Origin of the sequence: Flexivirga meconopsidis (assembly GCF_026162425.1) — a bacterium.
GTDB classification, from domain to species: Bacteria; Actinomycetota; Actinomycetes; order Actinomycetales; family Dermatophilaceae; genus Flexivirga; species Flexivirga meconopsidis.
This window is the reverse complement of the sequence record NZ_JAOBQJ010000002.1, coordinates 512092-568038: the sequence shown is the minus strand read 5'-3', so window position 1 is coordinate 568038 and position 55947 is coordinate 512092. Positions and strand designations below refer to the sequence as shown.

Below are 55947 nucleotides of genomic sequence, written 5' to 3'. Positions count from 1 at the left end.
GCGTTCGCGATCGACCAGCAGCCGTACGCGCAGGGTTACGAAGGTGTCGCCGCGATGGTGCTCAAGCTGACCCGCGGCATCACCCTCGGCGGCGGCCAGCCGATCTACACCGGTCCGACGATCGTCGACAAGTCCAACGCACAGGTCACGCTGGACGCGCTGAAGGGAGAAGTGGGATGACGCAGGTGCCCGCCACGCCGGGCCAGGCTCCTGACCGTATGCCGGAGCAGTCCCCGCAGACCGACGAACGGTTGAGCAGCACCGGCACCGTCGCCCGCCTGCTCAAACGCCCCGAGATGGGCGCGGTGCTCGCGGCGATCGTCGTACTCGTGTTCTTCTCCGTCACCACCGATGCGTTCTTCACCGCCAGCGGCGCGAGCACCTGGATCGAGCAATCCTCGACGATCGGCATCATGGCGGTCGCCGTCGCACTGTTGATGATCGGCGGCGAGTTCGACCTGTCCGCCGGTGTGATGACCGGATTCTCCGCGCTGACCGTCGGCGTGCTCACCACGCATTGGGGCTGGAACGCGTGGCTGGCGATCGTCGTGTCGCTGCTGCTGTGCGCGGGGATCGGCGCGCTCAACGGGTTCCTGGTGCTGAAGACCGGTCTGCCGAGCTTCATCGTCACGCTCGCGACCTTCTTCGTGCTGCAGGGCATCGACCTGGCGCTGGTCAAGCTGGTGATCGGGCAGGTTTCGATCCAGGGGTTCAACGGGTTGCCCGGGCAGCGCAGCGCGAGCTGGTTGTTCACGTCATACGTGTCGATCGGCAACCTCACCCTCTGGTCGAGTTTCTGGTGGTGGCTGGCGGTGACGGTGGTCGCGACCTTCATCCTGTTGCGGACGTCGGTCGGCAACTGGATCTTCGCGGTCGGCGGCGCGGTCACCTCCGCCGGGCAGGTCGGCGTGCCGGTCTTCCGCACCAAGATCGCGCTCTTCATGGGCACCGCGATCTGCGGCTGGCTGGTCGGGATGCTCAATCTGTTCCGCTACAACACCGCGCAGAGCTCGGACGGCGTGGGTCTGGAGTTCATCTTCATCATCTGCGCGGTCGTCGGCGGTTGCGTGATGACCGGCGGCTACGGGTCGGCGGTCGGTGCGGCGTTCGGCGCGCTGATCTACGGCATGGTCAACCAGGGCATCCCCTACGAGGGCTGGGACAGCAACTGGCTCTACGCGTTCCTCGGGGTGATGCTGCTCGCGGCGGTGCTGCTCAACAACTGGATGAAGAACCGAGCGGAGAACGCGACATGAGCGACAGCGTGAGCACCTCGGACAACGTGGCCGGCGAGCCGCTGGTCGAGGTGCGGCATATCGGCAAGCGCTACGGCAACATCATCGCGCTGCACGACGTGTCGACCGCGGTGCGAGCCGGTGAGGTGACCTGCGTGCTTGGCGACAACGGCGCCGGCAAGTCGACCTTCATCAAGATCCTCGCCGGTGCGCACGACTACACCGAGGGCGAACTCCTCGTCGACGGCAAGCCGACCCATTTCGCCAGCCCGCGGCAGGCGCTGGACGCCGGCATCGCGACCGTCTACCAGGACCTCGCGGTGGTGCCGCTCATGCCGGTATGGCGCAACTTCTTCCTCGGCAGCGAGGCGACCAAGGGCGTCGGCCCGGTCAAGCGGCTCGACGTGAAGTTCATGAAGGAGACCACCAAGGCCGAGCTGGCCGCGATGGGCATCGACCTGCGCGACGTCGACCAGGCGATCGGCACGCTGTCCGGCGGTGAGCGGCAGTGCGTCGCGATCGCGCGCGCGGTCTACTTCGGCGCGCGCGTGCTGATCCTCGACGAGCCGACCGCCGCGCTGGGCGTGAAGCAGTCCGGCGTGGTGCTCCGTTATATCGCCAAGGCGCGCGAGCGGGGTCTCGGCGTCGTCTTCATCACCCACAACCCGCACCACGCGCACCCGGTCGGCGACCGGTTCGTGTTGCTGCGCCGTGGCCGCAGCATGGGCGACTTCGGCAAGGACGAGGTCAGCCTCGCCGAGCTCACCGACATGATGGCCGGCGGAGCCGAGCTGGAATCGCTCGCCCACGAACTCAGCCAGACGATGGGCGACGACTCCCAGGTGGCGAGTTCGCTGCGGGCATCCGCCGGCAAGCCGCCCCGCTGAGGCTGAGCCGGCCTCCCGCATCCGGGGTCGCACGAACGGCTGACGCGGCGCCGAGGTGGTGGCAGGCTGCAGGGTATGGCGCAGCCCACCGCGATCCGGGTCACGTCGATGGCGATCCTGCTGAGCCCGGACGGCCGGCGGCAGGCGGTCTGCCGGCTCGGACCGACCGCTGAGCACCCGCGCGGCTTCCACCGACTGCTCGGCGGCTCGGTCGAGCACGGGGAGCGGGCCGCGGACGCACTCGCCCGCGAACTGCGCGAGGAACTCGGCACCGAGGTCGTCGAGGCGCACCTGGTCGAGGTGGTCGAGAACATCTTCACCGTCAACGGCGAGCCCGGGCACGAGGTCGCCTTCGTCTTCGCGACCCGGCTGGCCGACGCCGGCGCCATACCGCAGGACGGTGGGACGTTCACCGAGGACGGCGCTCGGCTTCCGGTCGTATGGCGGGAGCTGTCCGCGGCCGACGACGTCCCGCTCTTCCCCGCCGAGGCCGTCGAACTCGCCCGGGTCTGCGCCGCCAACCTGGCGCAGCTGTTCGCAGCGTCTGCCCCCGGCCCCGGCGAAACACCCCGCCGATAGCCTTGGCCCCATGACGACGACGCCCTTCGGCCGGATGGTCACCGCGATGGTGACGCCCATGCACGACGACGGAACGCTCGACCTGGACGGTGCGCAGAAGCTGGCGTCATACCTGGTCGACCGTGGCAACGACGGATTGGTCGTCAACGGCACGACCGGTGAGTCCGCGACGACCACCGACGAGGAGAACGTCGACCTGGTCCGCGCCGTCGTCGAGGCGGTCGGCGACCGGGCCCGCATCACCGCCGGCGTCGGGACCAACGACACCGCCCACTCGGTCGCGGCGGCCCGCAACCTGGCCGCCGCAGGAGCCCACGCGGCGCTGATCGTCACGCCCTACTACAACAAGCCGCCGCAGGCGGGCATCATCGAGCACTTCAAGGCGGTCGCCGGAGCGACCGACCTGCCGGCGATGGCCTACGACATCCCCGGTCGCACCGGCATGGCGCTGACGTCCGACACCATCCGCGCGCTCGCCGACGTGCCGAACATCAAGGCGCTCAAGGACGCCAAGGGCGACCTGGCCGCGGGCGCGCAGCTGATGGCGCAGACCGGGCTGGCGTGGTTCTCCGGCGACGACGCACTCAACCTGCCGTGGCTCGCGCTCGGCGCGACCGGCATGGTCAGCACCGTCGGCAACGTCGACGCCGCCCGGCTCGCGGCGCTGATCGCCGCCGTCGACGCGAACGACCTGGCGAAGGCGCGCACCCTCAACGACGAGCTCGCGCCGCTGATCGCCGCCGTCATGAACGTCACGCAGGGCTGCATCCAGGCCAAGGCCGCACTGCACCTGCTCGGCGTCATCGACTCCGACTTCTGCCGGCTGCCGCTGCTGCCCGCACCCGACGACCACCGCGCACTGCTGCGCGACACCCTCACCAACCTAGGACTGCTGTGAGTCATCCGCACCCCGAGCTCGAACTGCCGCCCCCACTGCCGAAGGGCGGCGTTCGCGTCGTACCGCTCGGTGGGCTGGGCGAGGTCGGCCGCAACATGACCGTCGTGGAGTATGACGGCAAGCTGCTCATCGTCGACTGCGGCGTGCTCTTCCCCGAGGACCACCCCGGTGTCGACCTGATCCTGCCGGACTTCGAGTACATCCGCGACCGCCTGGACGACATCGTCGCGATCGTGCTCACCCACGGGCACGAGGACCACATCGGCGCGGTGCCCTACCTGTTGCGGCTCAAGCCGGACATCCCGCTCGTCGGGTCGACGCTCACGCTGGCGCTGGTCGAGGCCAAGCTGAAGGAGCACCGGATCACGCCATACACGATGGCGGTAAAGGAGGGGCAGAGCGAGCAGCTCGGCCCGTTCGACTGTGAATTCATCGCGGTCAACCACTCGATCCCGGACGCGCTCGCGGTCTTCGTGCGCACTCCCGGCGGCAACCTGCTGATCACCGGCGACTTCAAGATGGACCAGCTGCCGCTGGACGGGCGGATCACCGACCTGCGCGCGTTCGCCAAGGCGGGGGAGGAGGGAGTCGATCTCTTCCTGACCGACTCCACCAACGCCGAGGTGCCCGGATTCACCACCCCGGAGCGCAACATCACCCCGGCGATCGAGCGGGTCTTCGACACCGCCGAGCGGCGCATCATCGTGGCCTGCTTCTCCTCGCACGTGCACCGCGTGCAGCAGGTGCTGGACGCCGCGCAGGCGCACGGCCGCAAGGTCGCGTTCGTCGGCCGGTCGATGGTGCGCAACATGGGCATCGCCGCCGACCTCGGCTACCTGCACGTGCCCGACGGCGTGCTGGTCGACCTCAAGAAGATCGACCAGCTGCCGGACGACAAGGTCGTGCTGATCTCGACCGGCTCGCAGGGGGAGCCGATGGCGGCGCTCTCCCGGATGGCCAACGGCGACCACAACCTGATCGACATCGGGCCGGGCGACACCGTGCTGATGGCCTCGTCGCTGATCCCCGGCAACGAGAACGCCGTCTACCGGGTGATCAACGGCCTGATGCGGCGCGGCGCGACGGTGGTGCACAAGGGCAACGCGCTGGTGCACGTCTCCGGCCACGCCAGCGCCGGCGAGCTGCTCTACTGCTACAACATCGTCAAACCGAAGAACGTCATGCCGATCCACGGCGAATGGCGCCACCTGGTGGCCAACGGCGACCTCGCCAAGGCCACCGGCGTGCGGGACGACCACGTGCTGCTCGCCGAGGACGGTGTCGTGGTCGACCTGGTCGACGGCAAGGCGTCGATCGTCGGCGCGGTGCCCTGCGGTTACGTGTATGTCGACGGCTCCCTCGTCGGCACCACCGACGAGACGATGCTGAAGGACCGGCGCATCCTGCGCGACGAGGGGTTCGTCACGATCATCGTGGTGCGCGACGCCGCCACCGGCAAGATTGCCGCCGGCCCGGAGATCCAGACCCGCGGCTTCGCCGAGGACGCCGCGGTCTTCGACAAGGTGCTGCCGAAGGTCGAGGAGGCCCTTGAGGAGGCGCGCGCCAAGGGCGTCACCGACACCTACCAGCTGCAGCAGGTGATCCGCCGCGCGGTCGGCGGGTTCGTCGGCGGCAAGCTGCGGCGCCGGCCGATGATCATCCCCATCGTGATAGATGCCTGACAAATAATCGCGGCTGCCGTCATACGGCATGCGAAAGGGCCCCGAGCAATCCGCTCGGGGCCCTTTCACGCGTCGAGCGTGAACCTTCAGGTTCAGGCCGGCAGCTGCAGGTGCTGGCCGATGAAGATCAGGTTCGGGTCGTTCACGACGCTCTTGTTGGCCGCGAACAGCGCCTGCCAGCCGCCCTTGACCTGGTAGGTCTCGGCGAGCTTGCTCAGCGTGTCGCCGGCCTTCACGGTCAGGGTCTTGCCGGAGAGCGCGACCTTCGGGGCAGCAGCCTTGGGGGCGGCAGCCTTCGGGGCGACGTAGGTCTTGCGCTCGGAGGAACGCGAGGTCTGCGGCGCGGTGTAGTTCGACTTCGGCGCAGCCTTCGGCGCGACGTAGGTCTTCTTCGGAGCGGTCTGCTTCGGCGCGACGTAGGTCTTGCGCTCGGACGAACGCGAGGTCTGCTTCGGCGCGGTGTTGACCTTCTTCTGCTGGGTCGGCTCCGGCGTCACCACCGGGCTGCCGCCACCACGGGTCAGGCCCGCGCGGACCGAGCACACCGGCCAGGCGCCGGGACCCTGCGAGGCAAGGACCTTCTCGGCGATCGCGATCTGAGCCGACTTGCTGGCCAGGTTCGCGGTCGGGGCGTAGGCGCCACCGCCGTAGCCGAGCCAGGTCTGCTTGGTGAACTGCAGGCCACCGTAGAAACCGTTGCCGGTGTTGATCGACCAGTTGCCACCGCTCTCACAGGCGGCGACGCGGTCCCAGGTCGAAACCGAGGCAGCCTTGGCGGTGCCGGCGTTCGCGAAACCTGCACCGATCACCGCTGCGCCGGCAACCCCGATGCCGACAATGCGGGTCTTGGTCGAGATGTTCGTGCTGAGGTTCATTGATTCCTCTCCTGACGTGCGCATACGGGGTTAGCTGTCGGGTCGGGCTGTCAGGTGCCCGGCAGGTATAAGGCCTGCTTTCACCCCAGGACCGGCATTCGGCCGAAATTGGGTCCCCCATCCTCGTCGTGCCTCCGGGACCATCCCGGATCTTCGGTGACCGCTCGACGAGGCTGTGCGCAGCGGGTCACAGGCATTAGGGACGAAGCGAGCGCCGGGTTGCGCTGCTCCGCTCGGAGGTCCAGGCCTTTCGCCAGGGGGACGAAAGTTGCACCACCGACCGACGAAGGTACGGGGTTTCGATGCCAAATCCAAGTCGAACCGTGATCGTTTCGTGACTTTTAGGTGATTTGTCGGCCATCTCACAGTTTCCGTGTAACACAAGTCACATCAGTCACAGGGGCCTCAGGAGTAATGCCGTGGGCCCGTGCCGTGGGGTGTGCGCTCCGGGTGCGCGACACGCCGGGGCGTTTGCCGGAGCGGTGCCGGAGGCTGCCGGACGCGGTGTGCACCTGCGTGGTGGCGGCCGTTCGGCGTGGTCTTGAATGGCCCTCATGCGTGCACCCCGGCTCTGGTGGGTGCTCGCGGGCTGCGTCGGCTTGACCGCGCTCGGTGTCGTCGCGCGATGGGTGGACCTGACCTGGCGACTACCGATGGTGCAGTCGGTGTTCCCGCTTTTCGGCGGTATGGCGGTGCTGCTCCTCCTCGTGGTGCTCGCCGCCCGCTTCTGGCGGCTGGCCCTGGTCGCGGCCCTGGTGGCGGCGGCGCCGGTCGTGCTCGGTGTGCAGTCCTTCATCGGCCACACCGTGCCGCCCGGGCCGCACGACGAGGTGGTGATGACCAGCAACCTGCAACTCGGCTCGGCGGATGCTCGGGAGGTGGTCGCCGCGGTCCGGGCCAAGCGGGTCACCACGCTCGTGCTCACCGAGTGCACGCCCGGGCAGCTCGCCCGGCTGCGCGCGGCCGGCCTGGACCGGCTGCTGCCGGAGCAGGCCGGGCAGACCGCGGACGGGCCGCGCGGCACCGTCATACGCAGCACGCATCGGTTGCAGCCGATCGCGCCACATCCGGGTGGGCGCTTCCCGTTCAGCCCCGAGGTGCAGGTGCGCACTGACCATGGCAGCTACCGGTTGCGTGCGGTGCATACGGCCGCGCCGCTGCCCGACATCGTCGGTGACTGGCGTGCCGGGCTGCGGGCGATCGGGACGTGGCAAAAGCAGCTACCAGCGAGCGAAAACGTCGTGCTCGCAGGCGATTTCAACGCATCGGCGGCCATGCCCGCATTCCGGCAGGCGATCGACGGGATGACCGACTCGAGCCGGGCCGCCGGCGCCGGCTGGCGACGCACCTGGCCGCACGGGCGGGCGTATCCGCCGTTCGTGCAGCTCGATCACGTGGTGACGCGCGGTTTCGACGTCGTCGGCGACGGCACCGTGGCGATCGCCGGCACCGACCATCTGGCCTACTGGACGCGCCTGCGGCCGGGGTGACGCCGGCCGCTCGGGCGGCGGTCGGGCAGGATCACCAGGGCAGCGGCGTCACCAGGGCAGCGGCTCGCTCAGGTCGCGCGGGTCCGCCGGTGCCGACCAGCCGGCGTCGGTGTGCACGTAGGACAGTTGCGGCCCGTCTTCGACCAGCCGCCGGACGGCGGCGATCAGCCGGTCGACGTGCTCGCTGGTCGTCGCGAGGCCGATGCTCGCGCGGATCGCGGTCTGCCCGTGGCCGACGATCGCATCGGACAGCAGGTGGGCGCAGAAGCGTCCGTCGCGCACCGCGATCGCCTGCTCATCGGCCAGCACCTGGGACACCAGCGACGGCTCGTAACCCTCGACGGTGAAGGTCACCACCCCGACGTTCGGCCGGTTGCCGAGTGCCTCGATCACGCGCACGCCGTCGATCGCGGCGAGGCCGGCCCGCAGCCGGCCGTGCAGTTGCTCCTCGTGCGCCTCGATGGTCGCCCGGTGCGCGCGCAGGGTCGCGCAGGCCGCGGCGATGGCGATCGCACCGACCGCGTTGGGCGTGCCGCCCTCGTGCCGGGCGGGCCCCGTCTGCCAGTGCGTATGACGGGGAGTCACTGCCGCGGTGGCGCCACCTGCGGGCAGGTAGGGGCCGGCCGCGTCCAGCCAGTCGCTGCGCCCGGCGAGGACGCCTGCGCCATACGGGGCATAGAGCTTGTGCCCGGAGAACGCGACCCAATCGACCCCTAGCTCCTCCAGGTCGAGCTCGCGGTGCGGTGCGTACTGCGCCGCATCGAGCACGGTCCGGGCGCCGAATTCCTTTGCCACTGCGACGAGTTCGGCAATCGGCCAGACCTCGCCGGTGACGTTGCAGGCGCCGGTGAGGACGACCAGCTGGTGACGCGCGGGGGAGTCCTGTAGGGCCTCTCGCAGCAACGCGACCGCGTCGTCGGCGCTGTCCGGCACCGGCAGCCGGGTGGTGGTGCGGGCCGGCCACGGCAGCAGCGCGGCGTGGTGCGCCGACTCCCAGGCGATCACCCGGGTGCGGCGCGGCAGACAGTGCGCGAGCAGTCGCAGTGCGTCGGTGGTGTTGCGGGTGAAGACGACCTGGTCACCGTCCCGCGCGCCGACGAACTGCCCGACCTGCGCCCGCGCCGCCTCGAACCAGCCGGTGGTGACCCGGCTGGCGTAACCGGCCCCGCGGTGGACCGAGCCGTAGCGGCGCTGCACCTGCTGCGCCGCCTCGGCGACCGCGACCAGTGCGGGCGTGGTCGCGCCGTGGTCGAAGTTGGCGTAGTCGATGACGGTGTGGTGCACCGTCGGCACGCCGAGATCGTCGGACACGGTGCGGGGCAGACCGGCCACGACCGGGCGGGGGCCCGAGGGCAGCTTGCCGACCAGGTCGAGGCGGCGCGGCGCGCCGGGACCGGCCGCGGATTCGGCGGGGGTGGTGGTCTGCTGGATGCTTGCGGTGCTCATGAGCTGCTCCTCGTCGGTCAGGGACCGACGGGCGCTCGCGTCGCCGATCCGCGCTTGCCGACGTGGGTTGTCACGCCGACCCGGTCGTCACCCGGAGCACCCCACCGCGGAAGGAGGGTTGCCGCTCAGCAAGCCGGGGCTTGACGCTGAGACTCATGACCTGCGTAAGACCATAGAGGATCGGCCACCGGCCGCCGCAAATGCCGTCCGTATGTCGGGCGCGCTCGCGGCCGGGCGGGGTGCACTTTTGTGCCGACGGTCGTGCGGAAGGGTCGCCCGCAGCTCGTCGGGTGCATTTTTGTGCCGACGGTCGTGCGGAAGCGGCGCCCGCGGCTCGGCGGGTGCACTTTTGTGCCGACGGTCGTGCGGAAGGGGCGCTCGCGGCTCGCCGGGTGCGCTTTTGTGCCGACGGTCGTGCGGAAGGGGCGCTCGCAGCTCGCCGGGTGCGCTTTTGTGCCGACGGTCGCGCGGAAGGGGCGCTCCCGGCCGGGCGGGGTGCACTTTTCCGACGACGGTCGTGCGGAAGGGGCGCCCGCGGCCGGGCCGGGTGCACTTTTCCGACGACGGTCGTGCGTAAGGGGCGCCCGCGGCCGGGCCGGGTGCACTTTTGTGCCGACGGTCGTGCAGAACGGCCGGCACCCCCAACCGGCGTGTAACTGCTGTGACTGGTGGGGTCGTCGCGTACGGTGTTTTCGTGCCTACCCGTCCGTCCACCACGACGTCCTCCGCCCGCGCCACGCGCAGTACCAAGTCCGGCGCCGGGTCGCGGGCGAGCAGCGGTGGCGCGAAGTCGCGGCCTGCCTCCGGGCGCAGTTCCAGCCGGCCGCCGGCCAAGCGCGCGTCGGGCGCCAGCGCCCGCGCGGGCGGCAAGGCGCAGGGCGGTGGGCTGCCGCTGCCGTTGCGGGCCGCCCGCGGGACCTGGATGGGAGTCGCTCACGTTGCCGGCGGAGCCGCGCGCCGCGTCGGTCACTCCGCCCGCGAGCTCGAACCAGAGCTGCGCCGCGACGGCCTCGGCTTCGCGCTGATCGCCGCCGCCGTCGTGATCGCCGCCCGGGAGTGGTGGGGCCTGGCCGGAGTCGCGGGTGACGTCATCCATGCGATCGTCGCGGGCACCTTCGGTCTCGGCGCACTGGTGCTTCCGTTGGTGCTGGTGCTGATCGGCGTCCATCTGATGCGTTCGCCGCGCGGTCACCACGCCACCAACCGGGTGCTGATCGGCCTGGCGCTCTTCGCGATCTCGGTGTGCGGGGTGACCAGCATCGCCAAGGGCGTGCCCCAACCGAGCAGCGGCGAAGCGCTGCGCGACGCCGGGGGGATCATCGGCTTCCTCGCCTCGAGCCCGGTGGTCGCGGCCATCCACAACGTGGGTGCGCTCATCTTGTTGTTGCTGCTCGGCGTGTTCAGCGTGCTGGTGATGACCGCCACGCCGGTGAGCATGATCCCCGAGCGCATTCAGCAGGTCCGCGCGCGACTGTTCGACCACCACCCCGCCGACGAGTATGACGAGGGCCCCGTCGACGCCGTCGCCGGCGACCTGCACGGCTCGGAGATCGACGGGCCGGCCGACGGCCCCAAGAAGCGCCGCCGCAAGTCGGCCAAGAAGTCCGACGCCGAGAGCGAAGGACTGGACGGCGACGAGGCGTTCGAGCAGGCCGCGACCGTCGCGCCGCGGCGTACCAAGGGCGGTCGCGTGCTGCGCCCGGGGGAGAAGGCTCCCGCGGGCGATGTCTACGACGTGGATGCGGCGACCGACGCCGGCGCGGACGCGTCCGGCGCCGCCCGCCCGACCGGGGACACGGACGTGGACCGCAAACCGGCCACCGGCGACACCCGCGCGGTGGCGCTGCCCGGCACCACCGGCGCCCCGCCGGCTGCCGCGGCGCCGCCCGGTCCCAAGCCTGGCCTCGAAGCGCCGCCGACCACGCCGCTGCCGCAGCGGGTCGAGCAGTTGCAGCTGGCCGGCGACGTCACCTACACGTTGCCGTCCGGTGACGTCCTGCAGCCGGGCACGCCGCACAAGGCCCGCTCGGCGGCCAACGACCGGGTGGTCGAGGCGCTGACCGAGACCCTTGAGTCGTTCGGCGTCGACGCGCAGGTCACCGGGTTCACCCGCGGCCCGACCGTGACGCGCTACGAGGTCGAGCTCGGCTCCGGCACCAAGGTCGAGCGGGTCACCGCGCTCTCCAAGAACATCGCGTATGCCGTGGCCTCCGCCGACGTGCGGATCCTCAGCCCGATCCCGGGCAAGAAGGCGATCGGCATCGAGATCCCCAACACCGACCGCGAGAAGGTCAGCCTCGGCGACGTGCTGCGCAGCAATGCGGCGCGCAGCAACGAGCACCCGATGGTGATGGGCGTCGGCAAGGACGTCGAGGGCGGCTACGTCATCGCCAACCTGGCCAAGATGCCGCACATGCTCGTCGCCGGTGCGACCGGCGCCGGTAAGTCGTCGTTCGTCAACTCGATGATCACCTCGGTGATGATGCGCGCCACGCCGGACGAGGTGCGGATGGTGCTGGTCGACCCCAAGCGGGTGGAACTGACGGCATACGAAGGCATTCCGCACCTGATCACGCCCATCATCACCAATCCCAAGAAGGCCGCCGAGGCGCTGCAGTGGGTGGTGCGCGAGATGGACACCAGGTATGACGACCTGGCCGCGTTCGGCTTCAAGCACATCGACGACTTCAACAAGGCGGTCCGGTCCGGCAAGGTCACCCCGCCTCCGGGGTCCGAGCGGGTCATGCAGCCCTACCCCTACCTGCTGGTGATCGTCGACGAGCTGGCCGACCTGATGATGGTCGCGCCGCGGGACGTCGAGGAGTCGATCGTGCGCATCACTCAGCTCGCGCGCGCGGCCGGCATCCACCTGGTGCTGGCCACGCAGCGGCCGTCGGTCGATGTCGTCACCGGTCTGATCAAGGCCAACGTGCCGAGCCGTATGGCGTTCGCGACGTCCTCACTCGCCGACTCCCGAGTCGTGCTCGACCAGCCCGGCGCGGAGAAGCTGATCGGCCAAGGCGACGCGCTCTTCCTGCCGATGGGTGCCTCCAAACCGATGCGTGTGCAGGGCGCCTGGGTCACCGAAACCGAAGTGCAAGAGGTGGTTTCGCACGTCAAGGGCCAGCTGACCGTTGCCTACCGCGACGACGTGCAGGTCTCCGCGCCCAAGAAGGAGATCGACGAGGACATCGGCGACGACCTCGACCTGCTGCTGCAGGCGGCGGAGCTGGTGATCACCAGCCAGTTCGGGTCGACGTCGATGCTGCAGCGCAAGCTGCGCGTCGGCTTCGCCAAGGCCGGCCGCCTGATGGACCTGATGGAGAGCCGCGGCATCGTCGGCCCGTCGGAGGGATCCAAGGCGCGCGACGTGCTGGTCAAACCCGACGACCTGCCGACCACGCTGGCGCTGCTGCGCGGTGAGGACGTCCCCACCGAGCAGCCGTATGACGGGGCCTCCGCCGAGCAGGGCGAGACGACCGGTTACGGCGACGACGACGGCGGTGGCGAGGACGCGTGGGCGCTGACGGATCGTCGCGACTGAGCCCCGCAGCAGGCGGATTCGCCGAGCGGCTCAGCCCGCGGCGGTTGCTCGCCCAACTGCGCGAGGTACCGTGCGGCGTGCTGCTTGCGGTGCAGTTGCTCGGCATCCTGGTCTACCCGTTCACCGAGGGCAGCACGGCCGGGCGGACGGTGTTTTCGCTGTTCCAACTGCTGGTGCTCGCGCTGGCGGTCGGCGCGGTGCGGCACACGCCGGCGCTGACCTGGATCTCGGTGGGCATCGGCGCCCCGGCCGCGGTGCTTACCGTGCTGACCGCGATCTGGCCCGACCCGGAGGGGCTGGAGCTGGCGTCCGACGCCACGCACGCGGTCTTCTACTTCTACACGGCCTACGCGCTGATCCGTTACATGTTCTCCGACGATCATGTGTCGCGGGACGAAATGCTCGCGACTGGAGCATGTTTCACGGTTGTCGCGTGGGGCTTCGCGTATGTGTACGGTGCGGTGCAGATCGTCTGGGGCGCAGGGCAGTTCAGCTCACCAGGCGGCGGACAGCTCAGCTGGATGGAGCTGCTCTTCCTGTCCTTCACCACGATGACCGGCACCGGGCTGTCCGACATCTCCCCGGCGGGTTCCTACGCGCGGTCGGTCATCATGCTGGAGCAGCTGGCCGGGGTGAACTATCTTGCGTTGGTGGTGGCGCGACTGCTCGGCATGACGCTCGCGCGGTTCCAGCGCACCAAGCTGCAGCACGAGCGAGGGGATGGCGAGCAATGACCGACGATTTCGACCGCACCCAGGAGATCCGGCGCGCACCGGACTGGGAGCGCGGGGAGGCCGACGAACCCAACTACGCCCGCCAGCCCTACCCGCAGCAAGCTGCCGCCGAGGGCGCGCCCGACTACCGGCAGCCCGACTACCGGGCCCCCGGCAGCTACGCACCCGGTGGCCCCCGCCCGGGATACGAGCCGGGCGCGCGAGCGGACAAGGGCGGCAGTGGCTTTCCGGCAGCAACCGTCGGCGCGGTGGTGGGCGGGCTGCTCATGGTGCTCAGCAGCTTCCTGGGCTATCAGGTGGCGCGCAACGGCAGCTTCAACCTCCGTAGCTGGGACGGCTGGTTCGCCCAGACCATCCCGCTCGCGCCGTGGCCGTTCGACGGCGGATCATCCAAGGTGACAACGGCTTTCATCGCCGCACTGGTCATCGTGGTCTTCGTGGTGCTGCTCCTGCTCATGGCGGCGACCATGTCGGTGCGCGCGGGTGGCGGCAGCTTCGCGGTCTTCCTGTCAGCCTGGATGACCTGCGTGATCGGCGGCGCGATCGCGCGGGTGGTGGCCGGTCTGATCGGCCGGAGCGACATCTTCGTGGAGGTCGTTCGTGCCGATGCGACCTCCGGAGCGACCTGGGGCGTCGTCGCCGGCTGGATCGTCGGACTCGCGACCGTCGCGGTCCATCTCATGCGGCGCAAGCCGCAGACCTTCTGAGCGCCATGTTGATTCGACTACCGGACCGAGTGCCGTCGGTGGCCGCCTCGGCCTGGGTCGCGCCCAATGCCACCGTTGTCGGCGCCGTGACCGTGGGGGAGCGGTGCGGGATCTGGTACGGCGCGGTGCTGCGCGCGGACCTGGAGACCGTTGCTCTCGGGGAGGACACGAACATCCAGGACAACAGCGTGCTGCACGCCGATCCGGGCGCCCCGCTGACGGTCGGTGCGCGAGTTTCGGTGGGGCACAACGCAACCCTGCACGGCTGCACCATCGAGGACGACGTGCTGGTCGGCATGGGCGCGCGGGTGCTCAACCGGGCTGTCATCGGCGCGGGTTCGCTGATCGCGGCCGGCGCCGTCGTACCCGAGGGCATGCAGGTGCCGCCGAGGTCCCTGGTCGCCGGTGTGCCGGCGAAGGTCCGCCGCGAGCTCAGCGACGAGGAGGTCGAGGTCATCGGTCTCAACGCGCAGGTCTACCTCGACCTCGCCGCCACGCACCGCGACGGCGAGGTCGACGCGGTCTGACCAGGCCGGCGGCGCCGGTCAGACGTGCAGCTTGGCCTTGATCTTGTCCAGGCGCTCCTTGCGGTCGGCCTTGCGCTCGGCCTTCTTCTCCTCGTGCAGCTTCCGGTCGGCGGCGTCGGCTGCCGCGATCGCGGCGTCCTCGGCCTCGGCGACCTCGTCCATCACCTCGTCGAGCGGTCGGCGTTCCAGTGTGGCGCCGCTCTGCTGGGCGAGCTGGTCGACGGCCGCGGGCGAGCCCTCCTTCACCTCGCCGATCAGGCCGGTGACCCCGGGCGGGATCGCCCGGCTCAGGTCGGCCACGACGCTGGAGGTGTCGGCGGCCCGTCCGGCGTCGACCGTGCCACCGACGAGCGCACCCCCGGCCCAGCCGAGCAGCATGCCGAGCGGTCCGCCGAGCACGCCGACCAGCATGCCGATGACACTGCCGCCGAGGGTGCCGGAGCCGATCTCGTTGTCGTCGCCGTCCTTCACGGTGAACGTGCCGTCCGGGTTGCGCTGCACGACGGCCGCGCTGACCAGGTCGATCGCGCCGTCGTTGGAGAGCGCGTTCAGATCGCTGTATGCCTGATAGGCCTTGCTCTGGTCCGGCCAGGTCATCAGGATCACGTTGTCTGCCATAAGCTTCTCCCTTGAGCTGTCGCAGGCCGCGGCGGTCGCCGCCGCCATCTCCACCGTCGCAGACGCTGGACGACTGTATAGTACGAACGCTCAAAGACGTTGGCAGCAAAGGGAATTCGTGCCTCGGGCGAAGGCATCACCATTCTTCGATGCATTCGCTGGCTATATCGACCGGTGCCGGCCTACAGCTGCAGGCGGTAGCCGATGCCGGGGTCGGTGATCAGGTAGCGCGGGTTGGCCGGGTCGGGCTCGAGCTTGCGGCGCAGGCCACCGGCATACACCCGCAGGTAGTGCGTCTCCTTCTCATAGCCCGGCCCCCACACCTCGCGCAGCAGGTCCGCCTGGCTGACCAGGTGACCCGGGCGCGCGGCGAGCGTCTCCAGGAAGTGCCATTCGGTCGGGGTGAGCCGCACCGGCTGGTCGTCCCGGAGCGCGATGCGTTCGGCGAAGTCGAGCGCGAAATCCTTGGTGCGCACCGGGTTTGCGTGTGGGGAGGCAGTGGAGCGGCGGCGGATCGCCGCGCGCACCCGAGCCAACAGTTCGTCCATGCCGAAGGGCTTGGTGACATAGTCGTCGGCGCCTTCGTCGAGTGCTTCGACCTTGTCGTCGGAGTCGTGCCGTGCGGATAGCACGATGATCGGCACGTCGCTGCTGCGACGGATCCGGCGGATCACGTCGACGCCGTCTAGGTCGGGCAGACCGAGGTCGAGCACGAGCACATCGGGTGCGGACTCATCGACGCTCTGCAGCGCACTGCGGCCGTCGAAGGCGTGCTCCACCTGGTAGTCGCGGGCACGCAGGTTGATGCTGAGAGTGCGCACCAGGCTGGGTTCGTCGTCGACGACGAGGACCCTGGTCACGATGGGGCTCCTTCTCGTAGGTCAGGTTCGGCCGGTGCCGCGCCGGCGGCGGACTCGTCGGCGGTCGAGTCATGTTGCACGACAGGCAGTCGCACGCACATCGTCAGACCTCCGCCGGGAGTGTCCTCGGCGTCCAGCGTGCCGTCCATCGCTTCGGTGAGTCCTTTCGCGACCGCAAGGCCAAGGCCGACGCCGTTGCCGCGGGGACTGTCGCCATACCGCTGAAAGGGGGCGAAAATGCCGGTGCGTTCCGACTCCGGCACTCCCGGCCCGCGGTCGATGACCCGCAATTCGACTGCTTTGCCGAGGCGTTCGGCGCTCAGCACGACCTCCTGGCGGCCAGGGGAGTAGCGCAGGGCGTTCTCCAGCAGGTTCGCAAGGACCCGCTCGGCCAGCCCGGCGTCGGCCAGGCAGGTCAGGTGCGGGTCCGGCGCCCAGGTGCGCACGCGCTGCGGTTCGCTGAGCGTGTGCAGGGTCGCCGAGATCAGATCGGAGACCTGCAGCTCGTCGGTGCGCGCGGTGATATTGCCGGACTGGATGCGCGACATGTCGAGCAGGTTCTCGATCAGCCCGTCGAGCCGATCGGTCGACTCCTCAACGGTTTCCAGCAGCTCCCGCTGATCGGCCGCGGTCAGTTGTATGTCGGTGCTGCGCAGACTCGACACGCCCGCCTTGATCGCCGCGAGCGGGGTGCGCAGGTCGTGCGACACCGCGGCGAGCAGCGCCGCGCGAGACCGGTTGTCCTTGGCCAGGCCGGCCGCTGCCGCAGCCTGTTTGGCGAGCTCGTTGCGGTGCAGGATCGCCGCCGCCACGCTGGCGTAGGCCTCGACCAGTCGCCGTTGCCCGGCGTCGGCGACATCTCCGGCGATCACCAGCTGGTGCTGGTCGTCGACCGGTGCGCGGGTGAGGTGGGCGTCCAGCTCCTGCAGCGGGACCTCGCCGCTGATCATCAGCGGCTGCCCCGGCACGCCTGTCTTGGTGCTGCGCACCAGGGCCGCGCCGTCGGCATCGAAGATGTCGCGCGCCTGGTCCAGCAGCACCGGCAGCTGGTCCTTGACCGCGAGCAGGGAGTGGGTGAGTTCGGCGAGCAGCCGCGAATCGCGTTCGGCCGCAATGGCCTGCGAGGTGCGGCGCGCGGTCAGATGCACCACCGAGGCGACCGCGACCGCGACCACCACGAAGACCAGCAGGGCGAAGGCGTTCTGCGGCTGACTGATCGTGAGCGTGCCTTCGGGTGGGGTGAAATACCAGTTGAGCGCGAGGCTCGCCAGCACCGCGGAGGTGAGCGCCGGCCACAGGCCGCCGACGATCGCGGTGATCACCGTGAAGGCCAGATAGATCAGCACGTCGAGCGGCAGTGCCTGCCCCTGGGAGGTGACGTCGATGACCCATGTCAGCACGGCCACGCCGACGGTCGCGAGCAGCCAGCCGGCCACCTCGCGACGCAGGCCCAGCCCGTCCCAGTCGACGGCAGGGGACCGGCCGATGTGGGCGAGCTCGTGACTGACCATCAGCACGTCGATGTCACCGGAACCGTCGACGACCGTGTCGCCGACACCGCGGCCGAGCAGCCGCTGCCACCGGCTGCGGCGGCTGGCGCCGACGATGATCTGCGAGGCATTCACCCCGCGGGCGAACTCCAGGATCGCCTCACCGACGTCCGATCCGGTGACCGTGTGCATCGTGCCGCCGAGTTCGGAGACCAATTGCCGGGCCGCGGTCGCGGATTCCGGTGGCACATCACGCAATCCGGTGTCGGGGACGACCTGCACGGCATACAGCTCACCGCCTGCGCCACGGCCGGCGATGCGTGCCCCGCGCCGCAGGAGCGTCTCCTGCTCCGGGCCGCCGGTGAGGGCGACGACCACGCGTTCCCGGACCGGCCAGGTGGAGTCGATGTCGTGGTCGTCGCGATAACGGGCGAGTGCCTCGTCGACCCGGTCGGCGGTCCACAGCAGTGCGAGCTCACGCAGCGCGGACAGGTTGCCGGCCCGGAAGTAGTTGGCGAGGGCCGCGTCGACCCGGTCGGCGGCATACACATTGCCGTGTGCGAGGCGACGGCGGAGCGCCTCCGGCGTCATGTCGACCAGTTCGATCTGGTCGGCGGCCCGCACGACGGCGTCCGGCACCGTCTCCTGCTGGCGGATACCGGTGATCTGCAAGACCGCGTCGTTGAGCGACTCGAGATGTTGCACGTTGACCGTGGAGATCACGTCGATCCCCGCCTCGAGCAACTGCTCGATGTCCTCGAACCGGCGATCGTGTCCGATGCCGCCGGCGTTGCTGTGCGCGAGTTCGTCGACCAGCACCACCTCGGGGCGGCGACGCAGCACCGCGTCGACGTCGAGCTCGTAGAGCGTGGTGCCGTTGCGGACCACCTCGCGGCGGGGCAGCACCTCCAGCCCCTTGAGTTGCGCTGCGGTGTAGGGCCGGTCGTGCGTTTCGACCAGGCCCACGACCACGTCGGTGCCGCGGTCGCGGCGGCGCTGCGCCTCCTGCAGCATCTTGACGGTCTTGCCGACGCCGGGCGCGGAACCCAGGAAGATGCGCAGGCGGCCACGGGACATGCGTCGATTGTCCCGCGTCCGCGGCTGCGCATCGACCGTGCCCGTCATGGGCGCGTCACTTCGTCCCGGACAGTTGCTGCAGGGCGAGGTTCAGCTGCAGCACGTTGACCCGCTCGTCGCCGAGGAAGCCGGCGACCCGGCCCTTGGTGGCATCGTCGATCAGCCGCTGCACCTGCGCGAGCTGCAGACCGCGGGCCTTCGCGACGGCCGGTGCCTGCAGACGCGCGTATGCCGGTGAGATGTGCGGGTCGAGGCCGCTCGCGCTCATCGTGAGCGCGTCGGGCGGCGGGTTGCCCCCGAGCGGTGCGAGCGCCTTCTCACGGGCCGCGACGGCGTCCTGCTGCCGCTTGTCGGTGGCCGGCAGGTTGGACCCGCCGCTCACGTCACCGGCATACTCGGAGGCCGAGTCGCGGCCGTGGAACCACTGGGCGCCCTTCCACTGCTGGCCGAGCAACGACGAGCCGACGACCTTGCCGTCGACCGACACCTGGGATCCGGTCGCCTGGTCGTGGAAGGCGACCCGGCCGACGCCCCAGACGGCAGCCGGGTAGAGCACGCCGACCAGCACGGTCAGCACGAGGAAGATGCGCAGCGCCGCGAGGGTCTGGCGGCCGATGGTGAGTGATGAAGTGGTCATGGGTCACATCCCCGGGAGGAACTGGACGATGAGGTCGATGATTTTGATCCCGATGAACGGCGCGATCACGCCGCCCAATCCGTAGATCAGGATGTTGCGCGCGAGCATCTGGTCGGCGCGCAGCGGACGGTAGCGAACTCCCTTGAGCGACAAGGGGATCAGCGCCACGATGATCAGGGCGTTGAAGATCACCGCCGACAGGATCGCCGAGTTGGACGAGTGCAGCCGCATGATGTTGAGGCTGTCGAGACCCGGGTAGATCGCCACGAACATCGCCGGGATGATCGCGAAATACTTCGCCAGGTCGTTGGCGATCGAGAAGGTGGTGAGCGCGCCGCGGGTGATCAGCAACTGCTTGCCGATGCCGACGATGTCGATCAGTTTGGTCGGGTCGGAGTCGAGGTCGACCATATTGCCGGCCTCCTTGGCCGCCGACGTGCCGGTGTTCATCGCGACCCCGACGTCGGCCTGCGCGAGGGCCGGCGCGTCGTTGGTGCCGTCACCGGTCATCGCGACCAGCCGGCCGCCCTCCTGCTCGGTCCGGATCAGACGCATCTTGTCCTCGGGCGTCGCCTCGGCGAGGAAGTCGTCGACTCCGGCCTCATCGGCAATCGCCTTGGCAGTCAACGGGTTGTCCCCGGTGATCATCACCGTGCGGATGCCCATCCGGCGCAGCTGCGCGAAGCGTTCCACCATGCCGGGCTTGATCACGTCCTTCAGATGTATGACGCCGACCGCGTCCGTCGCGCCACCCTCACAGCCGACCGACACCACCAGGGGAGTGCCGCCGTCGGCGGACACCCGGTCGGCGATCGCCATCGCCTCGTCGGCGCCGGCGCCGCCGGACTCGCGCACCAGACGGCACACCGACCCGGCCGCGCCCTTGCGCAGCTGCGTGCCGTCGGGCAGGTCGACCCCGCTCATCCGGGTCTGTGCGGTGAACGGCACGACCGTTGCCCCGGAAGGCGAATCATGATGGGTGCCAAGCCGATCCGCGGTCCAGTCCACGATCGAGCGGCCCTCCGGTGTTTCGTCGGCGAGCGAGGACAGGTGCGCCAGCCGGTGCACCTCGCTCGCCTCGCCGTCCCCGACCACGATGATGTCGGCGGCCTGCCGGTTGCCCAGCGTGATCGTGCCGGTCTTGTCCAGCAGCAGCGTGGACACGTCACCGGCGGCCTCGACCGCGCGGCCGGACATCGCCAGCACGTTGCGCTGCACGAGCCGGTCCATCCCGGCGATGCCGATCGCGGACAGCAGCGCGCCGATCGTCGTCGGGATCAGGCAGACGAGCAGTGCGACAAGCACCAGCACACTCGGCTTCGGACCGTTCCAGCCGGCGAGCGACGGGATGGTCGCGACGGCCAGCAGGAAGATGATCGTCAACACCGTGAGCAGGATGCCGAGCGCGATCTCGTTGGGTGTCTTCTGGCGTTCGGCGCCCTCGACCAGGGAGATCATCCGGTCGATGAACGTCTCGCCGGGCCTGGCGGTGATGCGCACCACGATCCGGTCGGACAGCACCGTCGTGCCGCCGGTGACGGCGCACCGGTCGCCGCCGGCTTCCCTTACCACCGGGGCGGATTCGCCGGTGATCGCGGACTCATCGACGGTTGCGATGCCCTCGACGACGTCGCCGTCACCGGGGATCACCTGACCGGCCTCGACCACCACGCGATCGTCGAGCTTCAGCTCCGCGGCCGGGACCTCCTCCTCGCCCCCGCCATACGTGATGCGACGGGCGGTGGCAGTCGCGCGGGTCTTGCGCAGGGTGTCGGCCTGCGCCTTGCCGCGCCCCTCGGCGACCGACTCGGCGAGATTGGCGAACAGGATCGTGGCCCAGAGCCAGATCGCGACCAGGAAGGAGAACCACGACGGATGGATGCAAGCCAGCACCGTGGTCAGCACGGCGCTGATCCAGACGACGAACAGCACCGGCTGCCGCACCAGGTGCCGGGGGTCGGCCTTGCGCAGTGCGCCGGGCAGCGACTCGACGGCTTGAGTGGTCAGCGAACTCATGGTATTGGTCGTTCCTTCGTTCTCGATTGCGGGCCTCATGAGGTTGCTCGTGCCTCTTTCCTCGACTGCGGGCCTCGCTCGTTCCTCGCTCGTGTCCTCGTCTCGGTCGGCACTCATGACAGGGCCTCCGCGAGCGGACCGAGCGCCAGCGCGGGCAGGAAGGTCAGTCCGGTGACCAGCAGTGCCACGCCGACCATCAGGCCGGAGAAAAGAGGTGTGTGGGTGGGCATGGTGCCCTCGGTGGTCGGCCGCTGGTGCTGCGCCGCGAACGCACCCGCCAAGGCGAGCACCAGGAACATCGGCAGGAACCGGCCGATCAGCATGCAGGCGCCGAGCGTCAGGTTGAGGTAGGGCTGGTCGGCGGTCAGCCCGGCAAATGCCGAACCGTTGTTGTTCGACGCCGACGCGTAGGCGTAGAGCATCTCGCTCAGGCCGTGCGGACCCGTCGCGAGCATCCCGGCCTTCGCCTTGCTCACCACGAGCGCGGCGGCGGTGCCGACCAGCACCAGCGCGGGCGTCACGATCGTGTAGAGCGCGGCATACGTTATTTCCTTGCGCCCCACCTGTTTTCCGAGGATCTCCGGGGTGCGGCCGACCATCAGCCCGGCGATGAAGACCGCCAGGATCGCGACGACCAGGGCGCCATACAGGCCGGAGCCGACGCCGCCGGGAGTGATCTCACCGAGCAGCATGTTGGTGAGCGCGCCGCCGCCGCCGATCGGGCTGTACGACTCGTGCATCGAGTCGACGGCACCGGTCGAGGTGGCGGTGGTCGAGTTCGCGAACAGGGCCGACGCCCAGACGCCGAGTCGCACCTCCTTGCCTTCCATCGCGCCGGTCGGCGACGTCGATGCCGCCTGCTCGGCCCAGGTGATGACCACGAGCATCGCGGTCCAGAGGAAGGCCATGAAGCCCACGACCGCGAGGCCTTGCCGCTTGTCGCCGACCAGCCGGCCGTAGGTGCGCGGCAGCGAGAACGGGATGACCAGGATCAGGAAGATCTCGACCAGGTTGGTGAACGCGTTGGGGTTCTCGAACGGGTGCGCGGAGTTGGCGTTGAAGTAGCCGCCACCGTTGGTGCCGAGCTCCTTGATCGCCTCCTGGCTCGCGACCAGGCCACTCTCGATCGTCTGGTGACCACCGGTGATCGTGCTGATCGTCTGTGGCGCCGACAGGTCCTGTATGACGCCACCGGCGAGCAGCACCACGGCCCCGACGAACGCGATCGGCAGCAGCACTCGCACGACGGCCCGGGTGAGGTCCACCCAGAAGTTGCCGATCGTGCCGGTGTGCCGGGCGGCCAGCCCCCGGATCAGCGCAATCGCGACAGCGATGCCGACCGCGGCGGAGACGAAGTTTTGCACCGCGAGGCCGAGCGTCTGGACGAGCGCGCTCGCCCCGGACTCGCCGGCGTAGCTCTGCCAGTTGGTGTTGGTGACAAATGAGATCGAGGTGTTGACCGCGGTGTGCCAGTCCATCGACGCCCCGCGCGCGAGCGGCAGGTGCTGCTGCATCATGAGCAGCGCTCCGAGGAAGACCAGGCTGACCACGGTGAACGCGCCGACCGACACGGCATACCTGCTCCAGCGCTGGCTCGAGCGCGGGTCGACCCCGCAGAGCCGGTAGAACGCCCGCTCGACCGCGAGGTCACGATCACTGGTGAAGACCCGCGCCAGGTAGTCGCCGAGCGGCACGTGGACCGCGGCGAGGGCGAGGACAAGGACTCCGATGGTCAGCAGTCCGCTGACTTGCTCGCTCATCAGAACTTGTCCGGGCGGATCAGGGCGTAGACGAGATACGCCAGGAGGGCGAGCGCGATGACGCCCGCGACGAGATATTCGGCCATGCCGTCAGCCAACGCGGCGGTATGGCGTCAAACCCCTTCGTTGACGCTGCTTTTGCGGGTGTTGACGCGTTCTTTACGGGTCCGCTCGGGCGGGTCGTGGCGCGATGCACATCCCCTCGCCGCGGCGTTGCTCGTCCACAGCCTGGCTGCGTCCCGGTGGTGCAGCGTGGGCCAGCCGATCGATGCTGCAGCGAGCGGGGCGGAAGGGAGGTCGGATGCTGGCGTGGGCGACGCTGGTGAGCGCACTGGTCGCCGCGATCGCCTCCGTCGTCGGTGCGTGGCGGCAGTGGTGGACCTGGTCGGTGGACCGGCGGACGAAGCGATTCGAAGATGCGCTGGCCCGCGCGCTCTCCGACAACGATCGGGAGGCGGAAATCGGCCGGGCACAGTTGGCCGGCATGGTGCGACGTGGCGAGCTCAGGCGACGAGACAGCGGGTGGGTGGATGACACGATCGCCAGAGCTCTTGGTGACCCACCGGCCGGTTCAGGCAATGAGGATGTGCTCGCGCCAGAGCCGCGGTTAGACGATGATGGGGTGAACTAATTCGGAGGTGAGCTATGGCGATCTTTGTGACGAGGCGCCAGATCTCGGCGGCGAAGCTGCGTCTCGCACTCGATGAGGCGTTGGGACGGCGCAGTGCGGAGTGGGCTGTTCGCGTTGCGAACGCGAAGCCGCGTAGCGAGACGCAGTCGACCGGGCACCGCTGAGCCCAGGTCGTCAGCCGTCGAGTTGCTCGATGGTCGCCACGCTCGGCCCGCGGGTGGTCTGCAGGTCGCGGGCGACCGCCTCGGCGTCGCGCAGCACCCGCAGCACGTTGCCGCCGGCCACCTTGGCCAGGTCCTCGTCCGACCAGCCGAGATCGGCCAGCGCCGCGAACACCTTGGGATAGCCGGTGACGTCTTCCAGCCCCGCGGGCAGGCTGGGCACTCCGTCGTAGTCGCCGCCGACGCCGAGGTGGTCGATGCCGGCGACCTCGCGGATGTGCACGAAGTGGGCGACCACGTCGTCGATGGTCGCGACCGGCTCGGGGTGGTCGGCCGCCCACTGCTTGGCGAACGGCTGGAACGCGGCCAGATCGGTCGGGGTGATGCCGGCCTCGCGGGCGGCGTCCTGCGCATCGGCCCGCCACTTGGCCGAGGCGGGCGAGACGAAGCCGGGCACGAAGGTCGACATGATCACGCCGTTGTTCTTCCGCAGCGTCTCCAGCACGTCGTCGGGGGCGTTGCGCGGATAGTCACACACCGCCCGCGCCGAGGAGTGGCTGAAAATGACCGGCGCCTGCGACGCGGCGAGCGCAGCGCGCATGGTGTCCGCGGACACGTGCGACAGGTCGACCAGCATGCCGAGGCGGTTCATCTCGCGCACCACCTCGACCCCGAAGCGGGTGAGGCCGCCGTGCACCGGCTCATCGGTCGCCGAGTCCGCCCACGGGTTGTTGTCGTTGTGGGTCAGCGTCATGTAGCGCACACCCAGCACGTAGAGCATCCGCAGCGCCGCGAGTGAGCTGTCGATCGACTGACCGCCCTCAGCGCCGAGCAGGGAGGCAATGCGGCCGGACCGGAAGACCGACTCCACCTCGTCGGCGGTCCGGGCCAGGCCGAACGCCTCCGGCCAGCGGCCGATCATCTGGTGCACCGCGTCGATCTGTTCGAGCGTCTGGGTGACCGCCTGGCTGCCGGGCAGATTGGACGGCACGTACACCGACCAGAACTGTCCGCCGACGCACCCCTTGCGCAGCCGCTCGATGTCGGTGTGCGTGCGTCCCGCGGTGCCGGCCGCGAGGTCCAGCTTGTCGAAGTCGTAGCCGACGAGGTCGCGCGCGGCATACGGCAGGTCGTTGTGACCGTCGATGAGCGGGTGCTCGCGCAGCAGCGTGATGACACGGTCGAGGCTGGTGGTGTCGGTGGTCGCCATACCGTCATCACATCACGATTCGATGGGGCCACTTGCCGTCCCATAGAGTTGACGGCATGGAATCCCGCAGCGTCGCCCTGGTCACTCTTGGGTGCGCTCGCAACGAGGTCGACTCCGAGGAGCTCGCCGGCCGGCTCGCGGGGGAGGGCTGGACCCTCGTCGACGACGCGGCCGACGCCGACGTCGCGGTGATCAACACCTGCGGGTTCGTCGAACAGGCCAAGAAGGACTCGATCGACGCGCTGCTCGAGGCGCGCGACCTGAAGGACCACGGGCGCACCCAGGCGGTCGTCGCCGTGGGCTGCCTGGCCGAGCGGTATGGCGAGCAGCTGGCCGCGCAACTGCCCGAGGCCGATGCGGTGCTCGGTTTCGACTCCTATGCCGACATGTCCGGGCACCTCAGCGCGGTACTCGCCGGGCATGCGCCCGCCTCGCACACCCCTGGTGACCGTCGCAAGCTGCTGCCGATCAGCCCGGTCGCCCGTCAGGACGCCGGGGTGGCCGCACCCGGGCACGGCGACGTGCGCCGGCCGGACGATGTCGAGGTCGCCTCGCCGGTGTCGTCGCCGCGGGTGATCCGCGCGCGACTCGACGGACGGCCGTGGGCGCCGCTGAAGATCGCCTCCGGCTGTGACCGGCGGTGCGCGTTCTGCGCGATCCCGTCCTTCCGCGGGGCGTTCGTCTCCCGTCGCCCGTCCGACGTGCTCGCCGAGGCGCGCTGGCTGGGGCAGCGCGGCGTGCGTGAGGTGTTCCTCGTGTCGGAGAACTCCACGTCATACGGCAAGGATCTGGGCGACCTGCGCCTGCTCGACACGATGCTGCCGGAATTGACTGCGGTGGAAGGCATTTCGCGGGTGCGGGTGTCCTACCTGCAGCCTGCCGAGATCCGTCCGGAGCTGCTCGACGTGATGGCGCAGACACCGGGCGTGGTGCCCTACTACGACATCTCCTTCCAGCACGCGAGCGGACCGCTGCTGCGCCGGATGCGGCGTTTCGGCGACCGCGAGTCGTTCCTGCACCTGCTGGGCGAGGTGCGCCGTCGTACCCCGGACGCCGGCATTCGCAGCAACGTGATCGTCGGCTTTCCCGGCGAGACCGACGACGACCTGGCCGAGCTGGAGGACTTCCTCACCGAGGCGCGGCTCGACGTGGTCGGTGTCTTCGGCTACTCCGATGAGGACGGCACCGAGGCCGAGACGTATGACGGGAAGTTGCCCGACGCCGAGGTTGCGGCCCGGCTAGAACACTTCCGCACGCTGGCCGAGCAGCTGAACGAGCAGCGCGCCGCCGAACGCATCGGACAGACCGTCGAGGTGCTGATCGAGTCCGACGGCACCGGCGCGGAGGACGATGGTGAAGTTCGTGGACGCGCTGCGCAGCAGGGGCCGGACGTCGACGGCGAGACGATCCTCACGGTGCCGGCCGGGTCGGTCGCGATCGGCGACGTGGTCTCCGCGCGCGTGACCGACACGCTCGGCATCGACCTGATCGCGGCGCCTGAGCCGACCGCATGAGTGCGGCCGAACGCCGGGACGGCCGGGCGCGGCGCGACGAGCGGCCGACCGCCCGGGAAGAGTTGGACCGTCGGCGTGCGGAGGCCGGCCGCGAGATCGAGCGCCGACGGGCGGAGTTCGAGCGGCGCCGGGCGGAGTTCGAGCGGCGGCGTGCCGCCGGGGAGCCGATCATCGCCCCGCCGATGCCCGACCCGGCGTCGGTGCAGAGCACCGGGGTCAGCAACTGGAACATCGCGAACGCGCTGACGATGTTCCGGGTGTTGCTCGTGCCGGTCTTCGGCTGGTTGCTGCTCGCGCAGGGCGGCCACGACACCGGCTACCGACTCGGCGCGGTCGCGGTCTTCGCGATCGCCTCGATCACCGACCGGATCGACGGCGACCTCGCGCGGTCGCGCAACCTGGTCACCGACTTCGGCAAGATGATGGACCCGATCGCCGACAAGGCGCTGATGGGCATGGCGCTCATCGGCCTGTCGGTGATCGACCGCCTCCCGTGGTGGGTCACCGTGGTGATTCTGGTCCGCGAGGTCGGCATCACCCTGCTGCGACTGTCGGTCATCAAGCACGGCGTGCTGCCCGCCAGTCGCGGCGGCAAGCTGAAGACCTTCCTGCAGGCGATCGCCATCGGCCTGTTCCTGTTGCCGATCACCGGGTGGTTCGACGTGGTGGCGTGGGTGGTCATGCTCGCCGCGCTCGCGATCACCGTGGCGACCGGTGTCGACTACGTCTTCCGGGCGTTGCGCCTGCGGCGGGACAGCGAACGCTCGCGCGCGCGCCGTGCCCGCAGGGCCGCCCGCAAGGACTGAGACGTAAGGAAACTCGCCATGGACGACGTTGCTCTGATCGCCGAACTCACCCGCCGTGGCGCCACGATTGCGGCAGCGGAGTCGCTCACCGGTGGTCTGGTGACCGCGGCGCTGACGTCCGTGCCCGGTGCGAGCGCGGTGGTGCGTGGGGGAGTCACGTCATACGCGACGGACGTGAAGGCGAGCATGCTGGGTGTCGACGAGTTCCTGCTGCGTGCCGGTCGTGCGGTGCAGGCCGAGGTCGCCCGGCAGATGGCGCAGGGTGTGCGGCGGCGGATGGGCGCAACCCACGGCGTGGCCACGACCGGCGTGGCCGGCCCGGAGCCACAGGACGGCGTCGCCGTCGGCCGGGTCTTCATCGCGGTGGCCTGGGAGGACGCGCCCGGGGTGCCGGTCGACGAGGTGCGCATGCTGGAGCTGACCGGTGACCGGGAGCAGATCCGCACAGCGACGGTGCGCGCTGTGCTCGCCCTGCTCGCGCAGTGCGCGGTCGAGGGCAAATGACCGGGAATGAATCAGCCGGCGGTCCCGGTTGTCGCCGGTGGTGACTGCGGCCATGTCGCTCGACGGACCGTCAGGTCCGGGGTTTAGAGTGGTCGCATCGGACGAATCAACGGCACGCGAGTGGAGGAGGCGCCATGATTCTGCTTCGTCGAGAGCTCGGTGACGTGCTGCGTCAGGCGCGCCAAGCCCAGGGGCGCACTCTGCGTGATGTCGCCGCGAGCGCCCAGGTTTCGCTGGGCTACCTGTCGGAGTTGGAGCGCGGCGAGAAGGAAGCCTCGTCGGAGTTGCTGGCCGCGGTGTGCGAGGCCCTCGGGGTGCGACTGTCCGAAGCCATGCACCAGGTCTCCGAGCGACTGGTCCTCGCCGAGGCGATGACCGCGCCCGTGCCGCTGCCGGTGCCGGCAGCCGAGCCGGTCGTCTCCGCAGCCTGATCTTGGGCGTGCTGCGTCAGCGCACGCCCTGGCAGGTCGGGCAATGAAACATCACCCGATCGTTCGGTGGTTCGCCGATCGGTGCCACCTGCACGGTCCCGCCGCAGCGTCGGCAGGCGCGACCGCCTCGACCGTGCACCGCGGCTTCTTCGTCGAAACGCTCTCGATGCGCGGCGTGCGTCAGCATGCGCCGGGCGGTGTCCAGCAGGTCCTGCAGCGTCTCGATCGGCAGCTCGCCGACCGGTGTCCACGGGTCGAGTCGCTGCGCGAAGAGCGGCTCCGCGGTCCAGATGGTGCCGAGTCCGGCCAGGTTGCGCTGATCGAGCAGTGCGGCGCCGAGGGCACGGTCCGGCGCCGCCCGCAGGTTCTGTATGGCGCGTTGCGCATCCCAGTCGTCGCCGAGCAGGTCCGGGCCGAGGTGCCCGACCAGCCGGTCCTCGTCGCGGGTCGCCACCAGGTCGAGCATGCCCAGGCTGGTGCCGATCGCGGTCCAGTCGGCGGTCGCGAGCAGCGCCCGGATGCTGCGCGGTCCGACCGCGGCGCGCGTCATCGTGCTGGTGCGGCGCAACCGCCAGCTGCCCTCCATCCGCAGGTGGCTGTGCAGGGTGAGGCCGCCGGAGAGTCGGTGCAGCAGGTGCTTGCCACGGGATGCGACCTCGATCGTGGTGCGTCCGTGCAGGCTGCGGTCGCCGAGGCTCGGCCAGCGCAACTCGGCACCGACCAGCGGCGCACCACGAAACGCCTGGTCGAGGCGGCGAGCGGTGCGCCAGACGACATCACCCTCCGGCATGGCCCGATCATCTCAACACTCGTATGACGCGCCCCTAGCCGGCCGCTTCGTACCCTGACGTGCATGACATCCGTTCCGGCCGAGCCGATGCGGCGTCCGTGGTGGCAGCGGCACGCCGTCGACGTGGTCGCCCTCTTCTTCGGGGTCGCGATCATCGGCACGGAGTGGCACCAGCGGACCCAGCCCGGCCAGCGCCCGCTGGACGCGTTGGGCATCGTGCTCGGACTGGTCGCGGTTGCAGGGGTGCTCGCGCACCACTGGCGGCCGGTCGCTGCGCTGCTGGTGCCCGCGAGCGCGATTGTCGCCTACCTGCTGCTGCACTATCCGAACGGGCCGATCTTCGTGCTGGGGCCGCTCGGATTGTTCGTCTTCGGCTTCTCCGGGCCACGCCAGCTAAGCCGGTGGCTGAGCCCCGTCGTGATGGCGGTCGTCGCGACCTGCGCGCTGCTCACCGACACCGACGACTGGCCACGTGCGGCCATGGTGGTCGGCTGGAGTGTTGTCGCGATCCTGCTCGCCGACCTGATCCGCACTCGCTTCGAACGCTCCGTCGAGCGGCGAATCGCCCTGCAACAACAGCGAAAGCGGGCTGAGGCCGAGCAGCAGCTGGAGCTTGCGCGGGACCTGCACGACAGCGTCGCGCACGCCCTCACCGCGATCAACGTGCAGGCCGCGCTTGCCGAACGCGTGGTGCACAGCGCCCCTGATGAGGCCGTCGAGGCGGCCCGCGCGATCCGGATGAGCAGCCGCGACGCGCTCGCCGAACTCAATGCGATCGTGCGGTCGCTGCGTGAGCCGGGCGCCGCGCCGACCCGGCCCCAGCACTGCCTCTCGGCCATCGACGTGCTCATCGAGCGCGCACGGGAGGCCGGGCTGACCGTCGAGGTGGAGCTGTCGCTGCCCGCCGAACTGTCCGACGATGTGCAGGCTGCGTCATACCGGGTGGTGCAGGAGAGCCTGACCAATGCGGTGCGTTACGCACCCGGTTCGCACGTGCGTCTGCGCGTGCGCGGCGTGGATGGCGGACTGCAGGTCAGTGCGGCCGACGACGGTGCCGCACCGGGGGAGACGGTGCATCCTCCCGGTGGCGGTCACGGTCTGATCGGTATGGCGGAGCGGGTCCGCGCGACCGGTGGCACACTGCGGCATGGGCCGTCCGGCCCGGGTTTCGTGGTTGAAGCACGTTGGGAGAGCGTGTGATTCGGGTAGTGGTCGCCGACGACCAGGCGTTGGTGCGTCGCGGGTTCGCTGCGCTTCTGGCGCTCGAGTCGGACATCGAGGTCGTCGCAGAGGCGACGACCGGCGATGAGGCGGTCGCCGCAGCCCGGGAGCAGTTGCCCGATGTGCTGCTGATGGACATCCGGATGCCCGGCAGTGACGGTCTGGAGGCGACTCGGCAGATCACCGGCGACCCCTCACTGGAGGGCGTGCGGGTCGTGATACTCACCACCTTCGACCTGGACGAATACGTCTTCCAGGCTTTGCGATTCGGGGCGAGCGGATTTCTGGTCAAACACACCGAGCCCGACGAGCTGATCCGGGCGGTGCGGGTGATCGCAGCTGGCGATGCGCTGCTGTCCCCCAACGTCACTCGGCGGCTGATCCACCGATTTGCAAGCGGCACAGCGCATTCGGCGACCCCGGCAACCCAAGAACCGGAGCTGGCCAAACACCTGACCGAGCGCGAGCGCGACGTGGTGGCGCTGGTCGGGCAGGGCTTGTCCAACGACGAGATCGCCGCGCAATGGTTCGTCAGTCAGGCAACGGTGCGCACCCACGTGAGCCGGGCGATGACCAAACTGCATGCCCGTGACCGGGCGCAGCTCGTGGTGATCGCCTACCAGCACGGACTCGCGGAACCGCCCGCGGTGGACTGATCCGCTCAACATCTGACGTACACCGATCTCTGCGCCCGGGCGACGTGCGCGACCCCGCGCCGGCGGAATCGTTGCCGTCATGGATACGACACAGCAGTTTGACGCGGTCGCAGTCATCGGCCTGACCAAGAGGTATGGCCGACGCACCGTCGTGGATCATGTGGACCTGCACATCCCGGCAGGTTCGGTAACCGGGCTGATCGGGCCCAACGGTGCAGGCAAGACCACCGTGATGTCGATGCTCCTCGGGCTGGTGCGGCCGACCGACGGGCGCGGCACGGTGCTGGAGCATGACCTGCGGGAGCCCAAGGCATACATGTCGCAGGTCGGCGCGCTGATCGAAGCGCCGGCGTTCTATCCAAACCTGCCCGGCCGGGAGAACCTCGTGCACCTGTGCCGGCTCGGCGGACATGACCCTTCGGAGATCGACGGCATCCTCGACCTGGTGGGTTTGTTGGGCCGAGAAGGGGATTCGTACGGGTCCTACTCACTCGGCATGAAGCAGCGGCTGGGCATCGGCGCGGCGTTGCTCGGCGACCCCCGCCTGGTCATCCTGGATGAGCCGACCAACGGTGTCGACCCGGCCGGCATGCGCGACATCCGCGCAATGGTGCGGCGCATCGCCGACAGCGGCCGCACCGTCCTGGTCTCATCTCATCTGCTCGCCGAGTTGGAACACGTCTGCGATCACCTGATCGTGCTGGATCAGGGTGGCCTGCGTTATCAGGGAACGCTCGCCGGACTGCCCGCCACCCGCGACGAGGTCATCCTGCTGCGCGGGCGGATGGCGGCGGACGAGGAACGCCTCGTGCAGCTGCTGCGCACCGGCGGGCACGTCGTCGAGCACACCGCGACCGGCCTCGCCGTCAGCGTCGGCGACCTGGACCCGGCGACCCTGGCCGGCGACCTCAACCGCACAGCAGCCGACGGCGGCGTGAACCTCGTCGAGCTGCACCACCGCACCGAATCACTCGAGGACCGGGTCCTGGGCCTGGTCGGAACAGGAAGTCGATCATGAAACGCGCATTCATCGCCGAGTGGACCAGGCTTGCCCGGCCCCGAACCTGGCTGATCGCAATACCTTTCACCATTCTCTACTCCGCGGTGCTCACGGTCGTGATGATCGTGACGGCCCCACAGCGGTCGTTCAGCGGGGGCGTGAGCATCGACGCGTTGTCGCAGTCCGGCGGAGGCACCCTCGCCGTCACCGCGGCGGTGGCCTTCACCTCCGTGCTGCTGCTGGCGGTCTTCGTCGGGATGAGCGCGGGCGCCTTCTCCCGGGGCACCTGGCGAGCGTCCCTACTGCACCATCCCGGCCGGATGTCGCTCGCGACCGGGACATTCGTCGCCCGGATAGCGATCAGTGCGGTCATCATCGTGGTGCTGTTCGTGGCGGGACTGGCCACGGCATACATCGTCGGACCGGGCCAGGGCGTCGACACCACCAACTGGCTGGATGCACAGTCGCTGCGCACCGCCGGCGAGGACATGCTGCGCGTGCTGGTCTTCGTGACCGGTTGGGGCCTCATCGGCACGCTGGTCGGCATTGCGACCCGGTCGGTGCCGATCGGACTCGGCGCGGCGATCCTCTGGGCCGGCCCGATCGAGAACGTGCTCGGCGACAACCTCCAGTTCGGCCGCGACTTCTTCCCCGGTCTGCTGCTGCGGTACGTCGTGACTAGCGACAACGCCGCGGTCACCGGTGGCGCGCTCACGCTCCGGCTGGCGGCGTACGGCGTGGTCGCAGCCGGGGCCTGTGCGCTGTTGCTCAGCCGGCGCGACGTTTCGAGCTGACCGGTCGGTCGGGGTGGGCTGATCTTGCAATCCGGACGATGGTTACAAGACATTATGTGATTGATAACCTCACCGCATTCTGTTCGATATCGAGGAGGTGCCCGGTGAGCGTGGTTCAGCACACCCCCGACCTACGCGGCACATTCCGGCATGCGGTGTCCAGCGCCTGGGTGGTGACCAGCGCCTACGACGAGGTGCCGGTCGGTTTCACCGCGATCTCGGTGGTGTCGGTTTCGGTCTCGCCGCCGCTGGTCTCGTTCAACCTGAGCAAGACCTCCTCCAGCCGGACCACCATCGAACGCAGCGGGCGCGTTGCCCTGCACCTGCTGGCCGATCACCAGGAGCATCTCGCGCACCGGTTTGCCGGCGACCGCAACCGGCGCTTTGAGCCGGACGGCGAATGGCATTGGCATCCGGACGGATTGCCTGCGCTGCGCGATGCGGTATGCCGACTCGACTCCCGCGTTGTGGCGCTCACCGACGCCGGGGACAGCTTCGTGGTGATCGCCCAGGTCGAGGCGCAGGAGACCTCGGGCGGACGCCCGCTGATGCACCACCACGGTAGTTACCACGCAAGCCCGACCGACCGATTGGCCGAGGAGGCCTACCGATGAGTGACCTGAAATTCGCCTACTGGGTGCCGAATGTCTCCGGTGGACTGGTGATCAGCAAGCTGCCGCAGCGCACCAGTCACAGCCCCGGCTATAACATCGACGTCGCCAGGACCGCCGAACAGTACGGCTTCGAGTACGCCCTCACGCAGGTGCGCTACCTCGCGTCATACGGCGCGGACGCGCAGCACGAGTCGACGTCGTTCTCCCAACTGCTGCTCGCGCACACCGAGCGGCTGAAGGTCATCGCGGCCGTGCATCCGGGCTTCTGGCAGCCGGCGGTGCTGGCCAAGCTCGCGGCCACCGCGCAGGAGTGGAGCGGTAACCGGTTCGCGCTCAACGTCGTATCCGGTTGGTTCAAAAAGGAATTCACCAACCTCGGTGAGCCATGGCTGGACCACGAGGAGCGCTACCGGCGCTCGGAGGAATTCATCGAGGTGCTCAAGGGTGCCTGGAGCACGGATGACTTCAGCTTCCGGGGCGACTTCTACCGGACACGCGACCTGACCTTCCGTCCGCAGCCGGAGGTCGCGCCCGAGGTCTTCCAGGGCGGCAATTCCACCTCGGCCCGGCGCATGGGCGGGCGCCTTTCCGACTGGTACTTCATGAACGGTGGCACGGTCGACGCGATCGCCGAGCAGGTCGAGGAGGTCGAGGGCTACGGCCGCGAGTTCGGCCGCCGGCCGAACTTCGGGCTGAACGGCTTCGCCGTGGTGCGCGACACCGAGGAGGAGGCCCGTCAGGTGGTGCAGGAGATCATCGACAACGCTGATGCGGACAAGGTGCGTGACTTCGGCGAGGCGGTGAAGGCGGCCGGCAGCGCGACATCCGACGGCAAGGGCATGTGGGCCGGCTCCGATTTCAACGACCTGGTGCAGTACAACGACGGTTTCAAGACCGGCCTGGTCGGCACCCCGGAGCAGGTCGCCCAGCGCATCGTCGACTACAAGCGGGTCGGCGTGGACCTTCTCCTGCTGGGTTTCCTGCACGTGCGCGAGGAGGTCGAGCGTTTCGGCAAGCAGGTCATCCCATTGGTGCGCGAGCTGGAGTCTGCTGCCGACCGCAAGACCGCCTGAGGCCGGCCGTATGACGCAGCAATCCGACGAGGACCAGGACCGCACGTGGGGATTCGCGACTCGCGCCGTGCACGCGGGAGCGCGCCCGGACCCGGTGACCGGATCACGGGCAGTGCCGATCCACGAGAGCACCGCGTTCGTCTTCGAGAATGCCGATGACGCGGCCAACCTGTTCGCGCTGCAGAAGTACGGCACGATCTACAGCCGGATCGCCAACCCGACGGTGGCCGCGTTCGAGGAACGCATGGCGAGTCTCGACGGCGGTCTCGGCGCAGTGGCGGCGAGCAGCGGGCAGGCGGCCGCGTTCCTGGTCTTCGCCGCGCTGACCGGCGCCGGTGACCACATCGTCGCCGGATCGCAGCTGTATGGCGGGACGGTCAACCAGCTGAACGTTTCGCTGCGCCGGTTCGGAGTCTCGACGACCTTCGTGTCCAGCGGTGAGCCGGACGATTTCGCGGCGGCGATCACCGACGACACCAAGCTGGTTTTCGTTGAGTTGCTCTCCAACCCGTCGTCCGAGGTGGCCGACATCGCGGCCCTCGCCGACGTCGCGCACGCTGCGGGCGTCCCACTGGTGGTGGACGCGACGAGCGCGACTCCCTACCTGGCGCGACCGATCGAGCATGGCGCGGACATCGTGGTGCATTCGGCGACCAAGTTCATCGGCGGACACGGCACCACGATGGGTGGCGTCGTGGTCGAATCTGGTCGATTCGACTGGGGCAACGGCAAATTCCCGACGATGACCGAGCCGTCCGACTCCTACAACGGCATCTCGTGGTGGGACAACTTCGGCGAGTACGGCTTCCTGACCAAGCTGCGTAGCGAGCAGCTGCGGGACATCGGATCCTGCCTGTCCGCGACCGCCGCCTTCCAACTGCTGCTCGGCCTGGAGACGCTGCCTTACCGGATGAGTGCCCATGTCGCCGGGGCCCAGCGGGTCGCGGAGTGGCTGCACAAGGATCCGCGGGTGGAATGGGTGCGCTACGCCGGCTTGCCCGACAACCCGCACCGCGACCGGGTGCGTCGCTACCTGCCCCGCGGGGCCGGATCGGTCTTCTCCTTCGGCGTCGTCGGCGGTCGCGAGGCGGGGCAGCGGTTCATCGAGTCGGTGGAGCTGTGTAGCCACGTCGCCAACATCGGCGACGCGAAGACCCTCGTCATACATCCGGCGAGCACCACGCACCAGCAGCTCAATGACGAGCAGCTGGCCGCAGGCGGAGTGCCGCCGGACCTGGTGCGGATCAGTGTCGGTATCGAGGACGTCGACGACATCCTCTGGGACCTTGACCAGGCGCTCACTCGCGCGACGAAGGATCTCTGATGCCGGATGACACGTGGGTTGCTCCGTCGGCGCGCACCCGGCAGCGCATCCTGCAGCGCACCAAGACCGTCGCCATCGTCGGCGCCTCCGCGAACCCGGCACGGGCCAGCTTCTTCGTGGCCACCTACTTGCTGTCGACGTCCAATTACCAAGTGTGGTTGGTCAATCCGCGCGCCGACGAGATCCTGGGCCAGCCGGTCTACCCGTCCCTGGCGGAGCTGCCGGGAAAACCCGATCTGGTCGATGTCTTCCGCAAGCCGGCGGATCTCCCGCAGGTGCTCACCGAGGCGACCGAGGCCGGGACGCGGGACTCTCTGGTTGCAGCTTGGCCTCTGGGACCAGCAGGTCGCGCAGGACGGGACCGATGCCGGGCTGGACGTGGTGATGAACCGCTGTCTGAAGATCGAGCACGCCCGCTTCCACGGTGGACTGCACCTGGCTGGGTTCGATACCGGTGTGATCAGCTCGCGTCGGCGGCTCGCCGACTGACCGGTCAGCGGCGTAGTCGTAAGCCACGGGTCGTGCGGTGAAAACCGGCCGACGACAACGCCTGCAGCAACGGGTGCTCCGAGCGCAGCGCCGGCTCACCGTCCACGGTCTCGACGGTGAGCCCGCGCAGCGCGGGGCCACTCGGTCCGCTCGGCCGGCCGGTGACGGCCTCGGCCAGCGCACGGGCGGCCGCGTCGAAGACGGCAGGATCGTCGGAGAACGTCAGCACGGTCTTGCCGCCTCGTTCGACGTAGAGGACCAGCGCGCCTTCGACGAGTACGACGAGTGCACCCGCCCGTCGACCAGGTCGGTGCTGTCTGTCTTCCGAGCGGTCCGGCCACGGCAGCGCCGCACCGAACGGGTTGGCCGGATCCGCGGCGGCGAGCACGATCGCGTCCAGTGACTCCGGAGGCGGGACGTCCCATGGATTACGAGGGGTGGCAATGGTTTTGCCGCTCGCCCGCAACCGGTCCACTGCGCCGGCGCCGCCGAACTGCGCTGCGCCAAGCCCCTCTACGAAGTAGCCGCGGCGCACGCGGCCGGACTCCTCCGCAGCGGCGAGCACCCGGTAGACGCCGGCGAAACCGCCCGGAACCCCTTCGGCCTGCGCTGCGCCCCGGGTGACGATGCCGTGCCGGTCCAGCAGGACCTCTGCTTGCGCGAATGCCCTTGCTGTCGGGTCGGTTTCGACCTCCGGGAGGGCGGCCCAGCGCCCGGTCGACGTCGGGGGTCCGGTGCGGGACGGCATGGCCGGCCGGGCGGATCGACGCAGGCCACCGATCCCGGCGCGCCCGTGTCGAGACTGCCGCGGACCGGCTGATCGGGTCTTGTGGGCGGTGCGGCCACCGGCCAGCAGGGCCCGCACCGGCCCGAAGGTGTCGCCGCTGACTCGACCGGACCAGACGAGGCCCCAGAGCGCAGAGAGCAGTTCGTCGTCGGCGACGCGCTCGCCACCAGCGTGTACGGCGTCGCTGAGGGCACGGAAGAAGTAGGCGCCACCGCCGTCGAGGGCCGTCAGCAGGTCGCGGTGCAGCGGCGTCAGGTCGACGGTCTCGTCCGGAGGGGAGAGTGTCAGCGGCGCGGTGTCGGCGACGTGCAGCGACACCCAGCCGTCATCTCCGGGCAGCGCCGCGTGACCTTGCCAGACCACCTCGCCACTTGCCATCAACTCATCCAGCATCCCGGGGCCGTATGACGTGACTCGCGTCGGCAGCACCAGCGTCTCCAGGGCGCTGGCCGGCACGCGCGCACCGGCCAATTGCTCGATGGCACGCAGTAATCCGTCCACTCCGCGCAGCTTCCCGCCGACGCCCTGCCACTGCGGCAGGAACGTCACGAGGTCGCGCGGCGGCACCGGCTCGACCTCGGCGCGCAACGACGCCAGCGACCGCCGTTTGATGGTGCGTAGCACTTCGGGGTCGCAGTAGTCGATGCCGTGCACGCCGCCGCCGAGCTCGGCGGGCAGGAACTCGCCCTCGATGAGTCGGCCGGCACTCACGAGGCGGCGCAAGGCGTCGTGCGCGACCGCCCGGCCGACACCGAGCGCGCGGGCGGCAGCGACGTCCGGGAACGGGCCGTGGGTGCGGGCGTAGCGCGCAACCAGGTCACCGAGCGGATCCTCGGCCGGCTCGAGGAAGGCTGCCGGCACTCCCGGTGGTAGCGCCACACCGAGCGCGTCGCGCAGCCGGGCGGCATCCTCGACCGCGGCGTAACGGGTGGCCTCGGCCGACCGGAATTCGATCAGTCGACGCGCCTCGACCAGCCCGGTCAGCCAACCGGCGACCTGATCACGGAGATCCTCGCGGGTGCGGACGCGGACCTCCTCGGCGGTCAACGCGCCGAGCACCCGCACCAGATCGGCGACATCCTCGGCGTCGCGCGCCTGCCGCTCTTCGGTGAGTCGCTGCAGCCCGGCCTCGGTCTGCGAAATTACTTGCGGGTCAAGGAGTTCGCGCAGGGAGGCGCCCTCGCCGGTGCCGAGCAGATCGGCCAGCAGCGAGGGGTCGAGGGATAGCGCGGCGGCACGTCGCTCGGCCAATGGCGAGTCGCCCTCGTAGAGGAACTGCGCGACATACCCGAAGAGCAGGCTGGTCGCGAACGGTGACGGGCAGGCGGTGTCGACCTGCACCACCCGGATGCGACGCGCCGCGACGTCCCGCATCAGCTGGGTCAGCCCGGGCACGTCGAAGACGTCCTGCAGGCACTCGCGCACGGCTTCGAGCACGATCGGGAACGACGGGTAGCGCGAGGCGACTTCGAGCAGTTGCGCGGACCGCTGGCGCTGCTGCCAGAGCGCCTGCCGGCGCCCCGGGTTGCGGCGCGGCAGCAGCAGAGCGCGAGCCGCGCACTCGCGGAATCGCGATGCGAACAACGCTGATCCGCCGATCTGTTCGGTGACGATCTCGGTGACCTCGTCGGCGTCGACCAGCACCTGGTCCAGCAGGTCTGGCGACTGCGCGAGGGTCTCGTCGCCGAGGTCGGGCAGCCGCAACACGATGCCGTCGTCACCATGCATCGCTTGCACGTCGACGCCGAACTTCTCGCGCATCCGGGCCGCGATGGCGAGGGCCCAGGGTGCGTGCACCGGCGCGCCATACGGCGAATGGACGACGACCCGCCAGTCGCCGAGCTCATCGCGGAAGCGTTCGACGACGATCGCCTGGTCGTGCGGCACCTGGCCGGTCGCCTCGCGCTGCTCGCGCAGATAGGCGAGCAGGTTGTCCGCCGCCCACTCGTCGAGACCGGTCGCCTGCACCCGAGCGCGGGCCACCGACTCCTCGGCGGCAACCACTTCGCGCACGAAAGCGCCTACGGCAGCGCCCAATTCGACCGGTCGGCCGGGGGAGTCACCGCGCCAGAACGGCAACCTGCCCGGCTGCCCGGGAGCCGGCGAGACCAGCACCTGGTCGTGGGTGATGTCCTCGATGCGCCAGCTGCTCGTGCCCAGCGTGAAGATGTCGCCGACCCGCGACTCGTAGACCATCTCCTCGTCGAGTTCGCCGACGCGGCGGCCAGGACCCTCCCCGGATGCGAGGAACACGCCATACAGCCCACGGTCGGGGATGGTGCCGCTGCTGGTCACCGCGAGCCGTTGCGCGCCGCGCCGGCCGGTGAGGGTGTCGGTGATGCGGTCCCAGACGATGCGCGGCCGCAGCTCGGCGAATTCGTCGGACGGGTATCGGCCGGCGAGCATGTCGAGCACCGACTCCAGCACCGTCCGGGGCAGGCTCGCGAACGACGCGGTGCGCTGCACGAGCTGCTGCAGCTCGTCGACGGTCCAGTCGTCCATGGCGCACATCGCGACGATGTGTTGGGCCAGCACATCGACCGGATTGCTCGGCACCGCAAGGGATTCGATCAGACCCGACCGCATGCGGTCCACGACGACGGAGGTCTGCACCAGGTCGCCGCGGAACTTCGGGAACAGCACGCCGTGCGACACCGCGCCGACCTGGTGACCTGCTCGACCGACCCGCTGCAGACCACTCGCCACGCTCGGCGGCGACTCGACTTGGATGACGAGGTCGACCGCGCCCATGTCGATGCCGAGCTCCAAGGAGCTTGTCGCGACGACCGCCGGCAGCCGACCGGACTTCAGCGAGTCCTCGATGTCGGCGCGTTGATCCTTGCTGACCGACCCGTGGTGTGCCCGGGCCAAAACGCCTGGTGCTCCGGCGGATTGGCCTGCTTGTCCCATCACGTGTGCGGGTGGTGCGTCGCCCGCTGTGGCCGGCTCGGCCGGTTGCCGGTCGGCCCAGATCTCGTTGAGCCGGGCAGTCAGGCGCTCGGCGAGCCGGCGTGAGTTGGCGAAGACGATCGTCGACCGGTGCTGCGTGATCAGATCGACGATGCGTTCCTCAACGTGCGGCCAGATCGACGAACGCTCGACGGGGCCGGCGGCTGGACCGGTGAGATCGTCGGTGACCTGTCCGAGTGCGGTGAGGTCCGGCACCGGGACCACGACGTCGAGCTGCCACGACTTGTCGGCGTGTGGCTGCACGGTGGTGACGGGGCGGCCACCGGCGAGGAACCGGGCGACTTCCTCGACCGGGCGAACGGTGGCGGACAGACCGATGCGTTGCGCCGGCTTGGGCAGGATCGCGTCGAGCCGCTCCAAGGAGAGGGCCAGGTGCGCGCCGCGTTTGGTGCCGGCGACCGCGTGCACCTCGTCGACGATGACGGTCTCCACCCCGGCGAGCGCCTCGCGGCCGGCCGAGGTGAGCAGCAGGAAGAGCGACTCCGGGGTGGTGATCAGCACATCGCTCGGACGCCGGGCGAAGCTGCGCCGGTCGGCGGCCGGGGTGTCGCCGGAGCGGACCGCGACGCTGACGTCGGGCGCGGGCAGGTCGAGTCGCTCGGCGGCGTGCCCGATCCCAACCAGCGGCGAGCGTAGGTTGCGTTCGACGTCGACCGCGAGCGCCTTCATCGGGGAGATGTAGAGCACCCGGCAGCGCTTCATCGGGTCGTCGGGCACCGCCTCGCGCGCCATCTCGTCGATCGCCCAGAGGAAGGCCGACAGCGTCTTGCCGGAGCCGGTCGGCGCGACGACGAGGGTGTGCTCGCCGCTGCTGATCGCGCGCCAGGCGCCGTCCTGGGCGGCCGTGGGCGCGCTGAAGGAACCCTCGAACCACGCGCGGGTGGCAGGGGAGAAGCGCTGCAAGACGTCATCGGGCATGTGGGGCTAGCTTCGCACCGAGCACTGACACCCGCTCCGGCCCGGGTGACGGGAGCCGGGCAGCTTAGCGGCCCCGGGCCGCGTCCGGCTCGACCCGCAACGCGGTGAACGCGGTCGCGAGCATCCGGTAGTGCCCCACCAACAGCAGGAACTCCACGCACCCGCGCTCGTCCAGCTGCTCGCCCAGGGACGCCCAGGTGGCGTCGGACAGGTCATCGGTGGCGAGCAGTTCGTCGGTCGCGGCGAGCAGGACCTGCTGTCGTGCGCTGAACACCGTCGGGTCCGGCGCCGCGCGGAGGATCGCGTCCACCTGTTCGCCGGTCAGTCCCGCTCGTCGGCCGATCCGGCGGTGATGAGCCGCCTCGTAGGCGCTCCCGCGCCGCTGCGCGACCCGCAGGATCACCAGCTCGCTGTCGCGTCGGGGCAGCGACCCGAAGGGCATCAGGGTTGCCGCGAAGCCGAGCCAGCCCCAGAAGGTGCGGCGCCCCCGGCCGAGCACGGTGAACACCGCGGGCGGCACGGTGCCCGTCGCGCGGCCGGCCGCCCGCGCGAAGGCCGCGGCCAGCGGCCCGTTGGTGCGCCACGTGCCGGGGGAGACACGGGCCGGCATCAGCGCGGCTCCCGCCATACGGGCGAATCCGGTTGTGCCGTGGTGAATTCCGCGCGCTCGTCGCGCGCGATCTCCAGGGCGCGTTTGAGGTCGGGCATCGGCTTCAGCTCGGCGACGCGCTGCGCGATCATCCGGCCGGGAAGCAGCGGCGCGATCCACCACGGCGCCCAGATCAGCCGCGCGCGGCGGTTGATGCCGCGCTCCAAGGCGTTGATCGCGGCGCTCAGCGGAGTGACGACCGTGACCGACTTGCGACCGCCGAGCAGCGTCGACCCGGCCTGCGTGCTGAACCCGCGGCTGGTCATGTCGGTGTCGAGTTCGGCGTAGTAGGCGACACCGACGCGGGCGCCGGTGCCGTGCAGCTCCCAGCGCAAGGTGTTGCCGATCGCTTCGACGGCCGCCTTGGACGCCGAATAGGCACCCATCAGCGGCGCGTGCACCGCGGCTGCGAGCGACGCGGTCGCCAGCGCGTAACCGCCGCGGTGGGCGATCAGCGGAGCCGCAGCGCGCAGCGTGTAGTAGGTGCCGAGCGCGTTCACCGCCAGCGTGCGCTCCATCACCTCCGGGTCGCCACCGACCATCGGCACCTGCTTGGCGATGCCGGCGTTTGCGACGACGATGTCGAGCCCGCCGAGTGCGTCGGCGAGTTCGGGTATGACGCCGTCGACCTGTTCGCGGTCGGCAACGTCGAGCTCACGCCACGGCGCCCGTATGCCGGCAGCCGTCTGCTCCAGCAGCTCTGGCTCGAGACCGGCCAGCGCCACCCGCGCACCGCGCTCGCTCAGTCGCTGCGCCAGCGCGGCACCGATGCCACGGGCGCCGCCGGTGATCAGGACTCGCTTGCCGGACAGCCGATCGTTGCTCATGGTCGCCCAACCTACGCGGCCGTCAGCGCGTGCGTAAGTCGAAACGGTTGCGGGTTGTGCGCGGCATCGGCGGTTGGGGCGTGCATAAGTCGAAACGGTTGCGCCCTGTGCACGCTGCGGGTGGCTGGGGCGTGCATAAGTCGAAACGGTTGCGCCTTGTGCGCGGCATCGGCGGTTGGGGCGTGCATAAGTCGAAACGGTTGCGCCCTGTGCACGCTGCGGGTGGCTGGGGCGTGCATAAGTCGAAACGGTTGCGCCTTGTGCGCGGCATCGGCGGCTGGGGCGTGCACAACTCGAAACGGTTGCGCCCTGTGCACGCCACGCGGGCTTGGGGTGTGCATAAGTCGAAACGGTTGCGCCTTGTACGCGGGGTCGGCGGCCGCGCGCACCCGTCAGACCTCCCGGCGATGCTCCGGCTTCACCGGCTCGGCCAGCCCGGCGTAGGTGTCGGGACGGCGGGTGGCGAGGAACGGGAAGAGGTCGAGCCAGTCCTTGCGCTGCGCGAGGTCGAGGTCGGCGACCAGCACCGCGGCCTTGTCACGCGGCGCCTGCACCAGCACCCGCCCATAGGGGTCGACGATGAAGCTCGACCCGTAGAAGGTGATGAGCCCCTCGGTGCCGAACCGGTTGGGCACCACGATGAAGAGCCCGTTGGCGATCGCGTGGCCGGTGATCGTCGCCTGCCACAGCGGCTCGGTGTCGAACTCCGGATGGTCCGGCTCCGAGCCGATCGCGGTCGGGTAGGCGAGCAGATCGGCGCCGCCCAGCGCGTAGGAGCGGGCAACCTCGGGAAACCACTCGTCCCAGCAGGTCGGTAGGCCGAGGTTCACCTGCGGATCCGCAAGCGGCACAACGGGATACGCGTCATCGGGTGGGCCGGGGCGGAAGTACTTGTCCTCGTAGTAGCCCGCGGTGACCGGGATGTGCGTCTTGCGGGTGCGGCCGACGAGCTCGCCCGACGGCGCCACCAGGATGGCGGTGTTGAAGCCGAGTCCGTCGCCACCATCGTTGCGCTCGTAGAGCGAGGCATGCACGTGCACCCCGAAGTCGCGCGCGGCCGCGCGCGCGAAGGTGACGGTCGGGCCGTTCTCCAGGTCCTCGGCGATGTCCGACGGCGTGCCGGTCGGCAGCGTGTCCGCCGGGTAGCGCGAGAGCGTCAGCTCGGGCAGGAAGACCACCTGGGCGCCTGCCTCGGCGGCCTGCTGGATGCCGCCGCGCAGCGTCTCGACCAGCGCCGCGGGATCGTCCGCCCATTCGTGTTGCACCAGCGCGACCCGCAACGGCGGACGGCCGGGCTGTTCCACCCGGGCGAGGGACGGCGGGATCTCGGGCGCGACGATGAGCTCCATGGCGCCAGACTGGCACACAGACGACCATGCTGCGCCGCCTACCCTGGGCTGCGTGAAGCATTCCGAATACCGACGCCTGATGTCGGACGAGTTCGGCTCGGCATACGCCGGCGTGCTCGGCAGCACGCACGTGCTGCAGGCGCTCAGCGATCGCACGCCGGACGAGGCCCTCGCCGACGGGGTCAAGCCGCGCCAGGTCTGGGAGGCGATCTGCGATGACCTCCAGGTGCCGCCCGAGCGCCGGCTCGGTAAGGATCTGCCGATCCGCGAACGCCGGGACAACTGAGCGCCGTCATCGCACCGGTGCACCGGGGCCGAGCGGCAGGCCGATCGCCCACCAGAGGAAGAACAGCGCGGTCCAGGTGATCGTCATCGCGATCGCCAGCGGCAGGGTGTATGACGCGAGCGTCCCGATGCCGGCACTCTTGCGATAACGCTGGAGGAAGCCGAGTGCCATCACGAAATACGGACTCATCGGGGTGATCGCGGTCGACCCCGAGTCGGCGATCCGGAAGAGCGCCTGCGTGGTCTCCGGCGGCACCGACAGCAGCATCAGCGTCGGCACCAGCACCGGCGCGGCGATCGACCACATCGCCGACCCGCTGGTCACCAGCACGTTCACCACGCTGAGCAGCGCGAGCACCATCAGGAAGATGATCGGCGCCGGCACGTTGGCCTGGTCGAGCAGGTCTGCCGACTTGACCGACAGCACGTCACCGATGTGCGTCCAGTCGAAATACGCCAGGAACTGAGCGATCGCGAAGAACAGCACCAGCACCGGCGCCATCTGCTTGATGCCGTCGGCCATCAGCCGCGGAGTGTCGCCGAGCCCCTTGAGTGCGCCGGTGCGCAGCCCGTAGACAATGCCGGTGACCCCGAACAGCACGGCGATCACGAACGCGATGCCGTCCAGGAACGGCGACTCGGCGATGCTGCCGCCCTTGCCGCGCAGCGGTGATCCGGTCGGTATGACGAGGGCTGCGAGCACGACCAGCATGCCGAGCAGCGTGAAGCAGGCGGCCCGCACCGCGGTGCGCTCGCGATGGCTGAGGTGCAGCGAGCCGAGGTCCTCCAGGTCGAGGTCCGGGTCCGGGTCGAGATCGGGTCGTTTGGCCAGCACCCAGCGGGTCACCAGGGTGATGACCGTGGCGAGCAGCAGCGACGAGGCGATGTTGAAATACCAGTTGCTGACCGGCGAAACCGTGACGTCCTTGTCGACCAATTGCGCTGCGGCCGTGGTGATTCCGGCGAAGATCGTGTCATTCGGCGTCGGCACGGGGCTCGCGTCATACCCCGAGGCGATGGAGGTGTAGGCAACGACGATGCCGAGGATCGGTGATCGGCCCACGGCGCGGAAGGCGAGGCCGCCGAGCGGCACCAGGATGATGTATGCCGCAGCCGACGCCACGTGGGACACCGTGCCGAGAAACGCGACCGCGAAGACCACCGCTGACGCCGGCACGCGGGACACCCCGAGCTTCATGACGGCAGCGAGGAAGCCGGTGCGCTCGGCGACCGCGACTCCCATGATCACCACCACGATGGTGGCCATCGGCGGAAAGGTCGCGAAGTTCTCGACGGCGGTGGACATTGCCATCGCCAGGCCGTCGCCGCTGAAGAGGTTGCGCACCGCGACGGTCTTGTGGTCGCTCGGCGACACCACGCTGACCCCGTTTGCGGCCAGCACGGCGCTGATCGCGCCGAGGATGAGTGCGAGGATCCAGAACAGCCAAAACGGTGACGGCAGAGCGTTGCCCACGCGTTCGACGACGCCCATGGCGCGGATGACGAACGGCAGCCGGTCCTCGCTGCGCTCCTCCGTGGGAGAAGTGGTGGGGGTGCTCATCGCGATACCTCCGCGGTGGTGAGTCGGTGCTGGCCGAAGAACTTCCACATGACGTCCTCGGCGTGGATGGTCGAGGTGACGTAGCCGCCGCCGGAGTAGGTGCTGGTGCCCGGCCAGACGTGACCGCCGCCGCTCACCGCCACGTGCCGCACGCTGGTGCCGGCGGTGCAGCCGGACCAGTCGACGATCTGCACGTCACGACCGATGGTGCGCACCTTGGGGGTGGCCGCGCACCTGTCCCGTGCGGCCCATCCGTCCACGTAACTGCGAATCGGCGGCAGGCCCCGATCCGGGTCGCCGGCATAGGGGATCGTGGCGTCACCGGTTCCGTGAATTTCCAGCACCGAAGCGGGTTTTGCGGTGTTGCAGCCTTCCGTCGCCTGCGGGTAGAACGCGCCGGCGACGGGCGCGAAGGCAGCGAACCGGTCGGACATCCGGCAGGCGAGCAAACCGACGAATCCGGCGCCGTTGGACTTCCCGGTGGCGTAGGTGCGGGTCGGGTCGACGCAGTATTCCGACTGCAGCCGGCCCAGCAGGTCACTGGTGAAGCGCACGTCGTCCACACCGGGTGGGGAGTAGGGCGCGCCCTGGAATGCCTGCCGGTAGCCACTGCCGGTGCCGATCTCACCGTTCGGATAGGCAACGACCGCAGGTAGATTCGACAGACCGGAGAATCCCTCGATCTCGGTGCCGGTGCTGCCGCGCCCGTGATAGGCGACGATCAGCGGCCAGTCCGAGCGCTTCTCGTAGTCCTTGGGCAGGTGCAGGATGTAGCTGCGAGTGCGTCCGCCGCTGGTGATCTCGTACTTCGCGCTCGCCCCCGTCTGCTGGTCTGTCGGCCGATCGCAGGTAGTCGAGGCGGCAGTCGCCACCGAGCGGACGGGTGGCGCCGCGACCGCGGGGCCGGTCAGTGCAGTGACGAACCCGAGGCTTCCGGCGAGGACTCCGAGGGCGCGGATCTTCTTCATGGGCAGTTCCTTTCGGCCGGATCGAGGGTGTGGTCGACCCACCGAAGACACCTGGTGGTGCTCGGTCGAGGGGACGGGAGGAAATCAGGCGGTGAGCCACTCCCGGAGGTAGTCGACGAGGGTGCGAGTTGCGGCGTCGACGATTGCCCGGCCCTGGTCGGCCGTGACGGTGGTGGGATCACCCAGCACGCCGTTGGTGCTGAGCTGGTCGTAACGGCGGGCCAGGGAGGGCGCGGCGCGACGGGACAGCCGGGACAACGGGTCCAGATCATCGAGGCTGGTCGCTCCCGGCGCGAGCAGCTCGGTGCGCACCAAATGCGGTGCGAGGTAAAGCATTTGGGCGGTCTCGGACTCACCGCAGTGACCGGTGACCTCGGTGCGGTTCATGGTAGCGATCGCCTCGGTCGCCAGAGCGGGCACGGCCGACCAGGCGAACTCGACGTCCGGCAGGTCGTGCAGCAGGTCCTGGGCGAGCGCAGCAAGGGTTGCGTTGTTGCCGGCGTGGCCGGTGAGGATGAGGATCCGGCGCCAGCCGTGCCCGGCGAGACTGTCGACATACTCCCGGGCGACTGCGAGGAAGGTCGCCGGGCGCAGGCTGACCGTGCCGGCGAAGGAGAGGTGGTGCGGTGACACACCGACCGGCAGGCTCGGGCCGATCACCGCGCGGCCATCCATCGCACCGGCGGCGCGGTCCGCGACGGCTTCGGCGCGGATCAGGTCGGTGGCGAGCGGCATAGCGGGACCGTGTTGCTCGAACGCTCCGGCAGGGAGGATCACGATATCGCCGCGCGCGACCGAAGCCGCCGCCTCCGCCGTGGTGAAATTGCCCAGCAGGTATGGCGATTCGGTCATTTTGCGACACGTCCCTTCGGCGCGGAGAGCGTGCTCCGGATCGCTTCGAGGTGCCCGCGGGTCAGCTCCTCCGCGCGCTCGGCGTCCCCGGCCCGGATCGCCTCGACGATCTGCACGTGCTCGGCGTGGTCGCGCTCCCGGTCGTCGTAGCGATGCCGGATCTCGACCTGCTCGCGTGAACGGATGTGCAGCAGCGCCTCGATGGTTTCGGCGACCAGCCGGTTGCCGGTCGCGGCGGCCACCGCGACGTGGAAATGCACGGCCGGGCGTTCGTCGCCGCGTTGGGGCGAGAGGGCGTTGGACACCGCGGTGTCAAGGGTCGCCAGGTCGGCATCGGTCCGCCGCCGGGCGGCCTCGGCGGCGATCGCCGGCTCGAGCAGCAGTCGGGTGCCGATGAGTTCGGCGATCGCATCGGCAGGCGCATCGGCATGCTGGTTGACGACCATTCGCCGATCGAGCCCGTCCCCGACATACGTGCCGGAGCCGTGCCGGAAGCGGACGATGTCGGTGGCCTCCAGCCGGCGCAGCGCTTCGCGCACGGTGGGCGTGGTCACCTCGAAGCGCTGCGCGAGTGCCCGACTGGACTCGAGTGCATCGCCGGGGCGCAGTCCGCCCGTGACGATGAGCTCGACGATCTCGTCGGCGAGGCGACTGGTCAGCGAAGTCTGTGCGGTCACGAAAGTGACTAGATCACTTGATGACCTGATGTGTCAAGGGTCACATCAGGCGACGAGCTCGGTGAACGCGCGCGCGGCCGGGCTCGGGTTGAGCGCCCTCCACCCCAGGTATTCCACCCGTTCCGGCCCGTCAGAGACTGCGACGCGGGCGATGGAGCGCCGGCGTGGGATGACGCCGGGGGCGAGGAGCGTGATCGCGAGATGGCGCTCGACCAGGTCGACCAGCAGCTCCGCGGTGGTCGACTCGAACGGCACCGATCGCACCAGGCCCGCAGCGTCGAACGCCTCGTCCGACTGCTGGCGACCGCTGGTGCCGGCCGGGAAGTCGGCAAAGGCGTCGTCCGCAAGGTCTGCCAGCCTCACCCGGCGGCGTCCGGCCAACCGGTGATCGGCCGCGACCACGGCGACCAGGCGATGGCGGTCGAGCGCCCGATGTGCCACGCGTGGAACCGAATTCGCCGGCAGGCCCAAGAAGCAGACGTCGAGCTTTCCTGCTTCGATCGCCTCCTGCAGCTCCCCGCTCGCGCCCACCACGAGCGACACCCCGACTTCGGGGTGGGCCCGGTTGAAGCGTTCGATCAGGCGAGGGAGGTCCACCGCGGTCACGGTGGGAATCGCCCCGATGCGCAGCGATCCCCGCAGCAGGCCGGCGGCTCCGGCCGCGTCGGTTGCCGCGCGGTCCGCCGCTTCCAGGCAGGCGCGCGCAGCGGGCAGGAACGCCTCCCCTGCAGCGGTCACCTCGACCCGGCGGCTGGTCCGGGCAAAGAGCGGCACACCGAGCTCGTGCTCGAGTGCCTTGACCTGGTGACTCAGTGCCGATTGCGCGACGAAGCATTGCGCGGCCGCACGGGTGAAATTCCGCTGCTCGGCCACGGCGAGGACGTAACGCAGCTGTTGCAACTCCATGAGATCAATCGTGCAGCACGATTGTTGTCATGTCATCCATGTCTTGGACAGATTGATCGTGCGCGCCGAGTCTGGAGTCATGACCGCAATCTCGGACCTACGCATCCTGCTCGCGACGGCCGTCGCACCGACCGTGTGGGGCACGACCTACGCGGTGACCACCCAAGCGCTGCCGCCGGGTCATCCGCTCTTCGCCGGGCTCGCCCGGGCATTGCCCGCCGGCCTGCTCGCACTCGCGGTCACCCGCTCGCTTCCGCGTGGCTCCTGGTGGTGGCGTGCGCTCGTGCTCGGCGCCCTCAACATCGGGATGTTCTTCCCGCTGCTCTTCCTCGCCGCGGAGCGGCTGCCCGGCGGGGTCGCCGCCACCCTCGGCGCAATCCAACCGCTCGTCGTGGCCGCTCTTGCCGCCGGGATCCTCGGCGAGCGGCCGACGCCTTGGCGTCTCGGGGCGGGCGTGCTCGGTGTGATCGGAGTCGGGCTGGTCGTGCTCGGCCCGACCGCGCGGCTCGACGTAGCGGGCGTGTCCGCCGGTCTCTGCGGCGCCTTGTGTATGGCGCTCGGCGTCGTGCTCTCGAAGAGGTGGGGTCGCCCTCCGCAGGTGTCGCCCACGGCGTACGCAGGATGGCTGCTCACCGGCGGAGGACTGGTGCTCGCGGCACCTGCCCTGCTGGTCGAGGGTGTCCCGACCGACGTGACGGCCAAGGGATTCGGTGGGTACGTCTGGCTCGGGCTGGTCGGCGGACTGCTCGCCTACACGCTGTGGTTTCGAGGTGTGCGGGCGCTGCCCGCGGCGCCGACCGCGATGCTCGGCCTGCTCTCCCCGCTGACCGCGGCGGTGATCGGTGTGGTCGCGCTCGGCGAGCACCTCACCGGCGTGCAGGTCGTCGGGATGGTCGCGGCCCTGACTGCACTGGTGGCGAGTCAGCGCACGGGACGGCCCGGCCGACGGGTGAGGCGCCCCGCGGTGCCGAGCGCGCGGGCGAAGCGCCCCGGCACCATGCTGCGGTTTGTCGCGCAGGCTGCGATCTGGGGGTCGAGTTTCAGCCTGATCCGGCTCGCAGGGGAGGCGTTCTCGCCTGGCGCACTGGTGCTTTCGCGGCTCGCGCTTGCGACGCTGGTGCTGGTCGCGGTCGTGCGCTGGCGCGGGGACCGACTCGTGCGCGGCCGCCGCGGCTGGGCGATCACCGCAGTCGGCGCACTGCTCGCCAACGTCGTGCCCTACCTCCTGCTCACGTATGGCGAACGCGGCACCACCGCTGGGGCCGCCGGTGCGCTGATCGGTCTGACGCCGCTGCTCACCGTGCTCGTCGCCGCCGTGGCCCTGCGCGGCGAGGCCAGCACGCGCCGGGTCGTCGTGGGATTCGTGATCGCATTCGCGGGGATTGTCATCGTCGTCAATCCCTTCGCCGGCGAATCGAGGGTGATCGGTGCGCTGCTTTGTCTCGGCGCGGCGACGAGTTATGCCGCAGGGTATGTGTGGGCGCGCCGGTTCCAGGCCGGCACCGGGAGCGCACTCGGTGTGGCGGCCTCGCAGCTGGCCGCGGCCACCGTCATACAGGCCGGGCTGACGCCTGCGCTCGGCCTGCGGGTCGGCGCGATCACACCCACCGCGCTCGGCGCGGTGGTCATCCTGGGGGTCGGTGCGACCGGCTACGCGTCGTTGCTCTACTTCCGGCTGGTGCGCGACATCGGCGCCGCGCGCGCGGCATCCGTCGACTACCTGGTGCCGGTCTTCGCGATCGCGGTTGGCGCCATTACCGCCGGCGAGTCCGTCGGAGTCCCGGTCGTTGTCGGCGTCGCGCTCATCCTGGCCGGCCTCGGAGTCGGAGAAGGGCAACTGCAGCGTATCGCCAGGCGTCGCGCGCGGCCCGCAGAGACCACCTGTGCTCCCGTCCTGTCCTGAACGAAAAACAAGTAACCACAAGGAGATCCGCCATGAACACCACCAATGTCATCTCGATCATCGACGAAGCTCACGACGCCCTGCGATCGGCCGCTCGCAGGCTCGGGCCGGCCGACCTGGCCCGTCCTTCGGCCTGCGCGGACTGGAGCGTCGGGCAAGTGCTGGAGCACGCCGTGCTCGACCAGGTCATCTGGGCCGCGGGCATCGACGGCGGTCCCGGGCCGGAGGGCGATCCCTTCGCGCCGACCGGTGCGCCGGCGACCGGGCTCTCGGCGTATGTCGATGCTGCCCTCGTCCGCGCCCGCGACGCTTGGGCGACGGTTGACGGCGGCGCGGCGCAGGTGTCGACGCCGTTGCCGCAGGGGCCGCAGGCCGCCGATGTCGCGGCGGCGATGGCCGCGTTGGATGCGGCGGTCCACGCCTGGGACATCACCTCGTCGCTCGGTGCCCCGAGCCCGCTGACCGACGGGCTCGCCGCCCAGCTCGACCCCGCGGCGCGAGCTCTCGTCGAGCCGTTGCGCCAATGGGGCGCCTACGCGCCAGCCCTCGCCGGGCAGGACGGCGACGACCCCGCGGCGCGGCTGTTGCGCTTCCTCGGCCGCGACCCGGGGCGCACCGTCGAGGCGCGCCTGTGACACGTGCTATGTAAGCAGCGCATACATAGGCTGTATGCTGGAGGAATGGTGGACAAGCAGCAGGCGAGCTACCATCACGGCGACCTGCCCGCGACGCTGGTGCGGACGGCCGTGGAGATGCTCGACGAGGACGGCGAGGTCGAACTTTCGCTGCGTGCGGTGGCACGCAAGGCGGGGGTGTCGAGTGCTGCGCCATACCGGCATTTCCCCGACCGCATCTCACTGCTGTCGGCGGTTGCGGCCGTGGGCTACCAGGAGTTGATGGCCGGGCTCGCCGCCCGGCACCCCGAGCCGGCCTCGACCACCGACCTGGCCGATCTCGCCGTCGCGTATGTCGAATTCGCGCTCGACCGGCCGGGGCTGTTCCGGGTGATGTTCGCCGAGGGCTGTGATCGCACCAGCCCCGATCGGGTGGCCGCGGTCGACGCGATCCACGCCTACCTGCGGGAGGCGGTCGGCCGGGTGATCGAGACCGACGACCCGGCCGCCACCGCCACCGGCATGTGGGCGCTGGTGCACGGGCTGGCCTTCCTCTACCTCGACGGCAAGCTCGATGCGTCGTCGCGCAAGGAGGTCGCCGCGCGCATCCGGCAGACCGTGGTCGCCATGCAGGAGGCCCGGTCGAGGTGACCGGCCCGGCCAGTCAGTCCGGTCAGTCGTGGTCCGGCAGCAGCAGCACCTTGCCGACCGAACCCGCCGAGTCGAGCAACGCCTGACCCTCTGCGGCGTCGCGCAACGGCAGCTTCGCCGAGATGACCGGACGCACGGATCCGTCTGCGATCAAAGGCCATTCGCCCTCGCAGACTGCCTCGACGATCTCCGCTTTCGAACCGGGACCGGTGATCGGCCGGTTGCGCACGTTGGTGCCGATGACCCGGGCGCGCTTGCCGATGAGTTCGGCGATATTGAGCTCGCCGACCAGGCCGCCCTGCATGCCGATGATCACCAGTCGGCCGCCCGGCGCGAGAGCCTTCACATTGGGGCCGAGGTAGCTCGCCGCCATGATGTCCAGGATGACGTCGACCTGTCCGGCGAGTTCCTCGGCGAAGTCCTGCTCGCGGTAGTTGATCACGATGTCCGCGCCGAGCTCGCGACAGCGCTGCGCCTTGTCCTCCGAGCCGACGGTCACCGCGACCTTCGCACCCAACGCCTTCGCCACCTGTATGGCGTGGGTCCCGATGCCGCCGCCACCGCCGTGCACGAGCAGCGCCTCACCCGCGCGCAGGCCGGCCTCGACCACGAGGTTGGACCACACGGTGCTCGCGACCTCCGGCAGCGCGGCCGCGTCGACGACCGAGACGCCGTCGGGGATCGGGAGGAGCTGGCCGACGGGAACGACTGCAAACTGGGCATATCCGCCACCGGCGAGGAGTGCGCAGACCGGGTCGCCCACCGACCAGCCGGTCACGTTGGCGCCGACCTGCGCGATGGTGCCGGAGATCTCCAGGCCCATGATGTCGGTGATGCCCGCAGGCGGCGGGTAGAGGCCCAGCCGTTGCATCAGGTCGGCCCGGTTGATGCCGGCGGCCTGCACCTTGACCAGCACCTCGTCCGGGCCGGGCTCAGGAGTGGGCACCTCGGTCAGCCGCAGGTCCTGGGTCTTGTCCTCGACAGTAATCGCTTGCATGAGTTTCCTTCGTGGGCTTGAGATTTGGTGGATCGGGTCGGCGCTCACTTGACGCCGGGCACGCGTCGCAGCAGGCGGAAGGCCGCCGTGACGGCCCGCGCGTAGAGCGCCGGACTGACTCCGTCGGGTGCGCCGACGGGCAGGACGCGTTCGACGGCGATCGTCTGGGCGTCGGTGTATTTGGTGATGCCGTGCTCGCCGTGGCGACTACCGATGCCGGAGGCCTTCATCCCGCCCATGGGCGCGTCGATCGAGCCCCACGTCGCGGCATACGCGTCGTTGACGTTGACCGTGCCGGCCTGCAGCCGGGCGGCCACCGACCGTCCGTGCTCCGGATCCGACGTCCAGACACTGAAATTCAGCCCGTATTCGCTGTCGTTGGCCCGGGCGATCGCTTCCTCCTCGGTCGCGACCCGGTAGAGCGAGACGACCGGTCCGAAGGTCTCGTGCGCGAACACCGTCATGTCGTCGGCGACGTCGGTGAGGATGGTCGGCTCGTAGAAATGCGGGCCGAGGTCGGGCCTTGGCCGGCCACCGGCGAGCACGGTCGCGCCCTTGTCCTTGGCGTCCTGGACATGGTCGGTCACGGTGCCGAACTGCTTGGCGGAGATGAGCGAGCCGATGTCGCCCGAGTAGTCGAGCGCCGGGGAGAGCGTCAGCGCGCGGGCGGCCTGCGCGAACTTCGCACTGAACTCCTCCCACAGCGTCGCCGGCAGATAGATGCGCTCGATCGAGATGCACAGCTGACCGGTGTTGGAGAAGCATGCGCGCACCGCACCGGCCACCGCCTTGTCGACATCGGCGTCGTCCAGCACGAGCAGGGCGTTCTTGCCGCCCAGCTCCATCGAGCAGTCGATGAGCCGCTCGCCGGCCTGGGCCGCGACGGTGCGGCCGACGGCGGTCGAGCCGGTGAACATCAGAAAGTCCGACTGCTCGATGATCGCGCCGCCGAGCTCGGCCCCCGACCCGGTGACCACCTGCACCAGACTTGCGGGAAGCCCTGCCTCCTCGAGCAATTCGACCGCCCAGAGTGCGGCGAAGGGCGTTTGCTGGTCGGGCTTGGTGAGCACGGCGTTGCCGGCCATGATTGCCGGGAGAGCGTCGCTGATGCCGAGGGTGAGCGGGTAGTTCCAGGGCGAGATCACCCCGACCAGACCCTTCGGGTGGCGCAGCTCGGTGACCTTGGTCAGGGCGAGCTGCACACCCTGGCGGCGCTTCGGCTGCAGGTAGTCGGCGGCGGTGTGCGCGTAGTAGCGCGCGTTGAGGCAGACGTCCATGATCTCTTCGAACGCGTGCCGGCGAGCCTTGCCGTTCTCCAGCTGGATCAGGTCGAGCACCTCGTCCTGCCGCTTCAGCACCAGGTCGTGGAAGCGCAGCATGATGGCGGCGCGATGCTCGAACGACGTTGCGACCCAGGCGGGTTGGACGGCGCGCGCTCGCGCGGCCGCCGCTGCGACGTCGTCGGGGGTGCACCGCGGCACCTGCCCGAGGTCATCGCCGGTCATGGCGTTGCTGACGACGAGTGCGGGCCGTTCGCCGACGGTCTGCACCCGTGCTGCCAGGGAGTCCAGACGCGCCGGATTCACTGATCCGAGAGCCGTTTTCGTCGCGACGGTCGCACTCATGCGCGCTTCGCCACCGAGATCGGTGCGGGCAGGTGGAGCGCGATCTGCACCTCGGTCGCCACCTCGAACTGCAGGGGCCGGATGGTCTCCAGCGACCGCAGGTCGTCCGACACGCGGCCGTTGCCGAGCTCGACGTCGACCTTCCGCGGAAGGAGTTGCACGCCGGAGGCGAGCACGTTGGTCTGGCTCAGTGTCGAGAACCAGTCGTCGCCGATCTGGGTGTATGACGTGAGCGATCCGACCTTGCTGCCGCTGGGGTAGTGCTTCTGCTTCGGGGTGCGCGCCGTCAGCGCGATGTCGGTGCCACCGGTGTCGTTCGCCACCCGCGCGGACGTGTGCGCGTCGTCGATGTCGACGTCGAGCTCGGTGACCCACTTGGGGAAGCCGTATCCGTCGTGGCCGCGCACCTGCGCGATCTGAGTGTTTACCGGTAGCGACATCACATACGCGTAGAGGTGGTTGTTGCCCAAAGCCGTTGCCAGGTCGGCAAATCCGACGTGACCGTGGCGCGCCGGCCGCACCGCGGCACCGACGGCCGCTTCGGTGTAGAAGTCGATGTCGGCGACGTCGTAACGGAAGAACATCACGAAGGCGAGGCCGATGCCGGGCGCCACCTCGAGCGGGTCCAGCTCGCGGGGGAGGCGCGAGCGGATCGCGCCGGTCTTGGCCAGGTAGGTGAGGCGCGCGGTGGAGTTGCGGTAGTAGAAGTTGGGCGTGAGCGTGGTGCCGATCGGCGACTCCACCACGGTCTTGGGGATGCTCCGGAAGAAGCTCACGTCGCTGACGCGCGGATCACGCGCGACCTCGTCGAGGTCGGGATTCATCCGGAAGCGGTCGTAGTACCCGCCCTTCGGCACCGGAACGGTGTGCGTGCCGAGCGTGACGTCGACGGTGTCCATCCTGCTCATCTCCTCGAATGTATGCACTGATTACATCGAGCATACTCCTGGTGTAATCAGTGTCAACATGAGTCGAGCCCGGGTCCTCGTTCGATGGGGGAGGGCCCGGGCTCGGTCATCCGCCGTGCCGGTCAGCTAGCTGGTCAGTTGAGAGCGTCGTGCAGGAAGTCGATCGCGACCTGACGGGCCAGGTTGGCGGCCTTGGTGTCGCGCAGGCTGTCCAGCAGCA

At 69.7% G+C, this 55947-nt stretch carries 51 protein-coding genes, 1 pseudogene and 2 riboswitches (2 of these 54 cut by a window edge); of the genes and pseudogenes, 28 read left to right on the top strand and 24 right to left on the bottom strand.

Going from position 1 to position 55947, the window contains the following annotated elements; translation table 11 throughout:
* The 6 genes from N2M23_RS07980 to N2M23_RS07955 all read left to right on the top strand — a co-directional run.
* A protein-coding gene (locus N2M23_RS07980; protein WP_265444596.1) for a substrate-binding domain-containing protein crosses the window boundary here: on the top strand, positions 1 to 180 show its final stretch. It extends 822 nt beyond the left edge of the window; 180 of the gene's 1002 nt are visible here — the last part of the coding sequence; its start codon lies beyond the left edge, outside the window; it ends in the stop codon at positions 178 to 180.
* Complete coding sequence (locus tag N2M23_RS07975; protein WP_265444595.1) at positions 177 to 1256, top strand: ABC transporter permease; 1080 nt, start codon at positions 177 to 179, stop codon at positions 1254 to 1256. The genes N2M23_RS07980 and N2M23_RS07975 overlap by 4 nt, the downstream gene beginning before the upstream one ends.
* Positions 1253 to 2122, top strand: a complete 870-nt coding sequence (locus N2M23_RS07970) for an ATP-binding cassette domain-containing protein (RefSeq protein WP_265444594.1) — start codon at positions 1253 to 1255, stop codon at positions 2120 to 2122. The genes N2M23_RS07975 and N2M23_RS07970 overlap by 4 nt, the downstream gene beginning before the upstream one ends.
* Positions 2123 to 2197: 75 nt before the next feature.
* Positions 2198 to 2701: an NUDIX hydrolase gene (locus N2M23_RS07965; RefSeq protein WP_265444592.1), complete on the top strand. Its 504-nt coding sequence runs from the start codon at positions 2198 to 2200 to the stop codon at positions 2699 to 2701.
* A 10-nt stretch (positions 2702 to 2711) separates the two neighbouring features.
* Positions 2712 to 3599 carry a 4-hydroxy-tetrahydrodipicolinate synthase gene (gene dapA, locus N2M23_RS07960; RefSeq protein WP_265444591.1) on the top strand — a complete coding sequence of 296 codons (888 nt, stop codon included), beginning with the start codon at positions 2712 to 2714 and terminating at the stop codon, positions 3597 to 3599.
* A complete protein-coding gene (locus N2M23_RS07955; protein WP_265444590.1) occupies positions 3596 to 5281 on the top strand; it encodes a ribonuclease J in 1686 nt (561 codons plus the stop codon). Before dapA ends, N2M23_RS07955 begins: the two co-directional genes overlap by 4 nt.
* Positions 5282 to 5373: 92 nt before the next feature.
* Here the strand turns inward: N2M23_RS07955 and N2M23_RS07950 are convergent, their stop codons facing one another.
* A complete protein-coding gene (locus tag N2M23_RS07950) occupies positions 5374 to 6156 on the bottom strand; it encodes a transglycosylase family protein (protein WP_265444589.1) in 783 nt (260 codons plus the stop codon).
* 4 nt (positions 6157 to 6160) lie between these two features.
* A riboswitch (cyclic di-AMP (ydaO/yuaA leader) is annotated at positions 6161 to 6305 on the bottom strand.
* A 405-nt stretch (positions 6306 to 6710) separates the two neighbouring features.
* Between N2M23_RS07950 and N2M23_RS07945 the strand changes: the two genes are divergently transcribed.
* Complete coding sequence (locus N2M23_RS07945) at positions 6711 to 7646, top strand: endonuclease/exonuclease/phosphatase family protein (protein WP_265444588.1); 936 nt, start codon at positions 6711 to 6713, stop codon at positions 7644 to 7646.
* 48 nt (positions 7647 to 7694) lie between these two features.
* On the opposite strand, the gene N2M23_RS07940 is transcribed toward N2M23_RS07945, so the two are convergent.
* On the bottom strand, positions 7695 to 9092 hold the full coding sequence (locus N2M23_RS07940; protein ID WP_265444587.1) for an aminotransferase class V-fold PLP-dependent enzyme: 1398 nt from the start codon (positions 9090 to 9092) through the stop codon (positions 7695 to 7697).
* A gap of 45 nt (positions 9093 to 9137) precedes the next feature.
* Positions 9138 to 9253, bottom strand: a riboswitch (SAM riboswitch).
* A gap of 761 nt (positions 9254 to 10014) precedes the next feature.
* Between N2M23_RS07940 and N2M23_RS07935 the strand changes: the two genes are divergently transcribed.
* The 4 genes from N2M23_RS07935 to N2M23_RS07920 are packed head-to-tail and all read left to right on the top strand — an operon-like array spanning position 10015 to position 14604.
* A complete protein-coding gene (locus tag N2M23_RS07935) occupies positions 10015 to 12636 on the top strand; it encodes a DNA translocase FtsK (protein ID WP_265445112.1) in 2622 nt (873 codons plus the stop codon).
* Entirely contained in the window at positions 12609 to 13370 is a 762-nt protein-coding gene (locus N2M23_RS07930) for an ion channel (RefSeq protein ID WP_265444586.1), read from the top strand. The genes N2M23_RS07935 and N2M23_RS07930 overlap by 28 nt, the downstream gene beginning before the upstream one ends.
* Complete coding sequence (locus tag N2M23_RS07925; RefSeq protein ID WP_265444585.1) at positions 13367 to 14077, top strand: hypothetical protein; 711 nt, start codon at positions 13367 to 13369, stop codon at positions 14075 to 14077. The genes N2M23_RS07930 and N2M23_RS07925 overlap by 4 nt, the downstream gene beginning before the upstream one ends.
* Before the next feature lie 5 nt (positions 14078 to 14082).
* Positions 14083 to 14604 carry a gamma carbonic anhydrase family protein gene (locus tag N2M23_RS07920; RefSeq protein ID WP_265444583.1) on the top strand — a complete coding sequence of 174 codons (522 nt, stop codon included), beginning with the start codon at positions 14083 to 14085 and terminating at the stop codon, positions 14602 to 14604.
* A gap of 18 nt (positions 14605 to 14622) precedes the next feature.
* Here the strand turns inward: N2M23_RS07920 and N2M23_RS07915 are convergent, their stop codons facing one another.
* The 7 genes from N2M23_RS07915 to kdpF form a co-directional block, all read right to left on the bottom strand.
* Positions 14623 to 15222, bottom strand: a complete 600-nt coding sequence (locus N2M23_RS07915) for a DUF1269 domain-containing protein (RefSeq protein ID WP_246241791.1) — start codon at positions 15220 to 15222, stop codon at positions 14623 to 14625.
* A gap of 182 nt (positions 15223 to 15404) precedes the next feature.
* Positions 15405 to 16082 (bottom strand): response regulator, encoded by a 678-nt coding sequence (locus N2M23_RS07910; protein WP_265444581.1) that lies wholly within the window; start codon positions 16080 to 16082, stop codon positions 15405 to 15407.
* Positions 16079 to 18649 (bottom strand): ATP-binding protein, encoded by a 2571-nt coding sequence (locus N2M23_RS07905; RefSeq protein WP_265444580.1) that lies wholly within the window; start codon positions 18647 to 18649, stop codon positions 16079 to 16081. Before N2M23_RS07905 ends, N2M23_RS07910 begins: the two co-directional genes overlap by 4 nt.
* A 55-nt stretch (positions 18650 to 18704) precedes the next feature.
* Positions 18705 to 19286, bottom strand: a complete 582-nt coding sequence (gene kdpC, locus N2M23_RS07900) for a potassium-transporting ATPase subunit KdpC (RefSeq protein WP_265444578.1) — start codon at positions 19284 to 19286, stop codon at positions 18705 to 18707.
* A gap of 3 nt (positions 19287 to 19289) precedes the next feature.
* Positions 19290 to 21302, bottom strand: a complete 2013-nt coding sequence (gene kdpB, locus N2M23_RS07895) for a potassium-transporting ATPase subunit KdpB (protein WP_265444577.1) — start codon at positions 21300 to 21302, stop codon at positions 19290 to 19292.
* Between the two features lie 113 nt (positions 21303 to 21415).
* The gene (kdpA, locus tag N2M23_RS07890; protein WP_265444576.1) at positions 21416 to 23062 is read right to left on the bottom strand and encodes a potassium-transporting ATPase subunit KdpA; all 1647 of its coding nucleotides are present in this window, start codon (positions 23060 to 23062) and stop codon (positions 21416 to 21418) included.
* Positions 23062 to 23160, bottom strand: a complete 99-nt coding sequence (kdpF, locus tag N2M23_RS07885; RefSeq protein WP_265444574.1) for a K(+)-transporting ATPase subunit F — start codon at positions 23158 to 23160, stop codon at positions 23062 to 23064. The genes kdpA and kdpF overlap by 1 nt, the downstream gene beginning before the upstream one ends.
* A 203-nt stretch (positions 23161 to 23363) precedes the next feature.
* Between kdpF and N2M23_RS07880 the strand changes: the two genes are divergently transcribed.
* A complete protein-coding gene (locus N2M23_RS07880; RefSeq protein ID WP_265444572.1) occupies positions 23364 to 23693 on the top strand; it encodes a hypothetical protein in 330 nt (109 codons plus the stop codon).
* A 174-nt stretch (positions 23694 to 23867) separates the two neighbouring features.
* On the opposite strand, the gene N2M23_RS07875 is transcribed toward N2M23_RS07880, so the two are convergent.
* A complete protein-coding gene (locus N2M23_RS07875) occupies positions 23868 to 25064 on the bottom strand; it encodes a dipeptidase (protein ID WP_265444571.1) in 1197 nt (398 codons plus the stop codon).
* Between the two features lie 56 nt (positions 25065 to 25120).
* On the opposite strand from N2M23_RS07875, the gene rimO reads away from it, so the two are divergent.
* From rimO to N2M23_RS07855, 4 genes are all read left to right on the top strand, one after another.
* A complete protein-coding gene (rimO, locus tag N2M23_RS07870) occupies positions 25121 to 26578 on the top strand; it encodes a 30S ribosomal protein S12 methylthiotransferase RimO (RefSeq protein ID WP_265444569.1) in 1458 nt (485 codons plus the stop codon).
* Positions 26575 to 27384 (top strand): CDP-diacylglycerol--glycerol-3-phosphate 3-phosphatidyltransferase, encoded by an 810-nt coding sequence (gene pgsA / locus N2M23_RS07865; RefSeq protein ID WP_341870585.1) that lies wholly within the window; start codon positions 26575 to 26577, stop codon positions 27382 to 27384. Before rimO ends, pgsA begins: the two co-directional genes overlap by 4 nt.
* Positions 27385 to 27402: 18 nt before the next feature.
* On the top strand, positions 27403 to 27888 hold the full coding sequence (locus N2M23_RS07860; protein WP_265444567.1) for a CinA family protein: 486 nt from the start codon (positions 27403 to 27405) through the stop codon (positions 27886 to 27888).
* A gap of 134 nt (positions 27889 to 28022) precedes the next feature.
* A complete protein-coding gene (locus tag N2M23_RS07855; RefSeq protein ID WP_265444566.1) occupies positions 28023 to 28319 on the top strand; it encodes a helix-turn-helix domain-containing protein in 297 nt (98 codons plus the stop codon).
* A 16-nt stretch (positions 28320 to 28335) separates the two neighbouring features.
* Here N2M23_RS07855 and N2M23_RS07850 read toward each other — a convergent pair whose 3' ends face one another.
* Positions 28336 to 29109, bottom strand: a complete 774-nt coding sequence (locus tag N2M23_RS07850) for a DNA-formamidopyrimidine glycosylase family protein (RefSeq protein WP_265444565.1) — start codon at positions 29107 to 29109, stop codon at positions 28336 to 28338.
* 63 nt (positions 29110 to 29172) lie between these two features.
* Between N2M23_RS07850 and N2M23_RS07845 the strand changes: the two genes are divergently transcribed.
* From N2M23_RS07845 to N2M23_RS07810, 8 genes and pseudogenes are all read left to right on the top strand, one after another.
* Positions 29173 to 30309 (top strand): sensor histidine kinase, encoded by a 1137-nt coding sequence (locus tag N2M23_RS07845; RefSeq protein ID WP_265444563.1) that lies wholly within the window; start codon positions 29173 to 29175, stop codon positions 30307 to 30309.
* A complete protein-coding gene (locus N2M23_RS07840; protein WP_265444561.1) occupies positions 30306 to 30986 on the top strand; it encodes a response regulator transcription factor in 681 nt (226 codons plus the stop codon). The genes N2M23_RS07845 and N2M23_RS07840 overlap by 4 nt, the downstream gene beginning before the upstream one ends.
* 79 nt (positions 30987 to 31065) lie before the next feature.
* On the top strand, positions 31066 to 32004 hold the full coding sequence (locus tag N2M23_RS07835; RefSeq protein ID WP_265444559.1) for an ABC transporter ATP-binding protein: 939 nt from the start codon (positions 31066 to 31068) through the stop codon (positions 32002 to 32004).
* The gene (locus N2M23_RS07830; RefSeq protein ID WP_265444558.1) at positions 32001 to 32780 is read left to right on the top strand and encodes a hypothetical protein; all 780 of its coding nucleotides are present in this window, start codon (positions 32001 to 32003) and stop codon (positions 32778 to 32780) included. Before N2M23_RS07835 ends, N2M23_RS07830 begins: the two co-directional genes overlap by 4 nt.
* A gap of 104 nt (positions 32781 to 32884) precedes the next feature.
* Positions 32885 to 33394 carry a flavin reductase family protein gene (locus N2M23_RS07825; protein ID WP_265444556.1) on the top strand — a complete coding sequence of 170 codons (510 nt, stop codon included), beginning with the start codon at positions 32885 to 32887 and terminating at the stop codon, positions 33392 to 33394.
* Complete coding sequence (gene sfnG, locus N2M23_RS07820; RefSeq protein ID WP_265444554.1) at positions 33391 to 34467, top strand: dimethylsulfone monooxygenase SfnG; 1077 nt, start codon at positions 33391 to 33393, stop codon at positions 34465 to 34467. The genes N2M23_RS07825 and sfnG overlap by 4 nt, the downstream gene beginning before the upstream one ends.
* Before the next feature lie 10 nt (positions 34468 to 34477).
* Entirely contained in the window at positions 34478 to 35791 is a 1314-nt protein-coding gene (locus tag N2M23_RS07815) for an O-acetylhomoserine aminocarboxypropyltransferase/cysteine synthase family protein (RefSeq protein WP_265444553.1), read from the top strand.
* A pseudogene (locus tag N2M23_RS07810) lies at positions 35791 to 36280 on the top strand (CoA-binding protein). Before N2M23_RS07815 ends, N2M23_RS07810 begins: the two are co-directional and overlap by 1 nt.
* Positions 36281 to 36284: 4 nt before the next feature.
* Here the strand turns inward: N2M23_RS07810 and N2M23_RS07805 are convergent.
* The 4 genes from N2M23_RS07805 to N2M23_RS07790 form a co-directional block, all read right to left on the bottom strand.
* Positions 36285 to 40955: an ATP-dependent helicase gene (locus N2M23_RS07805; protein WP_265444552.1), complete on the bottom strand. Its 4671-nt coding sequence runs from the start codon at positions 40953 to 40955 to the stop codon at positions 36285 to 36287.
* A gap of 64 nt (positions 40956 to 41019) precedes the next feature.
* Entirely contained in the window at positions 41020 to 41565 is a 546-nt protein-coding gene (locus N2M23_RS07800) for a carboxymuconolactone decarboxylase family protein (RefSeq protein WP_265444550.1), read from the bottom strand.
* A complete protein-coding gene (locus tag N2M23_RS07795; protein WP_265444549.1) occupies positions 41565 to 42431 on the bottom strand; it encodes an SDR family NAD(P)-dependent oxidoreductase in 867 nt (288 codons plus the stop codon). The genes N2M23_RS07800 and N2M23_RS07795 overlap by 1 nt, the downstream gene beginning before the upstream one ends.
* A gap of 392 nt (positions 42432 to 42823) precedes the next feature.
* On the bottom strand, positions 42824 to 43780 hold the full coding sequence (locus N2M23_RS07790) for a nitrilase-related carbon-nitrogen hydrolase (RefSeq protein ID WP_265444547.1): 957 nt from the start codon (positions 43778 to 43780) through the stop codon (positions 42824 to 42826).
* Positions 43781 to 43832: 52 nt separating this feature from the next.
* Here N2M23_RS07790 and N2M23_RS07785 point away from each other — a divergent pair, with 52 nt between their 5' ends.
* The gene (locus N2M23_RS07785; RefSeq protein WP_265444545.1) at positions 43833 to 44066 is read left to right on the top strand and encodes a DUF3046 domain-containing protein; all 234 of its coding nucleotides are present in this window, start codon (positions 43833 to 43835) and stop codon (positions 44064 to 44066) included.
* Positions 44067 to 44072: 6 nt separating this feature from the next.
* Here N2M23_RS07785 and N2M23_RS07780 read toward each other — a convergent pair whose 3' ends face one another.
* From N2M23_RS07780 to N2M23_RS07760, 5 genes are all read right to left on the bottom strand, one after another.
* Positions 44073 to 45626 (bottom strand): AbgT family transporter, encoded by a 1554-nt coding sequence (locus N2M23_RS07780; protein ID WP_265444544.1) that lies wholly within the window; start codon positions 45624 to 45626, stop codon positions 44073 to 44075.
* Positions 45623 to 46594: a CE1 family esterase gene (locus N2M23_RS07775; RefSeq protein ID WP_265444543.1), complete on the bottom strand. Its 972-nt coding sequence runs from the start codon at positions 46592 to 46594 to the stop codon at positions 45623 to 45625. Before N2M23_RS07775 ends, N2M23_RS07780 begins: the two co-directional genes overlap by 4 nt.
* A gap of 84 nt (positions 46595 to 46678) precedes the next feature.
* On the bottom strand, positions 46679 to 47446 hold the full coding sequence (locus tag N2M23_RS07770; RefSeq protein ID WP_265444542.1) for a creatininase family protein: 768 nt from the start codon (positions 47444 to 47446) through the stop codon (positions 46679 to 46681).
* Positions 47443 to 48123, bottom strand: coding sequence for a FadR/GntR family transcriptional regulator (locus N2M23_RS07765; protein ID WP_265444541.1), 681 nt, complete (start codon positions 48121 to 48123; stop codon positions 47443 to 47445). The genes N2M23_RS07770 and N2M23_RS07765 overlap by 4 nt, the downstream gene beginning before the upstream one ends.
* 45 nt (positions 48124 to 48168) lie before the next feature.
* Complete coding sequence (locus tag N2M23_RS07760; RefSeq protein WP_265444539.1) at positions 48169 to 49029, bottom strand: LysR substrate-binding domain-containing protein; 861 nt, start codon at positions 49027 to 49029, stop codon at positions 48169 to 48171.
* 79 nt (positions 49030 to 49108) lie between these two features.
* Between N2M23_RS07760 and N2M23_RS07755 the strand changes: the two genes are divergently transcribed.
* From N2M23_RS07755 to N2M23_RS07745, 3 genes are read left to right on the top strand one after another with little or no spacing between them, the layout of a single operon-like run.
* Positions 49109 to 50932, top strand: coding sequence for an EamA family transporter (locus N2M23_RS07755; RefSeq protein ID WP_265444538.1), 1824 nt, complete (start codon positions 49109 to 49111; stop codon positions 50930 to 50932).
* A gap of 32 nt (positions 50933 to 50964) precedes the next feature.
* Positions 50965 to 51567 (top strand): TIGR03086 family metal-binding protein, encoded by a 603-nt coding sequence (locus N2M23_RS07750; protein WP_265444537.1) that lies wholly within the window; start codon positions 50965 to 50967, stop codon positions 51565 to 51567.
* Between the two features lie 45 nt (positions 51568 to 51612).
* Positions 51613 to 52197: a TetR/AcrR family transcriptional regulator gene (locus N2M23_RS07745; protein WP_265444535.1), complete on the top strand. Its 585-nt coding sequence runs from the start codon at positions 51613 to 51615 to the stop codon at positions 52195 to 52197.
* 22 nt (positions 52198 to 52219) lie between these two features.
* Here the strand turns inward: N2M23_RS07745 and N2M23_RS07740 are convergent, their stop codons facing one another.
* The 4 genes from N2M23_RS07740 to N2M23_RS20950 all read right to left on the bottom strand — a co-directional run.
* Positions 52220 to 53194, bottom strand: a complete 975-nt coding sequence (locus N2M23_RS07740) for an NAD(P)H-quinone oxidoreductase (protein ID WP_265444534.1) — start codon at positions 53192 to 53194, stop codon at positions 52220 to 52222.
* Positions 53195 to 53238: 44 nt separating this feature from the next.
* Complete coding sequence (locus N2M23_RS07735) at positions 53239 to 54819, bottom strand: succinic semialdehyde dehydrogenase (RefSeq protein ID WP_265444532.1); 1581 nt, start codon at positions 54817 to 54819, stop codon at positions 53239 to 53241.
* The gene (locus tag N2M23_RS07730) at positions 54816 to 55727 is read right to left on the bottom strand and encodes an acetoacetate decarboxylase family protein (RefSeq protein WP_265444530.1); all 912 of its coding nucleotides are present in this window, start codon (positions 55725 to 55727) and stop codon (positions 54816 to 54818) included. The genes N2M23_RS07735 and N2M23_RS07730 overlap by 4 nt, the downstream gene beginning before the upstream one ends.
* Before the next feature lie 134 nt (positions 55728 to 55861).
* Positions 55862 to 55947, bottom strand: the end of a protein-coding gene (locus tag N2M23_RS20950) for an alpha/beta hydrolase fold domain-containing protein (RefSeq protein ID WP_341870583.1). The gene runs 1627 nt beyond the window's last position; 86 of the gene's 1713 nt are visible here — the last part of the coding sequence; the start codon falls outside the window, past its right edge — the gene reads right to left on this strand; the stop codon is at positions 55862 to 55864.

What these genes read in the sequence shown, in the direction of transcription:
- N2M23_RS07975 (WP_265444595.1), top strand. Translation starts at nt 177, where the DNA reads ATGACGCAGGTGCCCGCCACGCCGGGCCAGGCTCCTGACCGTATGCCG.
- N2M23_RS07970 (WP_265444594.1), top strand. Translation starts at nt 1,253, where the DNA reads ATGAGCGACAGCGTGAGCACCTCGGACAACGTGGCCGGCGAGCCGCTG.
- N2M23_RS07965 (WP_265444592.1), top strand. Translation starts at nt 2,198, where the DNA reads ATGGCGCAGCCCACCGCGATCCGGGTCACGTCGATGGCGATCCTGCTG.
- dapA (WP_265444591.1), top strand. Translation starts at nt 2,712, where the DNA reads ATGACGACGACGCCCTTCGGCCGGATGGTCACCGCGATGGTGACGCCC.
- N2M23_RS07950 (WP_265444589.1), bottom strand. Translation starts at nt 6,156, where the DNA reads ATGAACCTCAGCACGAACATCTCGACCAAGACCCGCATTGTCGGCATC.
- N2M23_RS07945 (WP_265444588.1), top strand. Translation starts at nt 6,711, where the DNA reads ATGCGTGCACCCCGGCTCTGGTGGGTGCTCGCGGGCTGCGTCGGCTTG.
- N2M23_RS07940 (WP_265444587.1), bottom strand. Translation starts at nt 9,092, where the DNA reads ATGAGCACCGCAAGCATCCAGCAGACCACCACCCCCGCCGAATCCGCG.
- N2M23_RS07935 (WP_265445112.1), top strand. Translation starts at nt 10,015, where the DNA reads ATGGGAGTCGCTCACGTTGCCGGCGGAGCCGCGCGCCGCGTCGGTCAC.
- N2M23_RS07925 (WP_265444585.1), top strand. Translation starts at nt 13,367, where the DNA reads ATGACCGACGATTTCGACCGCACCCAGGAGATCCGGCGCGCACCGGAC.
- N2M23_RS07920 (WP_265444583.1), top strand. Translation starts at nt 14,083, where the DNA reads ATGTTGATTCGACTACCGGACCGAGTGCCGTCGGTGGCCGCCTCGGCC.
- N2M23_RS07915 (WP_246241791.1), bottom strand. Translation starts at nt 15,222, where the DNA reads ATGGCAGACAACGTGATCCTGATGACCTGGCCGGACCAGAGCAAGGCC.
- N2M23_RS07905 (WP_265444580.1), bottom strand. Translation starts at nt 18,649, where the DNA reads ATGTCCCGTGGCCGCCTGCGCATCTTCCTGGGTTCCGCGCCCGGCGTC.
- kdpC (WP_265444578.1), bottom strand. Translation starts at nt 19,286, where the DNA reads ATGACCACTTCATCACTCACCATCGGCCGCCAGACCCTCGCGGCGCTG.
- kdpB (WP_265444577.1), bottom strand. Translation starts at nt 21,302, where the DNA reads ATGAGTTCGCTGACCACTCAAGCCGTCGAGTCGCTGCCCGGCGCACTG.
- kdpA (WP_265444576.1), bottom strand. Translation starts at nt 23,062, where the DNA reads ATGAGCGAGCAAGTCAGCGGACTGCTGACCATCGGAGTCCTTGTCCTC.
- N2M23_RS07880 (WP_265444572.1), top strand. Translation starts at nt 23,364, where the DNA reads ATGCTGGCGTGGGCGACGCTGGTGAGCGCACTGGTCGCCGCGATCGCC.
- N2M23_RS07875 (WP_265444571.1), bottom strand. Translation starts at nt 25,064, where the DNA reads ATGGCGACCACCGACACCACCAGCCTCGACCGTGTCATCACGCTGCTG.
- rimO (WP_265444569.1), top strand. Translation starts at nt 25,121, where the DNA reads ATGGAATCCCGCAGCGTCGCCCTGGTCACTCTTGGGTGCGCTCGCAAC.
- pgsA (WP_341870585.1), top strand. Translation starts at nt 26,575, where the DNA reads ATGAGTGCGGCCGAACGCCGGGACGGCCGGGCGCGGCGCGACGAGCGG.
- N2M23_RS07860 (WP_265444567.1), top strand. Translation starts at nt 27,403, where the DNA reads ATGGACGACGTTGCTCTGATCGCCGAACTCACCCGCCGTGGCGCCACG.
- N2M23_RS07855 (WP_265444566.1), top strand. Translation starts at nt 28,023, where the DNA reads ATGATTCTGCTTCGTCGAGAGCTCGGTGACGTGCTGCGTCAGGCGCGC.
- N2M23_RS07850 (WP_265444565.1), bottom strand. Translation starts at nt 29,109, where the DNA reads ATGCCGGAGGGTGATGTCGTCTGGCGCACCGCTCGCCGCCTCGACCAG.
- N2M23_RS07845 (WP_265444563.1), top strand. Translation starts at nt 29,173, where the DNA reads ATGACATCCGTTCCGGCCGAGCCGATGCGGCGTCCGTGGTGGCAGCGG.
- N2M23_RS07835 (WP_265444559.1), top strand. Translation starts at nt 31,066, where the DNA reads ATGGATACGACACAGCAGTTTGACGCGGTCGCAGTCATCGGCCTGACC.
- N2M23_RS07830 (WP_265444558.1), top strand. Translation starts at nt 32,001, where the DNA reads ATGAAACGCGCATTCATCGCCGAGTGGACCAGGCTTGCCCGGCCCCGA.
- sfnG (WP_265444554.1), top strand. Translation starts at nt 33,391, where the DNA reads ATGAGTGACCTGAAATTCGCCTACTGGGTGCCGAATGTCTCCGGTGGA.
- N2M23_RS07815 (WP_265444553.1), top strand. Translation starts at nt 34,478, where the DNA reads ATGACGCAGCAATCCGACGAGGACCAGGACCGCACGTGGGGATTCGCG.
- N2M23_RS07805 (WP_265444552.1), bottom strand. Translation starts at nt 40,955, where the DNA reads ATGCCCGATGACGTCTTGCAGCGCTTCTCCCCTGCCACCCGCGCGTGG.
- N2M23_RS07800 (WP_265444550.1), bottom strand. Translation starts at nt 41,565, where the DNA reads ATGCCGGCCCGTGTCTCCCCCGGCACGTGGCGCACCAACGGGCCGCTG.
- N2M23_RS07795 (WP_265444549.1), bottom strand. Translation starts at nt 42,431, where the DNA reads ATGAGCAACGATCGGCTGTCCGGCAAGCGAGTCCTGATCACCGGCGGC.
- N2M23_RS07790 (WP_265444547.1), bottom strand. Translation starts at nt 43,780, where the DNA reads ATGGAGCTCATCGTCGCGCCCGAGATCCCGCCGTCCCTCGCCCGGGTG.
- N2M23_RS07780 (WP_265444544.1), bottom strand. Translation starts at nt 45,626, where the DNA reads ATGAGCACCCCCACCACTTCTCCCACGGAGGAGCGCAGCGAGGACCGG.
- N2M23_RS07775 (WP_265444543.1), bottom strand. Translation starts at nt 46,594, where the DNA reads ATGAAGAAGATCCGCGCCCTCGGAGTCCTCGCCGGAAGCCTCGGGTTC.
- N2M23_RS07770 (WP_265444542.1), bottom strand. Translation starts at nt 47,446, where the DNA reads ATGACCGAATCGCCATACCTGCTGGGCAATTTCACCACGGCGGAGGCG.
- N2M23_RS07760 (WP_265444539.1), bottom strand. Translation starts at nt 49,029, where the DNA reads ATGGAGTTGCAACAGCTGCGTTACGTCCTCGCCGTGGCCGAGCAGCGG.
- N2M23_RS07755 (WP_265444538.1), top strand. Translation starts at nt 49,109, where the DNA reads ATGACCGCAATCTCGGACCTACGCATCCTGCTCGCGACGGCCGTCGCA.
- N2M23_RS07750 (WP_265444537.1), top strand. Translation starts at nt 50,965, where the DNA reads ATGAACACCACCAATGTCATCTCGATCATCGACGAAGCTCACGACGCC.
- N2M23_RS07745 (WP_265444535.1), top strand. Translation starts at nt 51,613, where the DNA reads ATGGTGGACAAGCAGCAGGCGAGCTACCATCACGGCGACCTGCCCGCG.
- N2M23_RS07740 (WP_265444534.1), bottom strand. Translation starts at nt 53,194, where the DNA reads ATGCAAGCGATTACTGTCGAGGACAAGACCCAGGACCTGCGGCTGACC.
- N2M23_RS07735 (WP_265444532.1), bottom strand. Translation starts at nt 54,819, where the DNA reads ATGAGTGCGACCGTCGCGACGAAAACGGCTCTCGGATCAGTGAATCCG.
- N2M23_RS07730 (WP_265444530.1), bottom strand. Translation starts at nt 55,727, where the DNA reads ATGAGCAGGATGGACACCGTCGACGTCACGCTCGGCACGCACACCGTT.